The sequence below is a fragment of the Caballeronia sp. SL2Y3 genome (assembly GCF_022879575.1).
In the GTDB taxonomy this organism is placed as follows: domain Bacteria; phylum Pseudomonadota; class Gammaproteobacteria; order Burkholderiales; family Burkholderiaceae; genus Caballeronia.
The window spans coordinates 2,451,148-2,508,084 of record NZ_CP084260.1 but is presented as its reverse complement, the minus strand read 5'-3'; the positions used below and the strand labels follow the sequence as shown (position 1 = coordinate 2,508,084).

Genomic DNA, 56,937 nt, shown 5'->3' with positions numbered 1-56,937 from the left:
GAATTCATGTTTGAGATTTCTCGATTTTTCTGGCGTCGCGCGTGGGGCGCCTGGCTGTTGCTGGCCGTATTCTGCGGTGCGATGGGCGTGGCGCGCGCTGCCGACGATTTCCTCGACCCGGCTGTGGCGTTCAAGTTCAGCGCGTCCGAGCAGCCGGGCGAAGTCGACGTGCGGTACAAGATCGCGGACGGCTACTACATGTACCGCGAGCGCTTCGCTTTCGCGGTCAAGAGCGGTGAGGCGACCATCGGCGCCGCGCAATTGCCGGCCGGCAAGGTCCACTTCGATCAGACGTTCAACAAGGACGTCGAGACGTATCGAGGCGAGTTGCTGATCCGCATTCCCGTCGCGCAGGCGAAGGGCCCGTTTGAACTGGCTGTGACCTCGCAAGGTTGCGCCGATCAGGGCATCTGTTACCCGCCGATGGAGCGCACGTATCGCGTAAAAGATGCCGCGCTGCAACCGGCGGGCGCTCGGACGCCGGCTCCGTCCGCGACGGATGCATCGCAATCCTTCTTCGAGCGCGCGACGAGCGCTGACTATGCGCAGTCGATGCTCGAAGGCGGCGGATTCTTCGCCGTCGTCGGTCTGTACTTTCTCGCGGGCATGGTGCTGAGTTTGCTGCCGTGCTCGTACCCGATGATTCCGATTCTCTCCGCCATCATCGTCGGCGAAGGCGCGCGCGTGACGCGGGCGCGCGGCTTCGCGCTGTCCGTCTCCTATGTCGTGGGCATGGCGCTCGTGTACACGGCCCTCGGCGTGGCGGCGGCGCTGATCGGCCAGAGTCTCGGCGCGTGGCTCCAGAACCCGTGGGTGCTCGGCGCGTTCGGCGTCTTGCTGACCGCCTTCGCGGTCACGCTGATCTCGGGCGTCGATATTGCGCTGCCCGAGCGGTGGCAGAGCAGCGTGAACGAGGCATCGCAGAAGCGCAGCGGGGGGAAATTCGCCGCGGTCGCCGTCATGGGCGCGTTGTCGGCGCTAGTCGTCGGCGCGTGCATGACCGCGCCGCTTTTCGCGGTGCTGGCGTTCATCGCGCATACGGGCAACGCGCTGCTCGGCGGTGCGGCGCTGTTCGCAATGGGCATCGGTCTTGGCGTGCCGCTGCTGGTCATCGGGCTCGGCGCCGGTTCGATTCTGCCGCGAGCGGGCGCTTGGATGGATGCCGTGAAGGTCTTCTTCGGCGTCATCCTGCTAGCGGCGGCACTGTGGATCGTGTGGCCGGTGATCGGCGGCGTTGCCCGTATGCTGCTCGGCGCGCTGTGGCTCTTGATCGCGGCAGCGTCGCTCGGCGTGTTCGGCGCGGTCACGGCTGGGCCGGCAACCGTGTGGAAGCGCCTCGGGCGCGGGCTCGGCGCGGTATGCGTCATTTGGGCAGCCGCGCTTATCGTCGGTCTCGCGGCAGGCTCGACCGATCCGCTGCGGCCGCTCGCCGTCCTGGCATCGCGCGCCGATCCGACCGCGACTGCCGCCGCGCGGAAGCAAGCGCCGACTTTTGCGCCAGTGCGATCCTCGACGGAACTGGACTCGGCTGTCAAAGCCGCCGCCCGCCCGGCGATGCTGGACTTCTACGCCGACTGGTGCGTCTCCTGCAAGGAGATGGAGAACCTGACCTTCTCCGATGCCCGCGTTCAGGCGCGGCTCGCCCAACTGAACCTGCTGCGCGCCGACGTCACCGCGAACAATGCGGACGATCAGGCGCTGCTGAAGCGTTTCAAGCTCTTCGGGCCGCCGGGCATCATTTTCTTCGACGCAGAGGGCAACGAAGTTTTGCGGGTCGTCGGCTATGAATCGGCGGACACGTTCCTGAAGCGCCTCGACAAGCTCGGGTCTTCGAACGGCTAAAAGCAAAAGGCGATGCCTGAACGCATCGCCCTTTGTTTCGCGTGATCGCGAAGCTTACTTCGACGCGCGCAGAATCCGCGCAGCGTCCAGCGCGAAGTACGTCAGCACGCCGTCCGCGCCCGCGCGCTTGAACGCGAGCAGCGATTCCATCACTGCCTTGTCGTGATCGAGCCAGCCGTTCTGCGTGGCGGCCTTGATCATCGCGTACTCGCCGCTGACCTGATACGCATACGTCGGGAAGCGGAACTCGTCCTTCACGCGCCAGACGATATCGAGATACGGCATGCCGGGCTTGACCATCACCATGTCCGCGCCTTCCTCGATATCCATGCGCACTTCGCGCATGGCTTCGTCCGAGTTCGACGGGTCCATCTGATACGTCATCTTGTTGCCCTTGCCGAGATTGGCGGCCGAACCGACCGCGTCGCGGAACGGGCCGTAGAACGCGGACGCGTACTTCGCGGCATACGCCATGATGCGCGTGTGGATGTGGCCGTCGCTTTCCAGCATTTCGCGGATCGCGCCGATACGCCCGTCCATCATGTCCGACGGCGCGACGATATCCACGCCCGCTTCCGCCTGCGTGCGCGCCTGATCGACGAGGATCTCGCTGGTTTCGTCGTTCTTGACGTAGCCTTCTTCGTCGAGCACGCCGTCCTGACCGTGGCTCGTGTACGGATCGAGCGCGACGTCGGTCAGCACGCCGAGCATCGGGAAGTTCTTCTTCAGTTCGCGCACCGCGCGCGGAATCAGACCATCGGGATTGGTCGCCTCGCGGCCATCGGGCGTCTTGAGCGACGGCTCGATCGCCGGGAAAAGCGAAATCACCGGCACGCCCAGCTCGACGCATTGCTCCGCGACCTTCATCAGCAGATCGACGGACGTGCGCTCGACGCCCGGCATCGACGGCACCGCCTGACGCACGTTCGCGCCTTCGACGATGAACACCGGATAAATGAGGTCGTTGGTGGTGAGAATGTTCTCGCGCATCAGACGGCGCGAGAAGTCATCGCGGCGCATGCGGCGCGGGCGATGATGCGGATAAAAACTCATGACTCGACTCGAATTGACGTGCTTCAGGAGGAGATCCAAAACGTGCGCTGTATGGCTGAAAGCCATGCTGGACAAGCCGGCGAGCGTTTCGGAGGCGTTTTGAGACAATGGTATATCATAGCCAGCGAGCAAGGCGCTCGCGCCGCGCTCCCCGCTTCTCCTCCCTGAGCGGGTGCCTGTCGTTATTCGATAAGGCTGTTCACCCGCCGTCATGCGGCGGGTTTTTTTATCCCGCTCGCAGGTCCGCTGCCACTAGAAGATCACTCGGCTGCGTCTTCGGATGCCGCTTCGGCCGGCAGCAGCCAGCTTTCGATCAGTTCGTGCGCTTCGTCGAGGCCCGTGCGCTTGAGCGCCGAGAACAGCTGCACGCTCAACTCTCCGCGATAACCCGCCGCCTTGTATTCGCCGAACGACTTCTGCGTCGCGCGCAGCGCGTTGGTCATCTCTTGTCGCGTCAATTTGTCGCACTTCGTGAGGAGCGCGTGGATCGGCTTGCCGGTCGGCGCGAACCAGTCGACCATGATGCGGTCGAGCTCCGTCAGCGGACGGCGCGAATCCATCATGAGGATCATGCCGCGCAGTTGCGCGCGGCTCTGAAGGTAACTCGAGAGCAGTTGCTGCCAGTGCGCCTTCGCCGCGCCGGGCACTTCGGCGTAGCCATAGCCGGGCAAGTCGACGAGATGCCCGACCGGCGCGGCTTCCGGCCCGACCGAAAAGTAGTTGATGTGCTGCGTGCGCCCCGGCGTCTTACTGGCGAACGCGAGGCGCTTCTGATTGCAGAGCACGTTGATCGCCGTCGACTTTCCGGCGTTCGAGCGACCCGCGAATGCGATTTCCGGCTGCGGCGTCGGCGGCAGATCGCGCAGGTGATTGACCGTGGTGAAGAAGCGGGCTTGATGGAGCAGAAATGGCATTGGCGGGAGGACAAAAGAGCGCGAAAGAGCGCGAGAGAGAGGCGTCGACTCGAAGCCTAGAGAACCCCGGCGATACTGGGCATGCCCCGACTGGCGTCTTTGCGTGTAGCGGGTTATTGTACAATACGACGGATTTTTAAAGACCCGCGCGGGCGCAAGACCCAGGCTGCAGGCGTCACCCAGCAAGGAGCGAGACAGTTTCAGGGCATCTTTTGAGCCCTTTCGTTCGGGTACTTGCGGCCCTGTCCGGCTGCCGTCGTTTTTTGCAGAACCTAACATTCTCACAAGACGAAAAACAGGGTACGCGAATGAACCGACTGTACAGGTCTCTGGTGGTGCTTCAGGCAGCGGCGGCTCTCGGTGGATTGGCGGTATCGGTTTCAGTGAATGCGGCGGAGGCGGCCAAGCCGGCGAAGCCGGATGCGGCAAGAGGGCAGGCCATCGCGACCCAGGTTTGCGCGGCGTGTCACGCGGCGGACGGCAACAGCGCCGGCGCCGCGTTTCCCAAGCTCGCGGGGCAGCACGCCGACTACATCGTCAAGCAGCTGAAGGATTACAAGACGCAGCCGGGCGCAAAGGGGCCGGCGCGCAACAATCCGATCATGACGGGCATTGCCGGAGCGCTGTCGGATCAGGACATGGTGAACGTGGCGGCGTACTTCGCGTCTCAGCAGACCAAGCCGAACTACGCCCGCGACAAGACCGACGTCGCGCTCGGCCAGAAGATCTATCGCGGCGGGATTGCCGACAAGGGCGTGCCGGCGTGCGCGGCGTGCCACGGCGCGACCGGCATGGGCATTCCGGTGCAGTATCCGCGGCTGTCGTGGCAGTGGGGCGATTACACCGTCGCGCAGCTCAATGCCTTCGCCCAAGGCACGCGCAACAACAGCGAACCGATGCACGCCATCGCGTCGCGCCTGAACGAAGCGGAAATGAAAGCGGTAGCGGATTACGTCGCCGGATTGCATTAAACGCAGCACGAGAGCGTCCAGCGGTTTCCGGCTAAGAGCAAGAACGCGGGGAATCGCCCATACTACGCACGAAGCCGGCCCACAGAGGCAGGCGCGAAAACAAGAAAAGGGTGGGACGTCGGTCGGTCAGACCGCTTACGTCTCCACCCTTTTTTGCTGTCAGCCGGAGTTTGAATGAGCATCACCACATCGGGATTGCAGTCGAAGTCGAGCCGTCGCGCCGTGAAGCATTTCGTCGAGCTCGTGAGTTCGATGCGCTTTGCCATCGCCTTGCTGGTCGTGCTGGCGATCGCGAGCATCATCGGCACCGTGCTGACGCAGGAAGACCCCTATCCCAACTACGTCAACCAGTTCGGCCCGTTCTGGGCGGACACCTTCCGCGGCCTGAGCCTCTACAACGTGTACAGCGCGTGGTGGTTCATGCTGATTCTCGTGTTCCTAGTGATTTCGGTGTCGCTGTGCGTGGTGCGCAATGGCCCGAAGATGATCGCGGATATCAAGAACTGGAAGGATCGCGTGCATGAAGGCAGCCTGCGCGCGTTCCATCACAAGGGCGAGTTCGTGGTCGGCGCGGATCGCGCTCAAACTGCCGCGACGCTCGAACGCCTCAGCACGAAGATGGGCTACCGCTTCGTCCGGCGCGAGACCGACACCGGCGCGACGCTGATCGCCGGCAAGCGCGGAGCGCTCACGAAGCTCGGCTATATCTCGGCGCACCTGGCGATCGTCGTGATCTGCATCGGCGGGCTGCTCGACAGCAATCTGCCGATCAAGCTGCAAATGTGGCTCTTCAACAAGACGCCGGTCGCCACGAACGCGGTCATCAACGACATTCCCGCCGAGCATCGCCTTTCCACGTCGAATCCGACGTTTCGCGGCTACGCGTGGGTGCCGGAAGGGCAGTACGTCGGCACCGCCATTCTGAATCAGCAGGACGGCTCGATCATTCAGGACCTGCCGTTTTCCATTCAGCTCGACAAGTTCATCGTCGATTACTACTCGACCGGCATGCCGAAGCTCTTCGCGAGCGATATCGTCGTGATCGATCACAAGACGGGCAAGCGCATTCCGGCGCGCGTCGAAGTGAACAAGCCGTTCACGTATGACGGCGTGTCGATTTACCAATCGAGCTTTCAGGACGGCGGCTCGAAGCTCGAAATGACCGCCTGGCCGATGACCGGCGGCAGCGCCAAGGCCGCGCCGTTCAACGGGACGATCGGCGGCACCGCGCCCGTCGCGTCGCAATTTGCCGGCGCGCAGGGCGAGACGGTCGAATTCACGGATTTCCGCGCGATCAACGTCGAGAACATGACGGACGGCAGCGGCGCGCCCGACGCGCGCGGCGTCGGCAAGAAGGAAACGCTGCGCGACGCGTTCGACGAGCGCCTGGGTTCCGGCGCGAAGACATCGCGGCCGACTGATCTGCGCAATATCGGCCCGTCGGTGCAGTACAAGGTGCGCGGCACGGACGGCCAGGCGCGCGAATACAGCAACTACATGCTGCCGGTGGATGTCGGCGGTCAGCGAATGTTTCTCGCCGGCATGCGTGTGAGCCCGAACGATCCGTTCCGCTATCTGCGCATTCCCGCCGACGAGCAAGGGTCCGTCAAGCAGTGGATGGACCTGCGGGCCGCGCTGCAAACGCCCGCGACGCGCGCTGCGGCCGCACACCGATTCGCATCGCGCTCGGTGCCGCAAGAAAACGTCGAGTTGCAGAAGCATCTCGAAGAAAGCGCGCTGCGCGTGCTGAATCTGTTCGCTGGCGCGGACGCAAACGGCGCGCCGAGCGCGAATGGTCAGATAAACGGCGGTTTCCAGAGCATCGCCGCGTTCATCGACAAATCCGTGCCGAAGGGCGAGCAGGAAAAAGCCGCCGGCCTTCTGATGCGCATGCTGGAAGGCGCGATGTGGGACGTCTGGCAAATGTCGCGCGAGCAGAACGCTTTGCCCGACGCGAAGGTCGACGAAAAGAGCACGGCGTTCGTTCAGGCGTCGATCAACGCGCTTTCCGACAGCTTTCTGTACGGTTCTCCCGTCTTCCTGCAACTAGATTCGTTCAAGCAGGTGCAAGCCTCGGTATTCCAGTTGACGCGCGCGCCGGGTAAAAAAGTGGTGTATCTTGGCAGCCTTCTGCTGGTCGTCGGCATCTTCTCGATGTTCTATGTCCGTGAACGCCGGCTCTGGTTCTGGCTCAAAGATTCAGGGCAAGGCGGCGCGAGCGTGCTGATGGCCATGTCCACCGCACGCCGGACGCTGGATTTCGAGAAGGAATTCGAGCGCACGCGGGCGTCGGTCGGCGCGGCGCTGGGCGCTTCGCCAATCGACCCGGCCGCGCCACCGACCGCTCAGAATGCGCCGGCGTCCGCCGCGCCGCAATCGCAATCCGAAGCCGCGAGCTCGGAAGTTTCATCACGGTAAGATCATGGACCTCACACAGACTTCCTCCCACGCTTCCGCCAAAACGGAACGTCCGGCATCGAGCCTTCCCGATGTCGCCGTGTTCGACGACCGTCCGTTCTTCCGCAGGCTCGGCGCGCTCGACTGGCTGTTCGCCCTCGCGATGGTCGCGGGCGCGGGTTTCGCGCTCAACCGCTATCACGCGTACATGGACGTGTACGACACGGCCGTGCTGATCGGCGCGGTGCCGACGTTCGTCGTGCTCGGCTGGCGCTGGAAGCCTGTGCGCTTGCTGATCGCGCTGATCGCGGTCATGTCGCTGCTGTCGATTCAGCTTTACCAGCACGATCTGGCGCGCGCCGACACCAATTTCTTCCTCAAGTACTTCCTGTCGAGCCAGTCCGCGATTCTGTGGATGAGCGCGCTCTACATTCTCGCGACGCTGTTCTACTGGATCGGACTCGTCACGCGGTCGCAGACGGGCGGCGCGATCGGTTCCCGCATGACGTGGGTCGCGGTGCTGATGGGCTTCACCGGCTTGATGGTGCGCTGGTACGAGTCGTACATGATCGGCAGCGACGTCGGCCACATTCCCATTTCGAATCTGTACGAAGTCTTCGTGCTGTTCTGTCTGATCACGTCGCTGTTCTACCTCTACTACGAGCAGCATTACGCGACGCGGCAAATGGGCGCGTTCGTGCTGCTCGTGATCAGCGCGGCCGTCGGCTTTCTGATGTGGTACTCGATTGCGCGCGACGCGCAGCAGATTCAGCCGCTCGTTCCCGCGCTGCAAAGCTGGTGGATGAAGATTCACGTGCCGGCGAACTTTATCGGTTACGGCAGCTTCGCGCTTTCCGCGATGGTGTCGGTCGCGTATCTCGCCAAGCAGCGCGGCGTGCTGGCGGACCGCCTGCCGTCGCTCGAAGTGCTCGATGACGTCATGTACAAGTCGATCGCGGTCGGCTTCGCGTTCTTCACCATCGCGACCATTCTCGGCGCGCTCTGGGCGGCGGAAGCGTGGGGCGGCTACTGGAGCTGGGACCCGAAGGAAACGTGGGCGCTCATCGTCTGGCTGAACTACGCGGCGTGGCTGCACATGCGGCTGATGAAGGGCCTGCGCGGCGCGGCGGCGGCGTGGTGGGCGCTGACCGGCCTGATCGTGACGACGTTCGCGTTCCTCGGCGTCAACATGTTCCTGTCGGGCTTGCACAGTTACGGCAAGCTGTGAGCCGGCCGGCATAGAAAAAGGAGAAACCGCCACGCATCGCGCTGGCGGTTTTTTTTCGTTTCGGCGTGGAATACGGGCACTGGTTCTGCTGTTTGCCTGTGTATCGCGAAAGCAAAGGAGTCGGCTCCATGTGGATCAAACGTAATGGCGCGCTGTATGGCGACGACATCCCCAGTCACGAGATCACGCCGCGCGACGTGTTCGAGAACCGCCGCCGCGCGCTGCGCTCGTTGGGCGCGCTCGCGGCAACGGGGCTCGCAGGCGCGAGCGGTCTCGCCCACGCGACGCTGACTTCGCCCGATGCGAAGGGTCAGAAGCTCGCCGCGAAGACCAATTCGAAGTTCGTGGCGCTCGACAAACCGACGCCGCTCAAAGACGTCACCACGTACAACAACTTCTACGAGTTCGGCACCGACAAGGGCGATCCGGCCGAGCACGCGGGCACGTTGCGTCCGCGGCCGTGGAAGGTGTCGGTGGAAGGCGAGATCAAGAATCCGAAGGTCTACGACATCGACGAGATTCTCAAGCTCGCGCCGCTGGAAGAGCGCATCTACCGGCTGCGATGCGTCGAAGGCTGGTCGATGGTCATTCCGTGGATCGGCGTGTCGCTGTCCGAGTTGATCAAGCGCGCGGAGCCGACGGGCAACGCGAAGTACGTGCAGTTCATCACGCTCGCGGACCGTTCGCAGATGCCGGGCCTGTCCACGCCGATCCTCGACTGGCCGTATTCCGAAGGCCTGCGCATGGATGAAGCGATGCATCCGCTCACGCTCCTGACCGTCGGCCTTTACGGCGAAGTGCTGCCGAATCAGAACGGCGCGCCGGTGCGTATCGTGGTGCCGTGGAAGTACGGCTTCAAGAGCGCGAAGTCGCTGGTCAAGATCCGCTTCGTGGAAAAGCAGCCGCCTACGAGCTGGAACACTTACGCGCCGAATGAATACGGCTTCTATTCGAACGTGAATCCGAACGTGGACCACCCGCGCTGGAGTCAGGCGACGGAGCGGCGCATCGGCGAGGACGGATTCTTCACGCCCAAACGCAAGACGCTGATGTTCAACGGCTACGGCGATCAGGTCGCGTCGCTGTATCAGGGCATGGACCTCAAGAAGAACTTCTGACCATGCCGACCGCAACCGATATCAAGACGGCGCAGCCGCGGCCGCGCGCGCAGGCGGGGCCGCGCTGGATCGTGCCCGCGAAGGTCGTCGTGTTCATTGCCGCGCTGTATCCGCTTGCGCGCCTCGTGCTGCTCGGCGTGACGGGCGTGCATGGCGGACTCGGCGCAAACCCGATCGAATTTATCACGCGCTCGACGGGCCTCTGGACGCTCGTGTTCTTGTGCATCACGCTCGCCATCACGCCCGCCCGACGCCTGACCGGCGTGACCGCGCTCGTGCGCTTTCGCCGCATGATCGGGCTGTTTGCGTTCTTTTACGCCGCGCTGCACTTCACGACGTACTTCTGGTTCGACAAGTGGTTCGACGTCGCGGAGATTCTGAAGGACATCGGCAAGCGGCCGTTCATCACGGTCGGCTTTGCGGCGTTCGTGCTGCTGATTCCGCTCGCCGTCACGTCGCCCAAGGCGATGGTGCGCAAGCTCGGCCGACGCTGGCAGACACTGCATCGCGCGATCTATGTCATCGCCGCGCTCGCCATCCTGCATTTCTGGTGGATGAAGGCGGGCAAGCACGATCTGATACTGCCGAAGATCTACGGCGCGATCGTGATTGCGTTGCTCGGCTGGCGTCTGGTCGTGTGGCTGAAGTCGAAAGCCGCGACGCGCGCATGAAAAAAGCGATGCCGCGGCATCGCTTCTTCGGTTCGCATTCGAGCGAGCGTCAGTCCGGCAGGATCGACTCTCCGGCGAACAACTGCCGCACCTCTTCGCGTTGGCGCACGAGGCGGGCGCGCTCGCCGTCCACCATGACTTCGGCGGCGCGCGGGCGCGTGTTGTAGTTCGAGCTCATCACGAAGCCGTACGCGCCGGCCGAGCAGATGGCGAGCAAGTCGCCCGGCTCGACAGCCAGATCGCGATCGCGCCCGAGCCAGTCGCCGCTCTCGCAGACGGGGCCGACCACGTCGTACTTGTGCGCGGGCGCGTCACGCTTCACGACCGGCACGATGCGATGAAACGCCTCGTACATCGCGGGGCGCGCGAGGTCGTTCATGGCGGCATCCACGATGGCGAAGCTCTTCTCTTCCCCCGGCTTCAGATATTCGACGCGCGTGAGCAGCACGCCCGCATTGCCGACGAGCGAGCGCCCCGGCTCGAAATACACTTCGCGCTGACCGTGGCCGCGCTTTTCGATGTGCGCGAGCAGCGCGCGGACGAAATCGCCGATATCGGGCGGCGTCTCGTCATCGTACGCGATGCCCAGACCGCCGCCGACGTCCACATGACGAATGGACATGCCGTCCGACTCGATTTGCTCGACGAGATCGAGCAACTTGTCGAGCGCGTCGAGATACGGGCTGATCTCGGTGATCTGCGAACCGATATGGCAGTCGATGCCGACCACGTCGAGATTCGCCATCGCGTGCGCTTCGCGATACGTCGTGCGCGCGTCGCTGAACGCCACGCCGAACTTGTTCGACTTGAGGCCCGTGGAAATGTACGGATGCGTCTTCGCGTCCACGTCCGGGTTCACGCGCAGCGAAACCGGCGCGCGCTTGCCGAGCGACTTCGCCACTTCGTTGAGCGCGTGCAGCTCGGGAATCGACTCCACGTTGAAGCACTTGACGCCCGCTTCCAGCGCCTCGCGCATTTCCGCCGCCGACTTCCCGACGCCCGAAAACACCGTGTTCTCGGCCTTGCCGCCCGCCGCGAGCACGCGCGCCAGTTCGCCCGACGAGACGATGTCGAAGCCCGCGCCCATGCGCGCGAACACGTTGAGCACCGCGAGATTGCTGTTGGCCTTCACGGCCACATGAACGACTGCGCGCCGTCCGGCGCACGCATCGGCGTAAGCGCGATAGGCGCGCGTCAGCGCATCGCGTGAATAGACGTAGAGCGGCGTGCCGAACTGCTGCGCGAGCGACGCGGCGGAAACGCCTTCGGCGTGCAGCACGCCGTCGACATAATGGAATGCGGAATCACTCATGCGTGCTTGGAATGGAAGATGCGCGGTGCGCGAAGAGCTTGCCGGTCACTCGCCCGACGACGCGGCTTTCGGCGCTGTGGGCGTTGATTTCAGGTCGGTCTCGGGAGCGAGCGAAAGCGGTTCGCCGGACGTGTCGGGCACGTCGCCCGCCGCGTTGGTTCCGGTCTTGCCGGCGCGCGACGCGGTTTCGTCGCTCGGAGTCACGTCGGAAGGCGGCGTATCCTGAAGGTTATCAGGGCGCTGCGGCATGGGAGGAACGACGGGGAGATAAAGCGGGCCGCGTTGCCCGCAACCGCCGAGCGTGAGCGTGGTCGCGGCACAAACGCTGACAGCCGCTACAATCGCGCTCATCCTGAAAACAGCTCGCATGACCGTCCCTGTACATAGAATCGATGGAGTTTAGCATGACAGACCAGGAATACCTGACCTTGGCGGAGGCCGTGCTGACGGCGATCGAGCGGTCCGTCGACGAGGCCGAAGCGGACATCGAATTCGAGCGAAGCGGCAACGTGTTGACGCTCGAATTCGAGAACCGGACGAAGGTGATCGTCAACCTTCAGCCGCCGAAACACGAGATCTGGCTCGCGGCGAAGGCGGGCGGATTCCACTACAAGTACGTCGACGGCCAATGGCGCGATACCCGCGATAACAGCGAGTTTTTCGCGGCGCTCTCGCAGCATTCCACTGCGCAGGCAGGCGAGCCGGTCAGCTTCAAAGCGTGACCGGCGCGGGGCGCGCAAGGCTCATTGCCCCTTGAACAGATTCATGATGTCCTGCTTTTCCTGCTCGCCGACATCCGGCGCGGGCGCGGTCACGCCCGACACGCCGCCTTCCTGCGGCGGCGCCTGACTGACGCCGATGGTCGCGATGAAGCCGTGGCCCGGCGTCATGTCGTCGTAGTACAACTCGCCGCCGAGCGATTTCACATCGGGCGGCATCAACGGCTTGTACTCGGGCACGCCTTGCAGCGCGCGGCTCATGTAGTCCATCCAGACCGGCAGCGCGAGCCCGCCGCCCGTTTCCTTGTCGCCGAGGCTGCGCGGGTTGTCGTAGCCGACCCACGCGATCGCCACGAGCGAACGCTGGTAGCCGGCGAACCAGGCGTCGCGCGAATCGTTCGTCGTGCCGGTCTTGCCGGCCAGATCGCTGCGCTTGAGCTGATTCGTCTTCGCGGCCGTGCCGTGCTGCGCGACGCTTTGCAGCAGGCTGTTCATCACATACGCGTTGCGCGGCGTGATGGCGAGCGGCGCGGACTGCTGCGCGACGAGCGGTTGCGGATGCGACACGACCGCGCCGTACGGATCGGTGATATCGGCGATCAGATACGGATTCACGCGATACCCGCCGTTCGCGAACACCGCGTAGCCCGCCGCCATTTGCAGCGGTGTGACGAGACCCGCGCCGAGCGCCATCGGCAGATAGGCGGGATGGCGGTCGGCGTCGAAGCCGAAGCGCGTGATGTACTGCTGCCCGTACTTCGTGCCGATGGTGTTCAGAATGCGGATCGACACCATGTTCTTCGACTTTTGCAGCGCGGTGCGCATGGTCATCGGGCCGTCGAAGCCGCCGCCGTAGTTCTTCGGCTCCCACGCCTGGCCGCCGGTTTCCGCGGCGCTGAAAAAGAGCGGTCCGTCGTTGATGATCGTCGCCGGCGACAAGCCCTTCTCCAGCGACGCCGAGTAAATGAACGGCTTGAAGCTCGACCCCGGCTGACGCCATGCCTGCGTGACGTGATTGAACTTGTTCTTGTTGAAGTCGAACCCGCCGACGAGTGCGCGAATCGCGCCGTCCTGCGGCACCATCGAAATGAGCGCGCCTTCTACTTGCGGCAGTTGCGTGATGGTCCAGTCGCCGTCGTCGTTCTTCACGAGCCGCACGATGGCGCCCGGACGAATGCGCTGGTTCGGCTGCGCGCGCGGCGAAAGCGCGTTCGCGACGAAGCGCAGATTGCTGCCGCTCACGGTGGCCACGTTGCCGTCGATGAAGCTCGCCTTCACTTCCTTCGTGCTCGCCGCCGTCACCACGGCCGCCACGATCTCGCCGTTGTCCGGGTGCTCGGCGAGCGCGTCGTCGATAGCCTGTTCGCGGTCGTCCGCGTTCGACGGCAGATCGATGAAACCTTCCGGCCCGCGATAGCCGTGACGCCGTTGGTAGTCCATCAACCCTTTGCGCACGGCGCGATACGCGGCGTCCTGATCGGCGGAATCGATCGTCGTCACGACGTTGAGGCCGCGCGTGTACGCTTCCTCGCGATACTGCGCGTACATCATCTGGCGCACCATCTCCGCGACGTATTCGGCGTGCACGCTGAATTCTCGCCCCTGGCCTTTCACGACGAGCGGCTGCTTGGCCGCTTTCTCGTACTCGTCTTCGCTGATGAAGCCGAGTTCGCGCATGCGCTGAAGGATGTACTCCTGGCGCACTTTCGCGCGTTTCGGATTGACGACCGGGTTATACGCCGACGGCGCTTTCGGCAGACCGGCGAGCATGGCGGCTTCCGCGAGCGTGATGTCCTTGAGATCCTTGCCGAAATAGACGCGCGCCGCGCTCGCGAAACCGTAGGCGCGCTGCCCGAGATAGATCTGATTCATATACACCTCGAGAATCTGATCCTTCGTCAACGCGCGCTCGATCTTGTACGCGAGCAGCATTTCATAGATCTTGCGCGTATAGGTCTTTTCGCTCGACAGGAAGAAGTTGCGCGCGACCTGCATGGTGATCGTGCTCGCGCCCTGCGACGCGTGGCCGTTCGTCAGCGCAACGCTGCCGGCGCGCAGGATGCCCGTCAGATCGACGCCGCCGTGGTCATAGAACCGCGCGTCCTCGATGGCCAGCACGGCCTTTTTCAGATGATCGGGCACGTCCCGAATGCGCACCACGCTGCGGCGCTCTTCGCCGAATTCGCCGATCAGCACGTGATCCGCCGTATAGATGCGCAGCGGCACCTTCGGACGATAGTCGGTGAGCGCTTCGAGCGACGGCAGATTCGGCATCGCGACGACGAGCGCATAGCCCAGCACCAGTCCAGCACAGACGATCAGCGCGAAAACGCTGACGAGAAAACCGAGAAACAGCCGCGTGTACCAGGGACGGGGAGCCTTCTTAGGCCGTTCGGGCGGCGTGGCAGGCGGATTGGTCGGGGAAGAGGATTGCATAGCACCACCAAAAACAGTCCCGCGATTATAGCCGTCCGGGTTTCGGGTTTTTCCTAGGGACTCCAGACACCTGACCGATGCGTCGCGCTGGCTTTTCCACTTCCAACAATACCCGCGATAGCCCGGCAAAACATCCTGCCACCGCTCGCGTTAGCCATTCGGCCGAATGTTCGCCGTGCGCCGCCGTCCCGACAATTCCTTCAATGCAAGCGCACGAACGGTTCGGCGCGCGAGTAAGAGAAGGAGTGGTCATGACAAACGAGAACGCCTTGCGCGGCACGATGCTGACGGTCACGCGCCGGTTCGCGGCGGGCATCGACGTGAGCGAGGACGCGGTGCGCATCGCCGTCTTGAGCCGGCGTCTGAAAAGGGACTCGACGGTGTGCGTCGAGCATCTGGATACGGTGCCGCTCGCGCCGGGCGCGGTGGTGGGCAGCGATTTCATCGATCGCGCCGCCGTCGTCGGCGCGCTGCGCGAGGTGGTCGCGCGCCTGCCGCAGAACGGCGCGTGGCGGGCGCTGCGCTGCGCCATGGGATTGCCGGCGTCCGCGACGCACACCACGCGCGTGCCGCTCGCGCGCTTGATCGAAACGCGGCAAGCCGACATGGCGACGCTCGGCGCGGACCCGTGCGGACTATTGGAACCCGCGGTGCTCGCCGAAGCCGAGCGCGTCTCGGGAATCGAGCGCAGCGCGCTGGCGGTCGACTGGTCGGTGCGATCGCGCGAGGGCGGCCCGCCGGACGTCGCCATTTCCGCGACGGCGCGTCAGCACGTCGAAGCACGCGTCGAAACGGCGGCTGCGGCGGGCATCGCGCTGTGCGCCATCGACGGCGAGCCCGCCGCGGCGCTGCGCGCGATGCGCCATTCCGGCAAAACGGAGCTGGGTGCCGAGGCGCGCTATCTGGCTTGCTGGCTCGAAGGCGCGGGCTTGCACGGTTGGCTCGTCAACGCGGGCGAAGTCGAGCGCGACGCGCTCTATCCGGCGCCGGAGTACGGCAGCGCCTGGGACGCGCTGCGCGATCTGGCGGGAGCGGCGCCGCTTGGCGGCATCTTCGTGGGCGGCCAAGAGCATTTGCTGAAACAGGCCGGGCTTTCCCTCGAGGCGTTGACCGAGGTCTTCGGCTGCCCGGCGCTGCCGTTCGAGTCCGCGCCGTATTGCCACGGCGCATCCGAGATCGCGGGCGCGCTGAAACATTCGCCCATCTTCGCGGTGGCCTTCGGGCTCGCGCTGCGCGAGGTGCTGCAATGACGAGCGCCGCGATTGTCGAAGGATTCAACCTGCTTCCTCATCGAGCGCTGAAACGTCGCTCGTTGCGGCGTCAGCGGATCGCGATTCTTGCCGCTGCCGGACTGGCGGGATGCGCGGCGGTCGGCGGCGTCGTCGGCTGGGACGCGTTCGAGCGGGCGCGTCTGGACGAACGGCGCATCGCGCTCGAAGCGACGCTGCGTGCATCGAGCGCGCAAATCGACGAGCACGCCCGCCTGCTGCGCGTCGAAGGCGAACGGCGTCGCGCACGCGAGGCCGCGCAGCCGCTCGCCGCACCGCGCGATCGCTTTCTCGCGCTTCTGGATGCGCTCGCGGACGGGCCGGCTTCGAGCGAAGTCGCGCTGCAACGCGTCTCGCAACGCGCGGAAGAAGTAGAACTGGCCGCGCTCGCACCCGATTCGCAGACGGCGGCGCGCTGGCTCAAGCGTCTGGAAGGGCTGCGCGGCGTGCAATCCGTCGAAGTCGTGGAGATGAAGCGGCGCGCCGAAACGGTGTCGCCCGGCAGGCGCGAAGCCGTCGCCTCGGTTGCGCACGTTGCGCCCGCCGCCGACCGTTACGAGTTCACGGCGCTCGTGCGCTATGCGCCGGCGGCAGGCAAGCCGATACCGGCGAGCACGAAAGCGTCGATCACGAGGAGAATCCGATGAGCACGATCAGCATGAATTTCCCCACGCGGCCGCGCCAGCCGATTCTTCAGCCGCTCGACCAATGGTCGAAACGCAGGACCGCGATCACTGCGGTGGCGCTTGCATTCGTCGTATTCGCGCTGGCTCTGCAAGGCTGGCGGAACGCCGGTTTGAGTCAGCGCGATGCGAGCCGCGCCGCGCTCGCCGCGACGCAGCGCAAGCTGGACGACGCAGGGCGCGTGGCTGCCGAACTGCCCGATCTGCGAACGCGCGTGGCGGCCAGTGCGATGAAACCCGAAAACTGGACCGCCGGCGATGCGCTGCACGCCGTCGCCGCGCTCGCCGCGCAGAATGGCCTGCGCGTGAGCGAGATCGATCCGCAAGCAACGAAAAGCGGCATGCCGAAACCGGCGCCCGCGCCCGCCGAACGCACGCTGACGTTTCGCGCGGAAGGCTCGTTCCCCGAGATCCGACGCTTTCTGGAGGCGCTTTCCGGACTGCCGCGCCTGGTCGTGCCCGAGGCCGTGCACATCCGGCGGCAGGCGGGCGCGCTGACCGTCGACGCGACGCTGCGCATCCATGACACGCTGCCCGCCGTGCCGCTCGCGGAGCCGCCGCGCATGGACGCGTTCATCGTCGATCCGTTCGCAAAGGAGAGCGCCGCCGGTTCCTCGCGAGGCGCGGGCATGCTGCTCGTCGGCACGCTCGTCGGACGACATCGCGCGATGGCGCTCGTGCAGAGCGCCAAGAGCGTCGAGCGTGTCGAGCCGGGCCAGGCGATCGGCGATGAGCGGCTCGCGCGCGTGCAGCCGCGCGTCATCGAACTCGTGAGCGGCGAAGGCGCGCTCCGCACGCTGACCTTCGCGGAGGATGGCAAGTGAGCGCGGCCGTTTCGATCCTCCGCGCGATCGGTGTCGCTGTGCTGGTGATCGCGGGCGCAGTGAGCGCGGCCGAGAGCGGCGATGCGCCTATTGCGCCGTTGCCGCCGCTGCCGGCATCGTTCGATACCTTGCCGACCGACCAGTTCGCCATCGATACGAGCGTGCCTGCCGCGTCGGCGTCGCCCGCGATCGTGCCGTCGCCGCCTGCGGGCACGTCCGCGCAGCCCGCCGCGAGCGCCGACGAGCCGCTCGAAGGCCCGCCCGTGCCGCTGCCGAAGCGGCAACGGTTGAGCGCATCGGATGATGCACGCCCCGCCGCCGACGACGGCAAGCCGATCACGCTCGACCTCAAGAACGCGGACCTGAGCGCCGCGCTGCAGAGCTTTGCGCGCTTCACCGGGCTCAACATCATCGCGAGCGAGAAGGTGCGCGGTCAGGTGTCGATCAATTTGGCCGCGGTGCCGTGGCGGCGCGCGTTCGACACGCTCCTCGACGTCAACGGGCTTGCCATGGAGCAGCACGGCAACGTGATCTGGGTCGCGCCGCTCGCCGAGCTCGCCGCCCGCGAAAAGCTGCGATACGAAGCGCATGCGCGCGCCGCCGATCTCGAACCGCTCGCGAGCCGCACATTCCTGCTGCGCTATCCGCGCGCCGAAGACGTTCGCAAGCTGCTCACTGGCTCCGGCACGCAGCGCGTGCTGTCCAAGCGCGGTTCCGCGATGGCCGATGCCCGCACCAACCTGCTCTTCGTCACCGACCTCGACGCACGCGTGCAGCAGATCGCCGATCTGATCGCCTCGATCGACAAGCCGACGCCGCAAGTCATGATCGAAGCGCGGATCGTCGAGGGCGAGACCGGGTTGTCGCGCAATCTCGGCGTGAAACTGGGCGTTGCGCCGACGGGCGATGCGGCGCGCGGCATCGCGGGCGGCAAGGACGGCGTGGTATACGATCTGTCGGCGCAGCCTCTCAATGGCTTCGACGCGGCGACGGCCGGCCTCACGCTGTTCGCTGCGCAAGCCACGCGGCTGCTGGATATCCAGCTGAGCGCGCTGGAAGCCGAAGGGCGCGGGCAGGTCGTGTCGCGGCCGCGCGTGGTGACGGCGGACCGCGCGAAGGCCATCGTCGAGCAGGGCACGGAGCTGCCGTATCAGGCGAAAGTCGGCAATGGCGTCTCCGGCGTGCAGTTTCGGCGCGCTGCGCTCAAACTGGAGGTCGAGCCGCAGATCACGCCGCACGGTCATGTCGTGCTGGATCTGGATGTGGCGAAGGACAGCGTCGGCGAACAGACCGTGTCCGGGCCCGCCATCAATACGAAGCACGTGCAGACGCGCGTCGAAGTGGAGGACGGCGGCACCGTGGCGATCGGCGGCATCTATTCGGACGATGACCGCGAGGACGTGACTGGCGTGCCGGGGCTGATGAGGCTGCCGCTCATCGGCTGGCTTTTCCGTCACGACGCGCGACGCAGGGCGCACAGCGAGCTCGTCATCCTGATCACGCCGCATGTGATTGCGTCGGACGGATAGGGGCTCGCCGATGGCCGGGTGCGGGGCAAATCGGCGCGGCGGGCGCGACTCGACAAAGCGGGCGGTTTGCCCTTAAGCTGCCGCACGAACAAATTCGATACCGTAAAGGATTGACGTTGCAGGAAGGGCACGCGAACGCGAACATTTTTTTCGTCGGACTCATGGGGGCGGGTAAAACCACCGTGGGCCGCGCGGTTGCGCGCCGTTTGCAGCGCGATTTCATCGACTCGGACCTGGAAATCGAGGCGCGCACGGGCGCGCGTATTCCGGTGATCTGGGAACTGGAAGGCGAGAGCGGGTTTCGTCAGCGCGAAGTCAATGTCATCGACGAGTTGTCGCAGAAGAGCGGCATCGTGCTCGCAACGGGCGGCGGCGCGGTGCTGCGCCCCGAGAACCGGGAACATCTGAAGAATCGCGGCATCGTCATCTATCTGCGCGCCAATCCGCACGATCTCTGGCAGCGCACGCGCCGCGACAAGAACCGGCCGCTTCTGCAGACAGACGACCCGCGCGGCAAGCTGGAAACGCTGTTCCGAACGCGCGACCCGCTCTATCACGAGTGCGCGCACTTCGTCGTGGAAACCGGCCGCCCGACCGTCAACGCGCTCGTCAACATGGTCCTGATGCAACTGGAGGTGGCCGGCGTCATCAAGTCGGCTGAGTCATAATGTCCGCCATGATTACCCCAACGATCACCGTCAACGTCGAACTGGGCGAGCGCGCCTATCCCATTCATATCGGCGCGGGTCTGATCGGCCGCACCGAGCTTTTCGCGCCGCATATCAAGGGGTCGTCGGTCGCCATCGTCAGCAATTCGACGGTCGATCCGCTCTACGGCGACACCTTGCGCGCCGCGCTGGAACCGCTCGGCAAGAAGGTGACGACCGTCGTGCTGCCCGACGGCGAAGCGCACAAGAACTGGGAAACGCTCAACATCGTCTTCGACGCGCTGCTATCGAATCGTGCCGACCGCAAGACCACGCTGATCGCGTTGGGTGGCGGCGTCGTCGGCGACATGACGGGCTTCGCGGCGGCGTGCTACATGCGCGGCGTGCCGTTCATCCAGGTGCCGACCACGCTGCTCGCGCAAGTGGATTCGTCGGTCGGCGGCAAGACCGGCATCAATCATCCGCTCGGCAAGAACATGATCGGCGCGTTCTACCAGCCGCAGGCGGTCATCGCGGATATCGGCGCGCTGCACACGCTGCCTGAGCGCGAACTGGCGGCGGGTATTGCGGAAGTCATCAAGACAGGCGCAATCGCCGATGCCGAATTCTTCGACTGGATCGAAGCGAACATCGGCGCTTTGAACGGCCGCGACGAGCGGGCGCTCGTGCACGCGGTCAAGCGGTCGTGCGAGATCAAGGCGTCGGTGGTGGCGTCGGACGAGCGCGAGGGCGGACAGCGCGCCATCCTCAATTTCGGTCACACGTTCGGCCACGCCATCGAAGCGGGCCTCGGCTACGGCGAATGGCTGCACGGCGAGGCCGTCGGCTGCGGCATGGTCATGGCAGCGGATCTCTCCGTGCGCCTCGGCAGGCTCGACGATGCCGCGCGCAAGCGGCTCGTGCGCGTGATCGAAGCGGCGAAGCTGCCCGTCCGCGCGCCGAAGCTCGGCGACGACCGCTACATCGACCTGATGAAAGTCGACAAGAAAGCCGAAGCCGGCGAGATCAAATTTATTCTGCTGACCCGCTTCGGCGCGACGGAAATCACCGGCGCGCCCGATCAGGCCGTGCGCGAGACGCTCGCTGCCAGCCTCTGATCAATCGGGCATCAGCCGGGACCACGACGATGCACGACGAAGCGGAGCCGCCGGTGAGCGAAACAGAAGCTGGATTTGGAGTGCCTTCGTCGCTTGCGCTCGAAGCGCATCTGGCGCCTTACGCGGCGCGGTCGGCGTTGTCGCGCGGGCGCCGGCATGCGGAGCCGCCGCCCGCCGCCCGCACGGAGTTTCAGCGCGACCGCGACCGTATCGTGCATTCGACCGCCTTTCGCCGGCTCGAATACAAAACGCAGGTCTTCGTCAATCACGAAGGCGACCTCTTTCGCACGCGTCTCACGCATAGTCTGGAAGTCGCGCAGATTGCGCGGTCGGTCGCGCGCAATCTGCGGCTCAACGAAGATCTGGTCGAAGCGATTTCGCTCGCGCACGATCTCGGTCATACGCCGTTCGGTCACGCCGGCCAGGACGCGCTCAACGAATGCATGCGCGGTCATGGCGGCTTCGAACACAATCTGCAGAGCCTCGCGGTCGTCGATCAACTCGAAGAGCACTACGGCGCGTTCAACGGCCTGAACCTGTGCTTCGAAACGCGCGAAGGCATCCTCAAGCATTGCTCGCGCGAGAATGCGCGGCAACTCGGCGATCTCGGCGAGCGGTTCCTCACGGGCAAACAGCCTTCGCTCGAAGCGCAGATCGCGAATGTCGCCGATGAAATCGCGTACAACAATCACGACGTGGACGACGGCCTGCGCTCCGGCCTCATCACGCTCGACCAGCTGGCGGAAGTGAGCTTGTGGCACACGCATTTCGAAGCGGCTCGCGCGGAGTTTCCCGCCATCGAGGGGCGCAGGCTGATTCACGAGACCATTCGGCGGATCATCAACACGCTGATTGTCGATCTGATCGAAGCCACGAGCCGCAATCTCGCGCGCGCCGCGCCCGCCTCGCTCGACGACGTGCGCAATGCGCCGCCGCTCGTCGCCCATAGCGACGAAGTCGCCGCGCAAGCCGCCACGCTGAAGCGTTTCCTGTTCAAGAACCTGTACCGGCATTATCGCGTCATGCGCATGGCCAATAAGGCAAGGCGCGTCGTGACCGGTCTCTTCGACGCCTTCACCGACGATCCGCGCCTTCTGCCGCCAGCGTATCAGGCGCGTGTTGCGGCAGCGGAGGAGTCGGCGAACGATCCGGCCGCGCCCAGTCACAACAGCACGCAGGCGCGGCTCATCGCGCATTACATTGCGGGCATGACGGATCGGTACGCGCTGAAAGAGTATCAACGCCTGTTTGTCATCGACAACAACTAACATCGCGCGTTTCACGCGCAGACGTTCGACAACCGGAGACTCACTCGATGCGATGCATGCCCTCGTTCCGTTCCCTCTCGGCCGCGGCCATTCTGGCTTTCGGCGCTAGCACGGCGGCTCAGGCCGCGACGGAAATCCAGTTCTGGCACGCGATGGAAGCCGCCCTCGGCGAGCGCGTGAACGACATCGCCAACGACTTCAATGCATCGCAGAGCGACTACAAGATCGTGCCGGTGTTCAAGGGCACGTATGACCAGACGCTCGCGGCGGGCATCGCGGCCTATCGCAGCGGCAACGCGCCCGCGATCCTGCAAGTCTATGAAGTCGGCACCGCCACGATGATGCAGGCGAAGAAGGCTGTGCTTCCGGTCTACGACGTCTTCAAGCAGGCGGGCGTGCCGCTCGACGAGAAAGCGTTCGTGCCGACCATCTCCGGCTATTACAGCGACGCGAAGACCGGGCATCTCATCTCGATGCCGTTCAACAGTTCCACGCCGGTCCTCTACTACAACAAGGACGCGTTCAAGAAGGCGGGCCTCGACCCGAATCAGCCGCCGAAGACCTGGGCCGATGTCGAAGCCGATGCGAAAAAGCTGAAGGCCGCGGGCTACTCGTGCGGGTATTCGTCCGGCTGGCAGAGCTGGATTCATCTCGAGAACTACAGCGCGTGGCACGCCGCGCCGTTCGCATCCAAGAACAACGGCTTCGATGGTCTCGACGCCACGCTCGAATTCAACAAGCCGCTGCAGGTCGCGCACATCCAGTTCCTTCAGAACATGGCGAAGGACGGCTCCTTCACCTATGTCGGCCGCAAGGACGAGCCGGTCTCAAAGTTCTATAGCGGCGACTGCGGGATCATCACGAATTCGTCGGGATCGCGGGCGACCATCCAGAAGTATGCGAAGTTCGAATACGGCGTCGGCATGATGCCGTACGACGCGAGCGTGAAGGGCGCGCCGCAGAACGCGATTATCGGCGGCGCGAGTCTGTGGGTGCTCTCGGGCAAGGACCCGGCGTTGTACAAGGGCGTCGCGAAGTTCCTCGCGTATCTTTCGTCGCCGAAGGTCGCGGCGAAGTGGCATCAGGACACGGGTTATCTGCCGGTGACGACTGCCGCCTACGAACTCACGCAGAAGCAGGGCTTCTACGACAAGAACCCGGGCGCGGACATCGCCATCAAACAGATGTTGAACAAGCCGCCGCTTGCCTACACGAAGGGCTTGCGCCTCGGCAACATGCCGCAGATCCGCACGGTCGTCGATGAGGAACTGGAGCAAGTCTGGGCCGGCAAGAAGACGCCGCAGCAGGCGCTCGATTCTTCCGTGCAGCGCGGCGACGAACTTCTGCGCCGCTTCGAGAAAAGCGGCGGCTGAACGAGACGCGCGACGCTCAAGCGCCCGCGAATCGCGCGGGCGCGCTTGAAGGACATGTCAATGGAAAAACGGTCTCGTTTCGACACGAGCGTCTTGCCGTATCTGCTGGTCGCGCCGCAGCTCGCCATCACGGCGCTCTTCTTTCTGTGGCCGGCGGGCGAGGCGCTCTGGCAGGCCACGCAAAGTCAGGACGCATTCGGCACATCGAGCGAATTCGTCGGGTTCGCGAACTTCAGGCAGCTTTTCGCGGACCCGCTCTATCTTTCGTCGTTCAGTACGACGATGATTTTCTGCGCGCTCGTCACCGTGTCGGGCCTCGTGATATCGCTCGTCCTCGCAGCCTGCGCGGATCGCGTGACGCGCGGCGCGAAGGCGTACCAAACGCTGCTCATCTGGCCGTATGCGGTCGCGCCGGCCATCGCTGCGGTGCTGTGGTCGTTCCTGTTCAATCCAAGCATCGGGCTCGTGACGTATGCGCTCGCGAAAAAGGGCATCGTCTGGAATCACGCGCTCAATGGCACGCAGGCCATGTTTCTCGTCGTGCTCGCGTCCGTCTGGAAACAGGTCAGCTACAACTTCCTGTTCTTCTACGCCGGGCTTCAGGCGATTCCGCAATCGCTGATCGAAGCCGCCGCCATCGACGGCGCCGGTCCCGTGCGACGTTTCTTCGGCATTGCGCTGCCGCTCCTGTCGCCGACGACGTTCTTCCTGGTCGTCGTCAATCTGGTCTACGCGTTCTTCGATACGTTCCCCGTCATCGACGCCGCGACGGGCGGCGGTCCCGCGCAATCGACCAAGACGCTCATCTACAAGATCTTCGCGGAAGGCTTTCAGGGCCTCGACATCGGGAGTTCGGGCGCGCAGTCCGTCGTGCTGATGGTGATCGTCGTGGCGCTCACCATCGTGCAGTTCCGTTTCGTCGAACGCAGGGTGCAATATTCATGATCGAGAATCGCCGCGGCTTCGATATCTTCTGTCATGCGGTGCTGATACTCGGCGTCGCGCTGGTCGTGTTTCCGGTCTACGTCGCGTTCTGCGCGGCCTCGATGAGCGCGAAGGAAGTCTTTACCGTGCCCCTTTCGCTCATCCCGAGCACGCATCTCTTCGAAAACGTCGCGCACATCTGGACGCACGGCAGCGGCAACGCCGCCGCGCCGTTCGGACGCATGCTCGTCAACAGTCTCGTGATGGCGCTCGTCATCTCCATCGGCAAGATCGCGGTGTCCATCATTTCGGCGTATGCCATCGTGTTCTTCCGCTTTCCGTTGAAGAACCTCGCGTTCTGGCTGATCTTCGTCACGCTGATGCTGCCAGTGGAAGTGCGCATCTTTCCGACGGTGCAGGTCGTTTCGTCGATGCATCTCGCCAACACTTACGCGGGCCTCACGCTGCCGCTCATCGCCTCGGCGACGGCCACGTTCCTGTTCCGCCAGTTCTTCATGACGCTGCCCGACGAACTGATGGAAGCGGCGCGCATCGACGGCGCGGGGCCGCTGCGCTTTTTCTGGGACGTGGTGCTGCCGCTTTCGAAGACGAATATTGCGGCGCTGTTCGTCATCACGTTCATCTATGGCTGGAACCAGTATCTCTGGCCCATTCTCATCACCAACGAGCAGTCGCTGCAAACGGCGGTGGTCGGCATCAAGAGCATGATCGCCTCGGGCGATACGGCGACCGAGTGGCATCTCGTGATGAGCGCGACGCTGCTCGCCATGCTGCCGCCGCTCGCGGTCGTGTTGACGATGCAGCGGTGGTTCGTGCGCGGCCTCGTCGATGCGGAAAAATAATAAGGAGAACCGGGTTCAATGGCTGCACTGACACTACAGGGCGTCAAGAAGACTTACGACGGCAAGCAGTACGTACTGCATGGCATCGACGTGGCGGTGAACGACGGCGAGTTCGTCGTGATGGTCGGGCCTTCGGGTTGCGGCAAGTCGACGCTTCTGCGCATGGTCGCGGGTCTCGAAAGCGTATCGGACGGCACGATCGAGATCGGCGGGCGCGTGGTGAACAAGCTGGAGCCGAAGGATCGCGATATCGCGATGGTCTTTCAGAATTACGCACTTTATCCGCACATGAGCGTGGCGCAGAATATGGCCTATGCGCTGAAGATCGGCGGAGCGGACCGCGCGACCATCGAGAGCCGCGTCGCGAATGCCGCGCGTATCCTCGAACTGGAACATCTGCTTGCGCGCAAGCCGCGCGAGTTGTCGGGCGGGCAACGTCAGCGCGTGGCAATGGGACGCGCGATCGTTCGCGAGCCGGCCGTCTTTCTCTTCGACGAGCCGCTCTCGAATCTCGACGCCAAGCTGCGCGTGCAAATGCGCCTCGAAATTCAGCGCCTGCATGCGCGTCTCGCCACCACGAGCCTGTATGTGACGCACGACCAGATCGAAGCCATGACGCTCGCGCAGCGCGTCATCGTGATGAACAAGGGCCGCGCGGAGCAGATCGGCGCGCCGACCGAGGTTTACGAGCGTCCCGCGTCGGTGTTCGTCGCGAGCTTCATCGGTTCGCCGGCTATGAATCTGCTCGAAGGCCGCTTGTCGGAAGATGGTTCGGTGTTCGAAGTAGCGCACGGCGGGCCGAAGCTGCCGGTTGCGGGTGCGCACGGATTGACGCGCGACATGTGCGGGCGCGAGTGGATCATGGGCATTCGCCCGGAGCACATGACGCCCGGCTATATCGAAACGGCTAGCGCCACGCTCGACGTCGATTCGGCCGAATTGCTCGGCGCGGACAATCTCGCGCATGGCAAGTGGGGCAAGCATGACGTGGCGGCGCGCTTGCCGCATGCGCATCGGCCGCAGCGGGGCGAAAAGCTGCTGGTTTCGGTGCCGGCGCGGCAACTGCACTTTTTCGATCCGGCGACCGGATTGCGCGCCAATTGAGGAGAACCGCGATGAGAACCTGGCCGTATCCCGCTATCGTCGCGCATCGCGGCGGCGGCAAGCTCGCACCGGAGAACACGCTCGAAGGCATCCGGACGGGCGCGCGTCTCGGCCTGAAGATGATCGAATTCGATGCGAAGCTGTCTGCGGACAACGTCGTCTTCCTGCTGCATGACGAGGACGTGGACCGCACGTCCAACGCCCACGGCGCGGCGAAGTCGATGCCCTATGCGCAATTGCGCGCGCTCGACGCCGGGTCGTGGTTCAGCGAGGAATTCGCCGGCGCGCACATGCCGACGCTCGCGGAAGTCCGCGAGCTGTGCGCGTCGCTGAATCTCGCGGCGAACGTGGAGATCAAGTCGTGTCCGGGGCGCGAGGTCGCAACAGGTGAACTGGTCGCGCGCGAGACGGCGCGTCTTTGGAATGGCGCGGAGCCCGCGCCGCTGCTGTCATCGTTTTCGTTCGAGGCGCTGGAAGCCGCGCGCGACGCCGCGCCCGATCTGCCGCGCGGCATGTTGTACGAGCGCGTGCCGGCGGACTGGCGCGAGCAGACCGCGGCGCTCGCGTGCGTCTCGCTGCATGCGGACCATCGTTCGCTCGACGAAACGCTCGTGCGCGACATCCGCGACGCGGGCCTGCGCGTGCTCGCCTACACGGTGAACGATCCGCAGCGGGCGCGCCTGCTCGCGCGATGGGGCGTCGATGCGATCTGCACGGACCGCATCGACATCATCGGCGCGGACTTCTTGGACAGCTAGCCGGGCAGAGAACCGGGCCGAGAAGCGTCAGCGCGCGCGCGCCAGCAGCACGCCCGCGAGCAACGCGAGACCGCCGACCAGCGCGATGGTTCGCCACGGCCTGTCGCGCAAGTAAGCGTCGGCGTCGTCCATGACCGCGGCGGCGCGCTCGCGCACTGCCGCCTGCGAGTCGTTCAGACGGGCGCGGGCCGCGTCCACCTGGTCACTAATGCTCGCGCGCAGCCTGGCGGCATCGGCAGAAGCGCCTTCGCTCAAGGTCTCTTCGAGTTCGGAAAGCAGCGCGCGCAGTTCAGTGCCGATATCGTGCGCAGCCTCGCGGCCGTGGCGCGCCATGCGGCGTGCGCGGCGGCTCGTGCTGTTCCATGAATCTCCGATGGCGTCTCGCGTGTTAGGCAGTGCGTTCATGTTCGCTCCGTCGATGGATGAATCGTGGATGGGTGACACTCCGCTTTCGCGGCGGAAAGTGCCATTGAGCAAATTGAATGCCGGTGTCATCGTGCGATGCACAGGCCGTCGACCCGTAATTACTGCATGGCATGCGCCGCCGCGCAAGTCACATTTACAAGGCGCGTGTAAAGGAAACGCCGTCATGCTGATCACACGACGGCGTTCGGACTGCATAGCGACGCTGGATCAGCGATCAGAAACGATAGCCGACGCGCAGATACGTCACGATCGGATTGATGGTGATCTTCGCCTGCGACTGCACGTTGAGCGTGCCGACAGGCGTTTGCGCTTGCGTGCTCAGTTTGGCCGTCGCCTTCAACGGAATGAACGACACGGAGAACGCCGCGAACCAGTGTTGTGTGAAATTGTACTGAGCGCCCAGATTGAAGACCGGCGCCCACGAACTATCCGTATCGACGGAGGTCGGACCATGCAGCACGGTGCGTTCGAACGCGCTGTTGGTGATCTGGGCATCGGTGAACCAGGTGCGCGTCACGCCGATGCCGGCGAACGGCCGGAATTTCGCGTCAGGAGCGTTGAAGAAGTATTTGAACAGCAGCGTTGGACTCCACTGCTTCGCGCTGCCGATCTTGCCGTACTGCGAGAGCGTCCCGGTTCCGTTGAGATCGAAGGAGGGCGGAATGCCTATCTCGAACTCGCTGGCAATGTGGTCGGTGATGAAGTAGCCCAGCGTGAAGCCGGCGGTATCTGCGCTTCCGATGCCTGCACCCGTGCCGGGTACGCTGATATTAACGGGAGATCCGCCTACACTTGTTTCTTTGAGCGGACCGCTGCTGTCTTGCGGTGCAAAGTGAAACCAGCCTGCAGTTGCGTAAATGGACCCAGCCGATTGCGCGTGTGCCGCGGTGGACACACATGCCAGTGCTGCGATCCCCGTCACGACTTGTTCTATTTTCAATTTGTGCTCCTCCTGAAAGCACGCCCATTATGAACACATCATTTCAAAGTCACCATAGCGGCACGGTAGAGCATTTTCCCTAGGGCGAGAGACCGCTTCGGAGTCCCGTTGCACGGCCCTTGCATGCGTCTTGTGTTCCCGCTGCAGCAGCGTCTCCAGTCAGCCCCCGCTTGGGGTAACACAAACGCGACCCATGGAATATCCAGAATGGCACGGCTTGCACGACTCTACGTCCCAGAACAGCCGCAGCATGTCATCCTGCGCGGTCTCGACCAGCAGCCCGCCTTCGTCGACGACCAGGACTACGAGCTTTTCATCGAATGCCTCAGGACGGCCTCGCGCGATCACCACCTCGCCATCCACGCTTATGCGCTGATGCCGCAAGCCGTGCATCTGCTCGTCACGCCGCGCGACGAGGCCAGCTTGCCCAAGGCGATGCAGGCGGTCGGCCGGCGCTACGTCGCGCACTTTAACCGGCGTTACACGCGGCGCGGCACATTGTGGGAAGGCCGGTATCGCGCGACGGTCATCGAAGGCGAGCGGTACTTTCTGCTCGCGACGCGCGTCGTCGAGACGGCGCCGGTGCGCGCGCAGCTCGCGGCGTCGCCGCAGGACTACAAGTGGTCGAGCTACCGGCATCACATCGGGCTGACGGTGGATTCGCTCATCACGGACCACTCGCTCTTCTGGCTGCTCGGCAACACGCCGTTCGAGCGCCAGCACGCGTACAAGGAACTGAGCGAGCAACCGCTCGACGAGCGAGAGACGACCCGTCTGCTCCAGGCGACGCTCAAGGGCTGGGTGCTCGGCAGCGATTCGTATCGTGAGTGGGCCGCGCGCGCCGCGAACCGCCGCGTGTCGCCGCTGCCGCGCGGCCGGCCGCGCAAGATTCGGGAAACGCCCCAGACGCAGTAAGCGCGCGGCGCGCTCGATCGGACGGCGGCCCGATTTGCGGGACGCCGTTTATTTTTGCCGCTTTGCGATGTGGACCCAATTAAATAAGGCAGCGATGCACCATTTCGATAATAGGTGACAGACCATCGAATTTAATTTGCCATCTTTTTGATTCGTCGCGTATATTTCGATTTCCGGCGTTTATTGCGATGCAGCGCGACCGGCCGTGCGCCTCGCAGCGCAGCCGAAAGCGTCCGGGCGAGATAACAAAACGGTTCAACGGCCGAGTCGGCCCCCACAGTAGAGACGGTGTCCCATGAACGATCATCAGCAGCCGGCAGCCGGTTCGCTTCCCGCCGCGCAGGGCATGTACGACCCCGCGAACGAACACGACGCTTGCGGCGTCGGCTTCGTCGCCCATATCAAGGGCAAGAAGAGCCACGAGATCATTCAGCAGGGTCTCAAGATTCTTGAGAATCTGGATCACCGTGGCGCGGTCGGCGCCGATCCGCTGATGGGCGACGGCGCGGGCATCCTCATTCAGGTGCCGGACGGTTTCTATCGCGAGGAAATGGCGAAGCAGGGCGTGACGCTGCCGCCCGCTGGCGAATACGGCGTCGGCATGATCTTCCTGCCGAAGGAACACGCGTCGCGTCTCGCGTGCGAGCAGGAACTGGAACGCACCGTGAAGGCCGAGGGACAAGTCGTGCTCGGCTGGCGCGACGTGCCGGTGGACGCCAACATGCCGATTTCGCCCGCCGTGAAGGCGAGCGAGCCGCTGATCCGCCAGATTTTCATCGGGCGCGGCAAGGACATCGTCGTGACGGATGCGCTCGAGCGCAAGCTCTACATCATCCGCAAGACGGCGAGCCATCGCATTCAGGCGCTCAAGCTCAAGCACGGCAAGGAATACTTCGTGCCGTCCATGTCGTCGCGCACGGTCGTCTACAAGGGGCTGCTGCTGGCCGGTCAGGTCGGCGTGTACTACCGCGACCTGCAAGACCAGCGCGTCGTGTCCGCGCTCGCGCTCGTGCACCAGCGTTTCTCGACGAACACGTTCCCCGCGTGGGAACTGGCGCACCCGTACCGCATGATCGCGCACAACGGCGAGATCAACACCGTGAAGGGCAACGTCAACTGGCTGAACGCGCGCACCGGCGCGATCGCCTCGTACGTGCTCGGCGACGACCTGCCGAAGCTCTGGCCGCTCATCTATCCGGGCCAGTCGGACACCGCTTCGTTCGACAACTGTCTCGAACTGCTGGTGATGGCCGGCTACCCGCTCGTCCACGCGATGATGATGATGATTCCCGAAGCATGGGAACAGCACACGCTGATGGACGAGAACCGCCGCGCGTTCTACGAATACCACGCCGCGATGATGGAGCCGTGGGACGGCCCCGCCGCGATCGCGTTCACGGACGGCCGCCAGATCGGCGCGACGCTCGACCGCAACGGCTTGCGCCCGGCGCGCTACATCGTGACGGACGACGACCTCGTGATCCTCGCGTCGGAATCCGGCGTGCTGCCCATTCCCGAATCGAAGATCGTCAAGAAGTGGCGTCTTCAGCCGGGCAAGATGTTCCTGATCGACATGGAGCAGGGCCGCATCATCGAGGACAAGGAGCTCAAGGACAACCTCGCGAACGCGAAGCCGTACAAGAGCTGGATCGACGCCGTGCGCATCAAGCTCGACGAAATCGAGCCGAAGGCGGAAGACGTCGAAACGCAGCGCCGCGAGGCCGCCGCGCTGCTCGACCGCCAGCAGGCGTTCGGCTATACGCAGGAAGACCTCAAGTTCCTGATGGCGCCGATGGCGCAATCGGGCGAGGAAGCCGTCGGCTCCATGGGCAACGACTCGCCGCTCGCGGTCATGTCCAGCAAGAACAAGACGCTCTATCACTACTTCAAGCAGCTGTTCGCGCAGGTGACGAACCCGCCGATCGACCCGATCCGCGAAAACATGGTGATGTCGCTCGTCTCGTTCATCGGGCCGAAGCCGAACCTGCTCGACACCATCAACATCAACCCGACGATGCGCCTGGAAGTGTCGCAGCCCGTGCTCGACTTCAAGGACATCGCGAAGATCCGCGCCATCGACACGTACACCGGCGGCAAATTCCGCTCGTACGAGTTGAGCATTTGCTATCCGGTCGCGTGGGGCAAGGAAGGCGTCGAGGCGCGCATCGCGTCGCTGTGCGCCGAAGCCGTCGATGCCGTGAAGTCCGGCTACAACATCCTGATCGTGTCGGACCGCAAGACGGACCGCGACAACGTCGCGATTCCGGCGCTGCTCGCCACGTCCGCCATTCACACGCACCTCGTGCAGCACGGTCTGCGCACGAGCACGGGCCTCGTCGTGGAAACCGGTTCGGCGCGCGAGACGCATCACTTCGCGCTGCTCGCGGGCTATGGCGCTGAAGCCGTGCATCCGTATCTCGCGCTGGAAACGCTCGCCAACATGGCAGAAGGGCTGAAGGGCGATCTGTCGGCGGACAAGGCCATCTACAACTTCACGAAGGCGGTCGGCAAGGGCCTGCACAAGGTCATGTCGAAGATGGGCATTTCGACTTACATGTCGTACACCGGCGCCCAGATTTTCGAAGCGGTCGGCCTGTCGTCGGATCTCGTGGAGAAGTATTTCAAGGGCACGGCGTCGAAGGTCGGCGGCATCGGCATCTTCGAAGTGGCCGAGGAAGCCATTCGCCTGCATCGCGATGCGTTCGGCGACAACCCCGTTCTCGCGACCATGCTCGATGCGGGCGGCGAGTACGCGTACCGCGTGCGCGGCGAAGAGCACATGTGGACGCCGGATGCCATCGCCAAGCTGCAACATTCGGCGCGCAGCAATTCGTATCAGACGTACAAGGAATACGCGCACCTCATCAACGACCAGACCAAGCGCCACATGACGTTCCGCGGTCTGTTCGAGTTCAGGCTCGACCCGGCGAGGGCGATTCCGCTCGACGAAGTGGAACCGGCGAAGGAAATCGTCAAGCGTTTTGCGACGGGCGCGATGTCGCTCGGCTCAATCAGCACGGAAGCGCACGCGACGCTCGCGGTCGCGATGAACCGCATCGGCGGGAAGTCGAACACGGGCGAAGGCGGCGAGGACGAAACGCGCTATCGCAACGAACTGCGCGGCATTCCGATCAAGACCGGCGACTCGCTGCAATCGATCATCGGCAAGGAAGTCGTCACTGACATTCCGCTGAAGGACGGCGATTCGCTGCGCTCGAAGATCAAGCAGGTCGCGTCCGGGCGCTTCGGCGTGACGGCGCAATATCTGTCGTCGGCGGATCAGATTCAGATCAAGATGGCGCAGGGCGCGAAGCCCGGCGAAGGCGGCCAGTTGCCCGGCCACAAGGTGTCGGACTACATCGGCAAGCTGCGTTATTCGGTGCCGGGCGTGGGCCTCATCTCGCCGCCGCCGCACCACGACATCTATTCGATCGAAGACCTGGCGCAGCTCATTCACGATTTGAAGAACGTGAATTCGTCGTCGAGCATTTCGGTGAAGCTCGTGTCCGAAGTGGGCGTCGGCACGGTGGCGGCAGGCGTCGCGAAGGCGAAGGCGGATCACGTCGTGATCGCGGGCCATGACGGCGGCACGGGTGCGTCCCCGCTGTCGTCGCTCAAGCATGCCGGCACGCCGTGGGAACTCGGCCTCGCCGAAACGCAGCAGACGCTCGTGCTCAACCGTCTGCGCGGCCGTATCCGCGTGCAGGCCGACGGCCAGATGAAGACCGGCCGCGACGTCGTGATCGGCGCGCTGCTCGGCGCGGATGAATTCGGCTTCGCGACGGCGCCGCTCGTCGTCGAAGGCTGCATCATGATGCGCAAGTGCCATCTGAACACGTGCCCGGTCGGCGTCGCGACGCAGGATCCCGTGCTGCGCGCGAAGTTCACGGGCCAGCCGGAACACGTCGTCAACTTCTTCTTCTTCGTTGCGGAAGAAGTGCGCGAGATCATGGCGCAGCTCGGCCTGCGCAAGTTCGACGACCTGATCGGCCGCGTCGATCTGCTCGACACGAAGAAGGGCGTCGAGCACTGGAAGGCGAAGGGCCTCGACTTCTCGCGCATCTTCTATCAGGTGCCGGTCAGCGAGGAAGTGGCGCGCAAGCATGTGGACGTGCAGGACCACGGTCTCGACAAGGCGCTGGATCACGTGCTGATCGAGAAGTCGAAGGCGGCGATCGAGAAGGGCGAGCATGTCTCGTTCATCCAGCCGGTGCGCAACGTGAATCGCACGGTGGGCGCCATGCTGTCCGGTCTGATCGCGAAGAAGTACGGCCACGACGGTTTGCCGGACGACACCATCCACATTCAGTTGAAGGGCACGGCGGGCCAGAGCTTCGGCGCGTTCCTCGCGAAGGGCGTGACGCTCGATCTCGTCGGCGATGGCAACGACTACGTCGGCAAGGGCCTGTCGGGCGGGCGCATCATCATTCGCCCGACCAACGACTTCCGCGGCAAGTCCGAGGAAAACATCATCTGCGGCAACACGGTGATGTACGGCGCGATCGAAGGCGAATCGTATTTCCGCGGCGTCGCGGGCGAGCGGTTCTGCGTGCGTAACTCGGGCGCGACGGCGGTTGTCGAAGGCACGGGCGATCACGGCTGCGAGTACATGACGGGCGGCACGGTGGTCGTGCTCGGCGAAACCGGGCGCAACTTCGCGGCGGGTATGTCGGGCGGCATCGCGTTCGTGTACGACGCGGACGGCACGTTCGCGGCCAAGTGCAACAAGTCGATGGTCGCGCTAGATCCGGTGCTGCAACAAGCCGAGCAGGAGCGCACGGTGGACCGCGCGCTGTGGCACGCGGGCCAGACCGACGAAGCGTTGCTCAAGGGCCTCGTCGAGCGCCACTTCCAGTTCACCGGCTCGCCGCGCGCAAAGGCGCTGCTCGAAAACTGGGATGCGTCGCGGCGTCAGTTCGTGAAGGTGTTCCCGACCGAATACAAGCGCGCGCTCGGCGAAATCGGCGCGAGAAAGGCGAAGGAAGCACTGGCGGCTTAAGCCCGAAACACAACAAGTCAGGGCTCTCCGATGAAAAGGCATCGGAGAGCGCGATCCTCACTCAATACAGAGAAAGATATGGGCAAGGCAACCGGTTTTCTCGAATTCGAACGCCGCCACGAGGCGTACGAAGCACCGCTGACCCGCGTCAAGCATTACAAGGAATTCGTCGCTGCGCTGACTGACGACGACGCCAAGGTTCAAGGCGCGCGCTGCATGGATTGCGGCATTCCGTTCTGCAACAACGGCTGTCCGGTCAACAACATCATTCCGGACTTCAACGATCTCGTGTTCCGCCAGGACTGGAAGAGCGCGATCGAAGTCCTGCATTCGACCAACAACTTCCCGGAGTTCACGGGCCGCATCTGCCCGGCGCCGTGCGAGGCGGCGTGCACGCTCGGCATCAACGAAGATCCGGTCGGCATCAAGTCGATCGAGCGCAAGATCATCGACAAGGCGTGGGAAGAAGGCTGGGTCGCGCCGCAGCCGCCGAAGCACAAGACGGGCAAGAAGGTCGCCGTCGTGGGTTCGGGTCCGGCGGGGCTCGCGGTCGCGCAGCAACTGGCGCGCGCCGGACATGACGTGGTCGTGTTCGAGAAGAACGATCGCATCGGCGGATTGCTGCGCTATGGCATCCCCGACTTCAAGCTCGAGAAGTGGCTGATCGACCGCCGCATGCGCCAGATGGAAGCGGAAGGCGTGTCGTTCCGCACGAACGTGTTCGTCGGCCGCGATGCGATTCCGTCGCACATCGGCAATACGGCGAAGGAAAGCATCACGCCGGAAGAACTGAAAGAGCAGTTCGACGCGGTGGTGGTCGCGGGCGGCTCGGAAACGCCGCGCGATCTGCCGGTGCCGGGGCGCGAGCTGGAAGGCATCCACTTCGCGATGGAATTCCTGCCGCAGCAGAACAAGGTCAACGCGGGCGACAAGGTCGCGGATCAGTTGACCGCGAAGGGCAAGCATGTCGTCGTGATCGGCGGCGGCGATACGGGCTCGGATTGCGTCGGCACGTCGAACCGTCATGGCGCGAAGACCGTGACGCAATTCGAACTGCTCGCGCAGCCGCCCGAGGAAGAGAACAAGCCGCTCGTGTGGCCGTACTGGCCGATCAAGCTGCGCACGTCGTCGTCGCACGAGGAAGGCTGCGAGCGCGACTGGTCGGTTGCGACCAAGCGTTTCGAAGGCAAGAACGGCAAGGTGGAGAAGCTGATCGCGGCGCGCGTCGAATGGAAGAACGGCAAGATGCAGGAAGTGCCGAATTCCGAGTTCGAGATGAAGGCGGATCTGGTTCTGCTCGCGATGGGTTTCACGCAGCCGCTTTCGCCCGTGCTCGAAGCGTTCGGCGTGGACAAAGATGCGCGCGGCAACGTGCGGGCATCGACTGAAGGCGAGAAGGCCTACTACACGTCGGTGGACAAGGTGTTCACCGCGGGCGACATGCGGCGCGGGCAGTCGCTCGTCGTGTGGGCGATTCGCGAAGGGCGTCAGTGCGCGCGGTCGGTGGATGCGTATTTGATGGGCAGTAGCGAGTTGCCACGATAAGCGGGAGCATTAGGCAAGAGACGACACGGACAACCACGGTTGTCCGTTTTCGCTTCGGTCGATGAATGACGCGTAGTGGCTGATCTATCGGATCGCGCTTGCGCGCGATTCGCCAAAGAAGCACCTTGGCGATGAGTCCAGCTCGTAAGACTGCCGTGTCAACGCGACGCCGTCCCTCTATCCCCGGCGATGTCGCATAATTCACGGGCAACACGCTCGATGACTTCGCCCCATTCTCCGCGTTGCTTCTGCCGGAAAATGCGCGCGCTCGGATACCACGGTGAGTCGTCGCGTTCGTGAAGCCAGCGCCACTCGCCTTCGAAGCGCGAAAGAATCCATACCGGTTTGCCGAGCGCGCCGGCTAAATGGGCCACAGACGTATCCACGGTAATAACAAGGTCCAGATTTTCGATGATGGCCGCGGTCTCCGCGAAGTCTACTGCGTCGGCCATCGGGTTCAGCGGGCGCAGATGGTCCGGGATGTCCGCGAGTTGCGACTCCGGCGGTCCTTTCTGCAAGCTGACGAACGTCACACCGGCAGTCTGCAGAAGCGGCAGAAAAGCGGTCAGCCGGATGGAACGCCGCAAGTCCATATGGAACTCGGGCGGGCCGTGTTTGACAGTGCCAAGCTCCGACGATCCGCCCCACACCAAGCCCACCCTGTAACGACCGCGTTGCACATCTGCGTCGAGTCGCTGCTTCCAATGTTCGATTCGCGCGGCTGGCGCGCTGAGATAGGGTATCTGGCGCGGGATAGTGTCGAGCCTCGTGCCGAGACGGAAAGCCATGCTCATCATGTAGCACTTATAGTCGTACTCGTCGAACCGGAGAGCGGCCGTCGCGTCAATGACGGCATCGGCCGCGCTGATGGACCGAAAAAGCCGCACGAGCGATGGCGAGCATGCAACGGTCAACTTCCGCACGCCTTGCGACTTGAGCATCGGAATGAAGCGCGCGAACTGGATCGCATCGCCGAGCCCTTGCTCCGGCACGATCAGCAAAGACTTTCCGTCGAGCGGCTCGCCGCGCCACATGGCGACCGGGACGCGCGACTGCTCTTCGAAAGCAAATCTTCCGGTCCAATCGATCCATTCCTGCGACTCGACGTATCGCGCTTCGTATAACGCGAAGCCCTCTTCGTAGCGCCCAGTCTTCAACAAAGGGCTCGAAAGCGCGAACCGTGCACGCACACTGTCGGGCCGCAGCGCGAGCGCATGCCGATATTCGGCTTCAGCCGCGTCGAGGCGGTTCAGCTCCTGCAATACAGCGCCCATTTCCATGCGCATTTCGAACGATGCTGGGTCGACGGACACTCCGCGGCGCAGCACGGCCTCGGCTTCGTCAAGCCGGTCTCGCATGTGTAGCGAGTTTCCGAGCATGTAGTACGCGTCCGCAGTGTCGGGCGCGGCTGCGATCACCTCCCGTAGCGTCTCTTCGCCGTCGACCCACCGCCCGAGATACATCAATGTCTTCCCGAGCAGATGGCCTGCCTGAACGAAGCCCGGCCGGCGCGCAAGCGCGTGACGAAACGCCGTCTCGGCTTCGGCGAAGAGTCGGGATTCTAGGAGGACGAGGCCGAGGTTGAATGCGATGTCTGCGGACTCTGGCTTGAGTGCTACGGCTTTCCGAAGAAGCGTCACGGCTTCGGGCATTTGTCCGCGTTGCCGCAAGACGAGGCCGAGGTTGTTGTGTGCAGACGGCGAGTCGGGGGCATTCGCGAGATTCCGACGAAATTGCAATTCAAGCGCACTCAAGTCATTGGACGTTGCGTGAGTTGAGTTTTCGCTGTTCATGTGGACACACTCGGGGAACTACATTGCGATCCCTATGCTGGAATTGCAACGATTCAAACGAAAGGCTGCTCATGTTACATACGATCGAGACGCTCGCGGTCAATAATTGTTTGTTGTACTACTCTTTGCGGAACAATGCCTTTCGTAGCGGGCATCATCAGCCTATCGCGCCTTAATGAATTCCGCCAGTAGCGGTTCATATTCGAATCGGCATAAAAGAAAAGCCGCACGGACATGAATGGCCCGTGCGGCTTTCTCGACGCTTCGATGCGATTTTCTCAAGCCTCCGCCATCGCCCTTTCGATCTCGATCTTGTAGTCATGGAACATCGCGACCGATTCGCGATGCGCGACGCTCAGAATCGCCGCCTTCGGCAACCGCTCGACCAGCGTGTTGTAGATGTGCAGCTCGTTCTCGGCATCGAGCGCGCTCGTCGCTTCGTCGAGGAACACGAAGTCCGGCTTGTGCAGCAGCACGCGCGCCGCAGCCAGCCGCTGCTGCTCGCCCGGCGACAAGCTGCGCGCCCAGTGCGCGCTTTCGTCGAGCCGGTCGCCGTACGCTTCGAGATTGCACGCGCGCAAGGCTTCGCGCGATTCCTCGTCGGTGAAGGTCGTGGCCGGCGACGGATACGACAGCGCCCCGCGCAACGTCCCGATCGGCAGATAACTCTGCTGCGGCACGAACATGAGCTTCGCATCGACGGGCGCGTCGATGGTGCCGTCGCCGAACGGCCACAGGCCCGCGAGCGCGCGCATCAGCGTGCTCTTGCCCGAACCCGACGGCCCGACGACGAGCCAGCGCGAACCCGGCTCGATCGAGACATCCGCCACGCGTGATAGTGGCGTGCCGTTCGGAAGCGCGAGCATGAGACCGGTGGTCGTCAGCGACCGCGTGCTCGTGTAATGCAGGTTGATGCCGCCGCGTTCGGTCGCGGGCGACGTTTCCTCGCGGATATGCGTCGAGCGCATGACGCGCTTGAATTCGCGCAGACGGTTGACGGTGGCGCGCCATTCGACGAGCGTCGAATAACTGTTGATGAACCAGGAAAAGGAATCGCTGACGGTGCCGAACGCCGACGAAATCTGCATCAGCACGCCGAACGAAAACGCGCCCGCGAAGTAGCGGGGCGCGGCGACCATGATCGGAAAGATGATCGCGATTTGCCCGTAGAAGGACAGCACGAAGGTCATGCGCTTCGTGTACTTCATGATGAGCCACCAGTTGTCGCGAATGCGCTGGAAGATGCCCTTGGCGTTGGCGGTTTCGGTGGCGATGCCGTCGTAGAACGCGATCTGCTCGGCGTTTTCGCGCACGCGGATCAGGCCGAAGCGAAAGTCCGCCTCCACTTTCTGCTGCTGGTAGTTGATCGACACGAGCGGATGCCCGACCTTCTGGATGATGAGCGAGCCGAGAATCGCGTAAAGCGCGGCGGCCCACACCATGTAGCCCGGAATGACGAGCGGCTTGCCGAAGAGCGTCAGCGTCAGAGCGCCCGCGAGCGTCCACAAAATGGTGATGAAGGTGACGAGCGTGACGAGCGTCGATAGCAGGTCGAGCGACAGCGTAAGCGTGGTGGTCGCGAAGGATTGCAGGTCGTCGCTGATACGCTGGTCGGGGTTGTCGGCGAGACGGTCGCGTTCGATGCGGTAGAACGCCTTGTCGCCGAACCATTGTTCGAGATACCGGTTCGTGAGCCATTGCCGCCAGCGGAACGCGAGCATCTGCCGCAGATAGCGCCCGTAGACGGCGAGCAGAATGTACGCAAACGCGAGACCGGTGAAGATCAGCAGCAAGTGCGGAAAGTCGCGCACGTTCTTGTTTTGCAGCGCGTTATAAAAGTCCGCGTTCCAGCTGTTGAGCCGCACGTTGATCCAGACGACCGTCATGTTGATCGCGATGATCGCGACCAGAAGGCCCCACGCGACGCCGCGCTCTTCCGAGACCCAGTAAGGTTTGATGAGGCTCCACGCCGATACGTCATCCGCCTTCTGCTGCGTGCTTTCGAGATTCGAGTTGACCATGACCTTGTGTTCGGGTGCGCCGGATCGCCGGCGGGTTGAGACGGTGTCGCTTGCCGTGCGGCGCGCGGCATCGACGTGCGCGCAGCCAGTTCCGGGTTCGCAGATTGTTGTGATGCTGCCTTAACTGTCGCTTAATTCGGCCCGATCGTCCGATGAACCGGTGTTCGGGGCATTGTGCCAGAGTGCCGCCGGCCGCGACCGAAGCGGCACGACGGGAGCGGTGCGGCCGAAGCGGGCAATCCCGGTTTGCAGCGGCTTTGCCTTTTATGCTCTAATGATCTGCGACGAAACAGGGGTGCTTCGCGCGACGTCACTGGCAACGGTGGCCGGCGCGGCGAGGCTGAGAGAGACCCTTTGCACCCGATCCGGGTAATACCGGCGAGGGAAGTTTCCGGAGAACGCGCGTTCGCCGCGCCATTCCTCCAGTCTCTTCCGGTCTTCCTTTTCCGCTCGGTGCGTCTGACGGCCGCCGTGCAGGTCTCTCCTCCGCTGATTCGCCACGTTAGTCAGTTAGTCAATCGGTATGCCGCTTCCTGCGGCGACGCTCGCTTTCGTGAGGCGACGCACGGGACCGGATGAGGAGACATCGGATTGTGAACAGCATGGAACAGGGCGACGCGCGCCGGCCGGACTTCGCGGTAATCGGCGGCGGGCTCGTCGGGCGGCTCGTCGCCTGGCAGCTTGCGGGCGCGGGGCACGGCGTCGCGCTCTACGAACGTGGCGACGAGGCCGGCTCGCAGTCGGCCGCGTGGGTCGCCGCGGCCATGCTCGCGCCGCTCGCAGAAGCGACGAGCGCGGAGCCGCTCGTCGTCGAGCTTGGCGCGGCGTCGCTCGCGCGCTGGCCGAATGTGATCGCGGCATTGCCCGAGCGGGTCTTCTTTCAGCGCAACGGGACGCTCGTCGTGTGGCACGGCGCGGATCGCGCGGAAGCGCCGCTTTTCGAGCGCCGGCTGCGGGCGAACGCCCCGGCCGCGCTGCTCGACGGCGGTTTCGTCAAGCTCGCGGGCGCTCAGGTCGCCGAGGCGGAACCGGCGCTCGGCTCGCGCTTCGCGCAGGGCTGGCTGCTGCCGCACGAAGGCCAGCTCGACAACCGGCAGGCGCTCAAGGCGCTCGCGGCGGGGCTGGCGGCGCGCGGCGTGCGCACGCTCTGGAACACGCCGGTCGATGCCATGCCCGATGCACGCTGGATCATCGATTGCCGCGGTCTCGGCGGCAAGCCCGCGTGGCCCGCGCTGCGCGGCATTCGCGGCGAAGTGGCGCGGGTGCATGCGCCGGGCATCGGGCTCACGCGGCCGGTGCGCTTGCTGCATCCGCGCTATCCGCTTTACATCGCGCCGAAGCAGAACGACGTCTACGTGATCGGCGCGACGGAAGTGGAGGGCGAGGACATGTCGCCCGTCAGCGTGCGCTCGGCGCTCGAATTGCTGAGCGCGGCGTTCGCCGTGCATCCGGGATTCGGCGAAGCGCGCATTCTCGAACTCAACTCGCAATGCCGGCCGACGCTGCCGGATCATCGTCCGGCCATCGTCTGGGACGGCGCGCAGACGCTGCGCGTGAACGGGCTGTATCGGCACGGCTTCATGATCGCGCCCGAAGTGGCCGATGCCGCCTGCGCGCTCGCCGATGCGCTCATCGGAGAAACGGTGCGCGACGCCGCTTCGTTCGCGCAGTTCCGCGCCGATGCCACATGGCCCGAGCTGCTGCACGGCGCATTCGCGGCCGTGCCCGCGTGACAGCATTCAGAGAAAGACCCATGAACATCCACATCAATCAGCGCGAGTTCACCTTGCCCGACGCCGCGACCGTCACGGACGCGCTCGCCGCGTTCGGCGCGAAGCCGCCGTTCGCGGTCGCGCTCAACGGCCAGTTCGTCGCGCGCGGCGAGCACGGCACGAAGACGCTCGCGCCGGGCGACAAGCTCGACGTCGTTTCGCCCGTCGCGGGCGGCTGAACCCACGAAGGATTCCATCATGACCACACAGACCGCCGACGTCCTCACGCTTTACGGCCAGGCGTTTCCGAGCCGCGTGCTGCTCGGCACGTCGCGCTATCCGTCGCTGCAATCGCTGTCGGATTCCATCGATGCCGCGCGTCCCGGCATGGTGACGGTCGCGCTGCGCCGCCAGTCGGAGACGGGCGAAGCCGGCTTCTTCGACGTGCTCAAGCGTCACGGCGTCGCGCTGTTGCCGAACACGGCGGGCTGCCAGAGCGTGGACGAAGTGCTGACCACCGCCTACATGGCGCGCGAAGTGTTCGACGCGCCGTGGATCAAGCTCGAACTGATCGGCGATGACTACACGCTCCAGCCCGACCCGATCGGCCTGGTCGAAGCGGCGGCGAAGCTCGTGCGCGACGGCTTCAAGGTGCTGCCGTACTGCACGGAAGATCTCGTGATCGGCCGGCGCCTGCTCGATGCGGGCTGCGAAGCGCTGATGCCGTGGGGCGCGCCCATCGGCACCGGCAAGGGCGTGACGAACCCGTACGGCCTGCGCACCTTGCGCGAGCGGCTGCCGGATGTGCCGCTGATCGTCGATGCGGGTCTCGGCGTGCCGTCGCACGCGTGTCAGGTCATGGAGTGGGGCTTCGACGGCGTGCTGCTCAATACGGCGGTTTCGCAGGCCACGTTTCCGCCGCAGATGGCGCGTGCGTTTGCGCTCGGCGTCGAAGCGGGCCGCAGCGCGTTTCTCGCCGGTCCGATGGCCGAGCGCGACAGCGCGCAGGCGAGCACGCCGGTCGTCGGCATGCCGTTCTGGCATCAGGACGGAGGTGCGGCATGAGCCTGCTCGGTCGCGAAGTGTTCTGGCCGCCGGCGGACGAACTCGTGGAAGTCGCGGAGCGAATTCGTGCGCGTCTCGGCGACTGGCCCGCCGCGTCGACGCGCTGGCGCATCTGCCTGACCGCGCCCGAATCGGCCGGCGCGCAGGATTTGATCGTGCTTACGGAAGCGCGTGAATCCGATTCCGATGCGCTTCTGAGCGGCGCCGCCGTGCTCGAAGCGCACGGCCCGCGCGTAACGCTGACGCGCAAGGGCGAGCGTTTCGTGCTCGACGGCGAGCGTTCCGACGACTGGCTCGCCGCGCTCGCCGCGTTTCTCGACTGCAACTTCGAGCCGCACGACGCGCTCGTTCTGGCGCTGGCCTGGCGCACCGGCGATGAGTCCAAAGACGACGCCTGGCCTGTCGATTTCGCGACGTTCCCGCGCGTCGGCGGCCTGCCGCCCGCGCCGGAGCCGGCATTCCCGCCTTGTCCCGCCGAACTCGGGCTCTATCCCGTGCTGCCAAGCGCGGAATGGGTCGAGCGCGTGCTCGATCTGGGCGTCGCCACGGCGCAACTGCGCCGAAAAAGCGCAGACGCCGACGATCTTCGACGCGAAATCGAACGGTCCGTGGCGGCGGGGCGTCGGCATCAGGCGCGGCTTTTCATCAACGACCACTGGCGCGAGGCAATCGCCGCGGGCGCTTACGGCGTGCATCTCGGCCAGGAAGACGTCGAGACCGCCGATCTCAACGCGATTGCGCGCGCCGGCCTGCGCCTCGGCCTCTCGACGCACGGCTACTATGAGATGCTGCGCGCGCTGCATTTCCGGCCGAGCTATCTCGCGCTTGGCGCCGTCTTCCCGACGACGACCAAGGTCATGCCGACCAAGCCGCAAGGTCTCGCCCGCCTGCGCCGCTACGTGCAGCTTCTGCGCGGCCGCGTGCCGCTCGTCGCGATCGGCGGAATCGACGGCAAAGTGATCGGCGACGTGCTCGCGACGGGCGTCGGCAGCGCGGCGGTCGTGCGTGCCGTGACCGAAGCGCCGGATACTGCTCAGGCGGTCGCATCGCTGCAACAAAACTTTGCAGGTCAATGCTGACAGTTCCGAAAAAATTAGGCACCGCGCACTAGGCAAAGCACCGATTGCACGCAGGCCCTATAATGCGTCGTTTTGCGTCAACGGAATTTCTTACCCAGTGCCAGCCTCTTCTGAGACTCTGCTCGAGCTACGCGACGTCGACTTCGGTTACGGCGAGCGGCTCGTCCTGTCGAACCTGAACATGCGCTTCACGCGCGGTCAGGTCGTCGCGGTCATGGGCGGCTCGGGCTGCGGCAAGACCACGACGCTTCGGCTGATCGGCGGTCTCGTCAAGGCGAGCCGCGGCCAGGTGCTGTACGGCGGGCAGGACGTCGGCGCGCAGACGCGCGACGGTCTGTACGCGCTGCGCCGGAAGATGGGCATGCTGTTCCAGTTCGGCGCGCTCTTCACGGATCAAACGGTCTTCGAGAACGTCGCGTTTCCGCTGCGCGAGCACACGGATCTGCCCGAAGCGCTCATCCGCGATCTCGTTCTGATGAAGCTCAACGCCGTGGGCTTGCGCGGTGCGCGGGATCTCGCGCCGTCGGAAATTTCGGGCGGCATGGCGCGTCGCGTGGCGCTCGCGCGCGCCATCGCGCTCGATCCGGAACTCATGATGTACGACGAGCCGTTCGCGGGTCTCGATCCCATCTCGCTCGGCATCACCGCCAAGCTGATCCGCACGCTGAACGACGCCCTCGGCGCCACGTCAATCCTCGTCTCGCACGACGTGCCGGAGTCGTTCGCCATTGCCGACTACGTGTATTTCGTGGCCAACGGCGGCATTCACGCGGAAGGCACGCCCGCGCAGCTGCGCGCGTCGCAGGACCCGACCGTGCGCCAGTTCATCGACGGCACGCCGGACGGCCCCTTCAAGTTTCACTACGCGAGCCAGAACCTCGCGGCGGATTTCGGCATCGGAGGCAAGGCATGATCAGCGCACTCGGCCGCTGGGTGCTCGACGGCTTCGGCACCGCTGGTTACGCGACGCGCATGCTCGCGCGCCTCGTGCTCGAATTCTTCCCGCTGCTGCGCCGCCCGCGGCTTGTCACGAAACAAATCCACTTCGTCGGCAATTATTCGCTCGTGATCATCGCGGTGTCGGGCCTGTTCGTCGGCTTCGTGCTCGGCTTGCAGGGCTACTACACGCTCAACCGCTACGGCTCGGAGCAGGCGCTCGGGCTGCTCGTCGCGCTGTCGCTCGTGCGCGAGCTCGGGCCCGTGGTCACGGCGCTGCTCTTCGCCGGGCGCGCGGGCACGTCGCTGACGGCGGAAATCGGCCTCATGAAGGCGGGCGAGCAACTCACGGCAATGGAAATGATGGCCGTCGATCCCATCAAGGTGGTCGTCGCGCCGCGCATGTGGGCCGGCATCATTTCGATGCCGGTGCTCGCGGCCATTTTCAGCGCGGTCGGCGTGATCGGCGGCTATGTGGTCGGCGTGCTGCTGATCGGCGTGGATTCGGGCGCGTTCTGGTCGCAGATGCAGGGCGGCGTGGATGTCTGGCGCGATGTCGGCAACGGCGTCGTGAAAAGCGTCGTGTTCGGTTTCGCGGTGACGTTCATCGCGTTGTTCCAGGGCTACGAAGCCCGGCCGACGCCGGAAGGCGTGTCGCGCGCGACGACGAAAACGGTCGTGTACGCGTCGCTCGCCGTGCTCGGCCTCGACTTCCTGCTGACCGCGTTGATGTTCAGCTAATGGACCACTCGCGGACGCTCGCGAGGGCGTGGGCGTTGTGAAGGGCACAGACCATCACGCGCATTCCGCGACAAGATTCTCTTTGGAAAGACGATGAAAAAGACTGCTCTCGACTTTTGGGTCGGCCTCTTCGTGGTGCTCGGTTTCGTGGCGCTGCTGTTTCTCGCGCTGAAGGCCGGCAACATGAGTTCCCTGTCGTTCCAGCAAACCTACGCCGTTCGGCTCAAGTTCGACAACATCGGCGGCCTGAAGCCGCGCGCGCCCGTGAAGAGCGCGGGCGTGACGGTCGGGCGCGTCGGCTCCATCGGCTTCGATCCGAACGCGTATCAGGCGGTCGTGACCATCGACATCGACAAGCAGTACCAGTTTCCGAAGGATTCGTCCGCGAAGATCCTGACCTCGGGTCTGCTCGGCGAGCAGTACATCGGCCTCGAGCCGGGCGGCGACGATCAGATGCTCAAGAACGGCGACACCATCACGATGACGCAATCGGCTGTCGTGCTCGAAAACCTGATCGGACAGTTCCTCTACAACAAGGCGGCGGATTCCGGCGCGTCGAAGGCAGCAACGCCGGCCGCGCCGGCCGCTGCTGCGCCGGCGTTCCCTGGCGCGGCCAGCGCCATGGGCGCTGCACCAGCACCGGCCGCACCCGCGGCGTCGGGCGCGGCGGCAGCGAGCGCGGCATCGGGCTCGGCTCAATAAGGAGAAGCTATGTACGCGAAGGGGCTGCGGCGCGTGCTTGTCTCGGCGGCGGCGGTGACGCTCGCCGGTTGCGCGACGGTGACGACGCCCACGAAGGGCGATCCGTTCGAGAGCTACAACCGGACGATGTTCACCATCAACGACAAGGTGGACCAGTTCGCGCTGAAGCCGGTCGCGAAGGCGTACGTGTGGAGCGTGCCGGAGCCGGTGCGCAACAGCGTCACGAACTTCTTCTCGAATATCGGCGATGTGTACATCGCGGCGAACAATCTGCTGCAGTTGAAGATCGCGGATGGCGTCTCCGACATCATGCGCGTCGCGATCAACACGGTGTTCGGCGTCGGCGGTCTCTTCGACGTGGCGACGGTCGCCAAGTTGCCGAAGCACGCCGGCGACTTCGGGCTGACGCTCGGTCATTACGGTGTGCCGTCGGGACCGTATCTCGTGCTGCCGCTGCTCGGGCCGAGCACGGTGCGCGACACGAGCGGGCTGGTGGTCGACTATTTCGGCAGTCCGTTGACGTACGTGAGCCCGGATTCCGTGAGCTGGGCGCTGTATGGCGTGAACCTCGTCAATACGCGGGCGAACCTGCTTGGCGCGACCGACGTACTCGCCGATGCCGCGCTCGACAAGTATTCCTTCGTGCGTAACGCGTACTTGCAGCGTCGCCAGTATCTGATTCACGGCGACAACGACGGCGATACCGACAGCATGCCGAACTACGACGAAGCGCCGCTGCCGACGTATGCCGAACCGGGCGGCGCGAGCGGCGCGGTGGGCGCATCGGCAACGGCGGTGCCGCCGGCAGCGGCGTCGGCGGCGGACGGCGCGTCGGGCGCGGCGCCTGCTTCGGGAACCGCAGCCACGCCGAACGCCGCGAGTTCGGGCGGCGCGACCGTGCCGGGCAATCAGTACGTGCCGCCGCGTGCGCCTCCCGGCTTCCCTTCGTTCCGCCTGCGTTAAGCGCATCCACGCTAACGCGCGGTAACATGATTGACAGCGTTTATTACAGATTGGCCGGTGCGCGGCCTGAACTTGGTTCAAGCAGCGCACTCCAATCCAAGCCACTTCTTTTGCAGGGTCTGCGATGAAAAAACTCTTCTTGCTTCCTTTCTTTGCCATGCTGATGGCGTTCTGCGGCGCGGCGTCGGCGCAAACGGTCGATACGAGCGCGCCCGACGGCATGATCAAGACCGTCACCCAGCAGGTTCTCGATCAAATCAAGTCGGACCCGAAGCTGCAGTCGGGCGACGTGCAGCACATTACTGAGCTCGTCAACCAGAAGATCCTGCCGTACACGGACTTCACGCGCACCACGCGTCTCGTCATGGGCCGCAACTGGAACTCGGCCACGCCTGAGCAGCAAAAGCAGATCGTCGAGCAGTTCAAGATGCTGCTGATCCGCACGTATTCGGGCGCGTTGAGTCAGGTCCGCAATCAGACCATTCAGTACAAGCCGTTCCGCGCATCGCCGGAAGACACGGACGTCGTCGTTCGCTCGGTCGTGATGAACAACGGCCAGCCGGTCGAGCTCGACTATCGCCTGTACAAGACGCCGCAAGGCTGGCGCGTGTATGACATCAACGTGCTCGGCGCATGGTTGATCCAGGCGTATCAACAGCAGTTCAGCGAGCAGATCTCGCAACACGGCGTCGACGGCCTGCTGCAGTTCCTCACGCAGCGCAACCAGCAACTCGCGAGCGGCAAGGCTTCGTCGTGAGCGCAGTCGGCACCGGCGGCCGGTTCCAGACGGCCGCGTCCTTGACTCACGAAAGCGCGAAGGCCGCGCTCGAAGCCGGCCTTTCGCGCATCGCCGCCGGCGCGACCGAAGTCGATTGCGCGCCGCTTCGGCAATTCGATTCGTCCGCGCTCGCCGTGCTGCTCGCGTGGCAGCGCGCGGCCACCGCGCGCGGCGCCGCGCTCGGTATCGTCAACATTCCCTCCGGGCTTGCCAGTCTCGCGCAAGCCTATGGCGTCGACACGCTGCTCACCTTCCGACATTGATCCTGTCCTGACTCATTCGCTCAGGCGCGGCGGCGTTCATCAGCATGAGCACCGCCGCAAACAGGATCGCTCCGACGTCGGCTCTACCGGCTTTGCCCTATAATCAAACGTTTTTTCGGGCCCGAACCCGGCCCCTTTTGAAGCGAGCCCGGGTCCGTCACGCGTAATCCGCACAATCGAGGCGCGGCCGCACGAGGCGCGCGCACTGTTCATGTCAGCCATAGAAATCCGAAACGTCCGAAAGCGCTACAAGGATCTGCAGGCGCTCAAGGGCGTGAGCCTCACGGTGGAAGAGGGCGAGTTCTTCGGCCTGCTCGGTCCGAACGGCGCGGGCAAGACCACGTTGATCAGCATTCTCGCGGGACTCGCGCGCGCCGATAGCGGCACGATCAGCGTGCGCGGTCATGATGTCGTCAGCGATTTTCGCGCGGCGCGTCGGGCGCTCGGCGTCGTCCCTCAGGAGCTGGTGTTCGATCCGTTCTTCACGGTGCGCGAGTCGCTGCGCATCCAGTCGGGCTATTTCGGCCTGCGCAACAACGACGACTGGATCGACGAGGTCATGGCGAACCTCGATCTCACCGAGAAAGCCGACGTCAACACGCGCGCGCTGTCCGGCGGCATGAAGCGCCGCGTGCTGGTCGCGCAGGCGCTGGTGCATCGGCCGCCTGTCATCGTGCTCGACGAACCCACGGCCGGCGTCGACGTCGAGCTTCGGCAAACGCTCTGGAAGTTCATCTCGCGCCTCAATCGCGAGGGACATACCATCGTGCTGACCACGCATTACCTCGAAGAAGCCGAATCGCTGTGCGACCGCCTCGCGATGCTTCGTCGCGGCGAGATCGTCGCGCTGGAGCGCACGAGCGCATTGTTGCAGCGTTTCGCCGGCATGCAGCTCTATCTGCGCTTTTCGAGCGGCGTGCTGCCCGCCGACCTGCGCTCGCTGGAAGTCGATCCTCAAGCGGTATCCGGCGCGCAGCACCTGCTGCGCTTGTCGAGCTACGACGAAGTCGAGCCGATCCTCGCGAAATGCCGCGCGGCGGGCTGCACGTTCGATGAAATCGAAGTGCGAAAAGCCGATCTCGAAGACGTGTTCCTTCAGGTCATGAACGAGCCGGAAATGGTCGAGGGGCTTTCATGAGCGGTTTCCAGACGTTGTTCTACAAGGAGCTGCTGCGCTTCTGGAAGGTGTCGTTTCAGACGGTGCTCGCGCCGATCGTCACCGCGCTGCTCTATCTCACCATCTTCGGTCACGCGCTGACCGGGCACGTGCAGGTCTATCCGGGTGTCGGGTACACGAGCTTTCTCGTGCCTGGCCTCGTCATGATGAGCGTGTTGCAGAACGCATTCGCGAACAGCTCGTCGTCGCTGATCCAGTCGAAAATCACGGGCAATCTCGTGTTCGTGCTGCTGCCGCCCATCGCGCATTGGGAGATGTTCTTCGCGTATGTGCTCGCGTCGGTCGTGCGCGGCTTGTGCGTCGGCTTCGGCGTGTTCATCGTGACGATATGGTTCATCCCGATGTCTTTTTCCGCGCCGCTCTACATCATTGCGTTCGCGATGCTCGGCTCGGCGATTCTCGGCACGCTCGGTCTGATCGCGGGCATCTGGGCCGACAAGTTCGATCAATTGGCCGCGTTCCAGAACTTCCTGATCATGCCGCTCACGTTCCTGTCGGGCGTCTTCTATTCGACGCATTCGCTGCCGCCCGTCTGGCGCGCGGTGTCGCATCTGAATCCGTTTTTCTACATGATCGACGGTTTCCGCTACGGCTTTTTCGGCTCGTCGGACGTGAACCCGCTCTTGAGCCTGTGCATCGTCGGCGGCTTTCTGGTCGTGCTCGCGCTGATCGCCGTGCGGCTGCTCGCGAGCGGCTACAAGCTGCGTCACTAAATCCCAAGGAGACATCCCATGTTGCCGACTCCGGAGCAAGTGAAGGACTACATCGCTGGCGGTCTGTCGTGCCAGCATCTCGAAGTGGAAGGCGACGGCCAGCATTTTTTCGCGACCATCGTGAGCGATGCGTTCGTCGGCAAACGCCTGATCGCGCGTCATCAACTGGTCTACGCGGCGCTCGGCGAGCGCATGCGCGAGGAGATTCATGCGCTCAGCATGAAGACCCTCACCCCCGACGAATGGAAATCGGCCTGAGTCCATTCGGCGAAGCCAAATCAAGTCACACGCAGGTCACACGCCCAACCCTCAGCAACAGCTAGCAACACCCGGCATGACCGGTAGAAGCAGGCAGAACCAGGCAGCACAGAGTGCGGAACATTCAAGATAACCGCGGCGCCGAATCCGGCTCCGCAGCAGGACGCTCGGTCGAAGGACAAGCAATCATGGACAAACTCGTCATTACGGGGGGCGCGAAGCTCTCCGGCGAAATCACCGTATCGGGCGCCAAGAACGCGGCTTTGCCGATTCTGTGCGCGAGCCTTCTCACCGCCGACGACGTCCATCTGTCGAACGTGCCGAACCTGAAGGACGTGCGCACCACGCTCGAACTGCTGCGGCAGATGGGCGTGCAGTCCGAAGCCATGACCGACGGCCGCGTGACGCTCAACGCGTCGAAGGTGCATAACCTCGTCGCGCCGTACGAGATGGTGAAGACCATGCGCGCGTCGATTCTCGTGCTTGGGCCGCTCGTCGCGCGCTTCGGCGAAGCGAAGGTGTCGCTGCCGGGCGGCTGCGCCATCGGCGCGCGTCCGGTCGATCAGCACATCAAAGGCCTTCAGGCGATGGGCGCCGAGATCAACATCGAGCACGGCTTCATCGAGGCGCGCGCGAAGCGTCTGAAGGGCGCGCGCATCATCACCGACATGATCACCGTGACCGGCACCGAGAATCTGCTGATGGCGGCCGTGTTGGCCGATGGCGAAACGATCATCGAGAATGCGGCGCGCGAGCCGGAAGTGAGCGACCTCGCGAATCTGCTGGTCGCGATGGGCGCGAAGATCGAGGGCATCGGCACGGACCGGCTCGTGATTCAGGGCGTCGAAAAGCTGCACGGCGCGCGTCATGCCGTGGTGCCGGACCGCATCGAAGCCGGCACGTTCCTGTGCGCGGTCGCGGCGGCCGGCGGCGACGTCACGCTGCGTCACGTGAGCCCGTCGCTGCTCGACGCCGTGACGGCCAAGCTGCGCGAAGCGGGCGTTTCCATCGAGGAAGGCGACGACTGGATGCGCGTGCGCATGAGCAAGCGGCCGGAAGCCGTGAACATTCGCACATCCGAATATCCCGCGTTCCCGACCGACATGCAGGCGCAGTTCATGGCGCTGAACGCCATTGCAAGCGGCACGTCGCAAGTGGTCGAGACCATCTTCGAGAACCGCTTCATGCACGTGCAGGAGTTGAACCGCCTGGGCGCGAGCATTACGGTCGACGGCAACACGGCGCTCGTGAGCGGCGTCGCGCAACTGTCGGGCGCGAAGGTCATGGCGACCGATCTGCGCGCATCGGCCAGTCTCGTCATCGCGGCGATGTGCGCGGACGGCGAAACGCTGATCGACCGCATCTACCATCTGGATCGCGGCTACGACCGCATGGAGTCGAAGCTGACGGCGGTCGGCGCGAACGTTCGCCGCATCAAGGGCAGCGGGAGCGAGCAATGAGCTCGTTGCCGCAGACGTCGTCGTCGGTCGAGGCCAGCGCGCCGCTCACGCTCGCGCTCTCGAAAGGGCGTATCTTCGAGGAAACGGTGCCGCTGCTCGCGGCAGCCGGCGTGCAGGTCGCCGAAGATCCGGAAAGCTCGCGCAAGCTGATTCTTCCGACCACGAACCCGAACCTGCGCGTGATCATCGTGCGCGCGACCGACGTGCCGACGTACGTGGAATACGGCGCGGCGGATTTCGGCGTGGCGGGCAAGGACGTGCTGATCGAGCATGGCGGCGGCGGTCTGTATCAGCCGGTGGATCTGAACATTGCGCGCTGCCGGATGTCGGTGGCCGTGAAGGCGGGCTTCGACTACGCGAACGCGGTGCGCCAGGGCGCGCGGCTGCGCGTCGCGACGAAGTACACCGAGACGGCGCGCGAACACTTCGCGGCGAAGGGCGTTCACGTCGATCTGATCAAGCTGTACGGCTCGATGGAACTCGCGCCGCTCGTCGGCCTCGCGGATGCGATCGTCGATCTGGTGAGCTCCGGCGGCACGCTGCGCGCGAACAGCCTGGTCGAGGTCGAAGAAATCATGCAGATTTCGTCGCGACTGGTGGTGAATCAGGCGGCGCTCAAGTTGAAGCGCGCGGCGCTGAAGCCCTATCTCGACGCGTTCGAGCGCGCCTCGGCAGCAACGAACAACTAGGGCGGCCGCGTCACGCTTGCCGCCCACAGCACAATCGGAAACCAGCATGTCTATCAAGATTCGTAAGCTCGATTCCAGCACCGATGGTTTTCAAAAGGCGCTGCGCGCGGTGCTCGCGTTCGAAGCGAGCGAGGACGAAGCCATCGAGCGCGCCGTCGCGCAGATTCTCGCGGACGTGAAAACGCGCGGCGACGAAGCCGTGCTCGAATACACGAACAAGTTCGATCGCCTGAAAGCGGACAGCGTCGCGGCGCTCGAACTGCCCGCGTCCGAGATGGAAGCCGCGCTGGAAGATCTGGAGCCGAAGCGCCGCGCGGCGCTCGAAGCGGCGGCGGCGCGCGTGCGCGGCTACCACGAAAAGCAGCGCATCGAATGCGGCAGCCATAGCTGGCAGTACACCGAAGCTGACGGCACCGTGCTCGGCCAGAAGGTGACGCCGCTCGACCGCGCGGGCATCTACGTGCCGGGAGGCAAGGCGGCGTATCCGTCGTCCGTGCTGATGAACGCGATTCCGGCGCGCGTCGCGGGCGTCAAGGAAATCGTGATGGTCGTGCCCACGCCCGATGGCGTGAAGAATCCGCTCGTGCTCGCGGCCGCGCTGCTCGGCGGCGTGGATCGCGTGTTCACCATCGGCGGCGCGCAGGCTGTCGGCGCGCTCGCGTACGGCACGCAAACCGTGCCGGCTGTCGACAAGATTTGCGGTCCGGGCAACGCGTATGTCGCGTCGGCGAAGCGTCGCGTGTTCGGGACGGTTGGCATCGACATGATCGCGGGACCGTCCGAGATTCTCGTGATCTGCGACGCGACCACCGATCCGCGCTGGGTCGCGATGGACCTGTTCTCGCAAGCCGAACACGACGAACTCGCGCAATCCATTCTGCTGTGCCCGGACGCGGCGTTCATTCAGCGCGTCGAGGACGCCATCGTCGAACTGCTTCCCGCGATGCCGCGGCGCGACGTCATCCAGCGCTCGCTCGAAGACCGCGGCGCGCTCATCAAGGTGAAGGACATGGCCGAAGCCTGCGCCATCGCCAACGACATCGCGCCGGAGCATCTGGAGATTTCCGCGCTCGATCCGCACCAATGGGCCGCGCAGATTCACAACGCGGGCGCGATGTTCCTCGGCCGCTACACGAGCGAAAGCCTCGGCGACTATTGCGCCGGCCCGAACCACGTGCTCCCGACTTCGCGTACCGCGCGCTTTTCATCGCCGCTCGGCGTCTACGACTTCATGAAGCGTTCGAGCGTGATCGAAGTGAGTTCGGACGGCGCGCAGACATTGGGCGAAATCGCGGCGGAACTGGCGTATGGCGAGGGCTTGCAGGCGCATGCCAAAAGCGCCGAATACCGGATGAAAAACGTCGGCTGAAGCGAGCCATCCGATCGAAAAAGGCGGCTTTCAAGCCGCCGCCAGCGCCAACAGCGCCACCATGACCACACCGAACGACATCATTCGTCCCGACGTCCTCGCGATGACGAGCTATCCCGTGCCGGAATCCACGGGGCTCATCAAGCTCGACGCGATGGAAAATCCCTACACGCTGCCCGACGCGCTCGCGCAACGGCTCGGCGCGCATCTCGCGGGCGTCGCGCTGAACCGTTATCCTGCGCCGCGCCCGGCTGAACTTATCGCGAAGCTCAAGCGCGCAATGCACGTTCCGCCCGCGTGCGACGTTCTGCTCGGCAACGGCTCCGACGAGTTGATCAGCATGATGTCTATCGCGTGTTCGAAGCCGGGCGCGAAGGTCGTCGCGCCGGTGCCGGGCTTCGTCATGTATCAGCTGTCGGCGGCGTTCGCGCATCTCGAATTCGTCGGCGTGCCGCTCAATGCCGATTTCACGCTCAACGCCGACGCGCTCATCGCCGCCATCAAGGAACACGCGCCCGCGCTCGTCTATCTCGCGTATCCGAACAATCCGACCGGCACGCTCTACGACGACGTTGACATCGAACGCGTGATCGCGGCGGCGACGAAAAGCCTCGTCGTGATCGACGAGGCGTATCAGCCGTTCGCCGGGAAAACGTGGATGCCGCGCGCCGCGCAGTTCGATAACGTCGTCGTCATGCGCACGGTGTCGAAGCTCGGCCTCGCGGGCATCCGCCTCGGTTATATGGCCGGTTCGCCCGCGTGGATCGCGCAGTTCGACAAGGTGCGCCCGCCGTACAACATCAACGTGCTGACGCAGGCCACCGCCGATTTCCTGCTCGATCATCTCGATGTGCTCGACGCGCAAGCCGCCGCGTTGCGCGAAGCGCGCGCCGACCTCGCGCGTGAAGTCGCCGCGCTGCCGGGCATGACCGTTTATCCGAGCGCGGGCAACTTCCTGCTGGTGCGCGTGCCCGATGCGGCGCTCGCGTTCGAAACCCTGCTTACGTCGCGGGTTTTGGTGAAAAACGTGAGTAAAATGCATCCGTTGCTTACGAATTGCGTGCGCTTGACGGTCGGAACGGCCGAAGAGAACGCGCAGATGCTCGCGGCGCTGAGAAAGCTCGCGCCCAACTGAACCCCTTCTTCGAAAAAGTCTCAAGGAAACACCATGCGCATTGCGGAAGTCGTTCGCAACACCAGCGAAACGCAGATCCGTGTAAAGCTCGATCTGGACGGCACCGGCAAGCAGAAGCTCGCCACCGGCGTGCCGTTTCTCGATCACATGCTCGACCAGATTGCCCGTCACGGCCTGTTCGACCTCGAAATCGAAGCGCATGGCGACCTCCATATCGACGATCACCATACCGTCGAAGACACCGGCATCACGCTCGGGCAAGCGGTGGCGAAGGCTATCGGCGATCGCAAGGGCATTCGCCGCTATGGCCATTCGTATGTGCCGCTCGACGAGGCGCTGTCGCGCGTCGTGATCGACTTCTCGGGGCGGCCGGGGCTCGAATTCCATGTGCCGTTCACGCGTGCGCGCATCGGCACGTTCGATGTCGATCTCACCATCGAATTTTTCCGCGGCTTCGTGAATCATGCGGGCGTGACGCTGCATATCGACAACCTGCGCGGCATCAACGCGCATCATCAGGTCGAGACCGTGTTCAAGGCCTTCGGCCGCGCGCTGCGCATGGCCGTCGAAGTCGACGAACGCGCGGCGGGCCAGATTCCATCGACCAAGGGCAGTCTCTGATCAGCCGTTTGCCGATTCGGCGCCGAAAAGCGTCTAACTCGGCCGGCCATTCGCGATGGATCTTTTCAAGTCGTTCATATCCTTGCTCGCGCTGATCAACCCGATCGGCGCGATACCGTTTTTTCTAAGCCTTACCTCGCAGCAATCGGACGTGGAGAAGCGCAACACCATCCGCGTCGCGTGTATTTCGGTGTTCTGCGTGATTGCCGTGACCGCGTTGCTCGGGCAGCAGATCATCGCGTTCTTCGGTATTTCGGTCGGATCGTTCGAAGTGGGCGGCGGCATCATCATGCTGCTCATGGCGATCAGCATGCTGAACGCGCAAGTCGGCAACGCGCGCTCGACGCCCGAAGAGCGCATGGAAGCGGAAGAGCGCCACAGCATCGCAGTCGTGCCGCTCGCCATTCCGCTGCTTACCGGACCGGGATCGATCAGCACGGTGATCGTCTATGCTGCAAGTGCGCAGCACTGGTACGACCGCTTCGGGCTCGTCGTGCTGGGTGCGATCATCGCGGCGTTGTGCTTCGGCGCGCTGAATCTCGCGGAGCCGATCGCGCGCTGGGTCGGGCGCACCGGAATCAATATCGGCACGCGTCTCATGGGATTGATGCTGTCCGCGCTGGCGGTGGAATTCATCGTCAACGGGTTGAAGGCCCTGATGCCTACTTTGAAATGAAAACTTCGATTGCGATTGTTGATTACGGAATGGGCAACCTGCGCTCGGTGTATCAGGCGCTGAAGAAGGCCGCGCCCGACGCGGACGTGGCGATCGTCGATCAGCCGCAGGCCATTCACGCGGCCGATCGCATCGTGCTGCCGGGACAGGGCGCGATGCGCGACTGCATGGCGCATCTCGCGCACTCGGGCCTGCAGGAAGCCGTGATGCAGGCGTCGCGCGAAAAGCCGATGCTCGGCGTGTGCGTCGGTGAGCAGATGCTCTTCGACTGGAGCGAGGAAGGCGACACGCGCGGGCTCGGCCTGTTACCGGGCAAGGTGGTGCGTTTCCGGCTCGAAGGCCGCGTGCAGGACGACGGCTCGCGCTTCAAAGTGCCGCAGATGGGCTGGAACCGCGTGCGTCAGACGCAGGCGCATCCGGTCTGGGACGGCATCGCGGATGGCGCGTTCTTCTACTTCGTGCACAGCTATCACGTCGCGCCGGAAAACCCGGCGCACACATCGGGCGAAACCGTCTACGGCGACCCGTTCACGTCCGCGGTCGCACGCGACAACATCTTCGCGACCCAGTTTCACCCGGAAAAGAGCGCCGACGCCGGCTTGCGCCTGTATCGCAACTTCGTTCACTGGAACCCGTGAGCGTCGCCGCGCGTGAGCCTCGCGGCCGCGCCCCTGCGCGGTTCCACGTGCGATTGAGTGCCGCGAGACTTGTACTACACTAGCGAGACGGCCCGCGAGGCCGTTTCAATCACTTTCACCCAGAAGATACGCGATACCTATGCTGCTCATTCCGGCCATCGATCTCAAAGACGGTCAGTGCGTGCGCCTCAAGCAAGGCGATATGGACCAGGCGACCATTTTTTCAGAAGATCCGGCGGCGATGGCCCGGCATTGGGTCGACAAGGGCGCGCGCAGACTGCACCTCGTCGATCTGAACGGCGC

The 56,937-nt window shown here is 64.3% G+C and carries 53 protein-coding genes and 1 riboswitch (2 of these 54 cut by a window edge); of the genes, 44 read left to right on the top strand and 9 right to left on the bottom strand.

Translation table 11 applies throughout. From position 1 onward, the window contains the following. Both cutA and dsbD read left to right on the top strand, forming a co-directional pair. Positions 1-14, top strand: partial view of a divalent-cation tolerance protein CutA gene (gene cutA, locus LDZ26_RS11820; RefSeq protein ID WP_244849168.1) — the end only. The gene continues 298 nt to the left of window position 1, outside the view; 14 of the gene's 312 nt are visible here — the last part of the coding sequence; its start codon lies beyond the left edge, outside the window; the stop codon is at positions 12-14. Beyond that, positions 7-1,842, top strand: coding sequence for a protein-disulfide reductase DsbD (dsbD, locus tag LDZ26_RS11815; protein WP_244847389.1), 1,836 nt, complete (start codon positions 7-9; stop codon positions 1,840-1,842). Before cutA ends, dsbD begins: the two co-directional genes overlap by 8 nt. 54 nt (positions 1,843-1,896) lie before the next feature. Here the strand turns inward: dsbD and hemB are convergent, their stop codons facing one another. Both hemB and yihA read right to left on the bottom strand, forming a co-directional pair. Further along, a complete protein-coding gene (gene hemB / locus LDZ26_RS11810) occupies positions 1,897-2,895 on the bottom strand; it encodes a porphobilinogen synthase (protein ID WP_244847388.1) in 999 nt (332 codons plus the stop codon). A gap of 260 nt (positions 2,896-3,155) precedes the next feature. Beyond that, complete coding sequence (gene yihA / locus LDZ26_RS11805) at positions 3,156-3,809, bottom strand: ribosome biogenesis GTP-binding protein YihA/YsxC (protein WP_244847387.1); 654 nt, start codon at positions 3,807-3,809, stop codon at positions 3,156-3,158. Positions 3,810-4,117: 308 nt separating this feature from the next. Between yihA and LDZ26_RS11800 the strand changes: the two genes are divergently transcribed. The 5 genes from LDZ26_RS11800 to msrQ all read left to right on the top strand — a co-directional run bounded on the left by LDZ26_RS11800 (position 4,118) and on the right by msrQ (position 10,194). After that, entirely contained in the window at positions 4,118-4,780 is a 663-nt protein-coding gene (locus LDZ26_RS11800; protein WP_244847386.1) for a cytochrome c, read from the top strand. A 174-nt stretch (positions 4,781-4,954) separates the two neighbouring features. Further along, on the top strand, positions 4,955-7,198 hold the full coding sequence (locus LDZ26_RS11795) for a cytochrome c biogenesis protein ResB (RefSeq protein WP_244847385.1): 2,244 nt from the start codon (positions 4,955-4,957) through the stop codon (positions 7,196-7,198). Between the two features lie 4 nt (positions 7,199-7,202). Further along, positions 7,203-8,405, top strand: a complete 1,203-nt coding sequence (ccsB, locus tag LDZ26_RS11790) for a c-type cytochrome biogenesis protein CcsB (protein ID WP_244847384.1) — start codon at positions 7,203-7,205, stop codon at positions 8,403-8,405. A 128-nt stretch (positions 8,406-8,533) separates the two neighbouring features. Further along, a complete protein-coding gene (gene msrP / locus LDZ26_RS11785) occupies positions 8,534-9,523 on the top strand; it encodes a protein-methionine-sulfoxide reductase catalytic subunit MsrP (RefSeq protein ID WP_244847383.1) in 990 nt (329 codons plus the stop codon). Positions 9,524-9,525: 2 nt separating this feature from the next. Then, positions 9,526-10,194: a protein-methionine-sulfoxide reductase heme-binding subunit MsrQ gene (gene msrQ, locus LDZ26_RS11780; RefSeq protein ID WP_244847382.1), complete on the top strand. Its 669-nt coding sequence runs from the start codon at positions 9,526-9,528 to the stop codon at positions 10,192-10,194. 49 nt (positions 10,195-10,243) lie between these two features. Here msrQ and lysA read toward each other — a convergent pair whose 3' ends face one another. Together lysA and LDZ26_RS11770 are read right to left on the bottom strand one after the other, a co-directional pair. Continuing rightward, positions 10,244-11,506 (bottom strand): diaminopimelate decarboxylase, encoded by a 1,263-nt coding sequence (lysA, locus tag LDZ26_RS11775; protein ID WP_244847381.1) that lies wholly within the window; start codon positions 11,504-11,506, stop codon positions 10,244-10,246. 45 nt (positions 11,507-11,551) lie between these two features. Beyond that, entirely contained in the window at positions 11,552-11,875 is a 324-nt protein-coding gene (locus LDZ26_RS11770) for a lipoprotein (protein WP_244847380.1), read from the bottom strand. Positions 11,876-11,910: 35 nt separating this feature from the next. Between LDZ26_RS11770 and cyaY the strand changes: the two genes are divergently transcribed. Beyond that, complete coding sequence (gene cyaY / locus LDZ26_RS11765) at positions 11,911-12,228, top strand: iron donor protein CyaY (RefSeq protein WP_244847379.1); 318 nt, start codon at positions 11,911-11,913, stop codon at positions 12,226-12,228. Between the two features lie 21 nt (positions 12,229-12,249). On the opposite strand, the gene LDZ26_RS11760 is transcribed toward cyaY, so the two are convergent. After that, positions 12,250-14,661: a penicillin-binding protein 1A gene (locus LDZ26_RS11760; protein WP_244847378.1), complete on the bottom strand. Its 2,412-nt coding sequence runs from the start codon at positions 14,659-14,661 to the stop codon at positions 12,250-12,252. A 251-nt stretch (positions 14,662-14,912) separates the two neighbouring features. Here LDZ26_RS11760 and pilM point away from each other — a divergent pair, with 251 nt between their 5' ends. The 12 genes from pilM to ugpQ all read left to right on the top strand — a co-directional run bounded on the left by pilM (position 14,913) and on the right by ugpQ (position 27,020). Further along, the gene (gene pilM / locus LDZ26_RS11755; RefSeq protein WP_244847377.1) at positions 14,913-15,911 is read left to right on the top strand and encodes a pilus assembly protein PilM; all 999 of its coding nucleotides are present in this window, start codon (positions 14,913-14,915) and stop codon (positions 15,909-15,911) included. Next, entirely contained in the window at positions 15,908-16,576 is a 669-nt protein-coding gene (locus LDZ26_RS11750; protein WP_244847376.1) for a fimbrial assembly family protein, read from the top strand. The genes pilM and LDZ26_RS11750 overlap by 4 nt, the downstream gene beginning before the upstream one ends. Beyond that, the gene (locus LDZ26_RS11745) at positions 16,573-17,436 is read left to right on the top strand and encodes a hypothetical protein (protein ID WP_244847375.1); all 864 of its coding nucleotides are present in this window, start codon (positions 16,573-16,575) and stop codon (positions 17,434-17,436) included. Before LDZ26_RS11750 ends, LDZ26_RS11745 begins: the two co-directional genes overlap by 4 nt. Beyond that, positions 17,433-18,965: a type IV pilus secretin PilQ gene (gene pilQ / locus LDZ26_RS11740; protein WP_244847374.1), complete on the top strand. Its 1,533-nt coding sequence runs from the start codon at positions 17,433-17,435 to the stop codon at positions 18,963-18,965. The genes LDZ26_RS11745 and pilQ overlap by 4 nt, the downstream gene beginning before the upstream one ends. Before the next feature lie 161 nt (positions 18,966-19,126). Next, positions 19,127-19,633 (top strand): shikimate kinase, encoded by a 507-nt coding sequence (locus LDZ26_RS11735; RefSeq protein ID WP_370650675.1) that lies wholly within the window; start codon positions 19,127-19,129, stop codon positions 19,631-19,633. Beyond that, positions 19,633-20,730, top strand: a complete 1,098-nt coding sequence (aroB, locus tag LDZ26_RS11730; RefSeq protein WP_244847372.1) for a 3-dehydroquinate synthase — start codon at positions 19,633-19,635, stop codon at positions 20,728-20,730. The genes LDZ26_RS11735 and aroB overlap by 1 nt, the downstream gene beginning before the upstream one ends. Positions 20,731-20,759: 29 nt before the next feature. Then, positions 20,760-21,998: a deoxyguanosinetriphosphate triphosphohydrolase gene (locus LDZ26_RS11725; protein ID WP_244847371.1), complete on the top strand. Its 1,239-nt coding sequence runs from the start codon at positions 20,760-20,762 to the stop codon at positions 21,996-21,998. 47 nt (positions 21,999-22,045) lie between these two features. Beyond that, a complete protein-coding gene (gene ugpB, locus LDZ26_RS11720) occupies positions 22,046-23,371 on the top strand; it encodes a sn-glycerol-3-phosphate ABC transporter substrate-binding protein UgpB (protein ID WP_244847370.1) in 1,326 nt (441 codons plus the stop codon). A gap of 60 nt (positions 23,372-23,431) precedes the next feature. Further along, positions 23,432-24,316, top strand: coding sequence for a sn-glycerol-3-phosphate ABC transporter permease UgpA (gene ugpA / locus LDZ26_RS11715; RefSeq protein WP_244847369.1), 885 nt, complete (start codon positions 23,432-23,434; stop codon positions 24,314-24,316). Further along, the gene (gene ugpE / locus LDZ26_RS11710; protein WP_206467132.1) at positions 24,313-25,158 is read left to right on the top strand and encodes a sn-glycerol-3-phosphate ABC transporter permease UgpE; all 846 of its coding nucleotides are present in this window, start codon (positions 24,313-24,315) and stop codon (positions 25,156-25,158) included. Before ugpA ends, ugpE begins: the two co-directional genes overlap by 4 nt. An 18-nt stretch (positions 25,159-25,176) precedes the next feature. Then, entirely contained in the window at positions 25,177-26,262 is a 1,086-nt protein-coding gene (locus LDZ26_RS11705; protein WP_244847368.1) for a sn-glycerol-3-phosphate import ATP-binding protein UgpC, read from the top strand. An 11-nt stretch (positions 26,263-26,273) separates the two neighbouring features. Next, positions 26,274-27,020: a glycerophosphodiester phosphodiesterase gene (gene ugpQ, locus LDZ26_RS11700; protein WP_244847367.1), complete on the top strand. Its 747-nt coding sequence runs from the start codon at positions 26,274-26,276 to the stop codon at positions 27,018-27,020. Positions 27,021-27,047: 27 nt separating this feature from the next. On the opposite strand, the gene LDZ26_RS11695 is transcribed toward ugpQ, so the two are convergent. Further along, the gene (locus tag LDZ26_RS11695) at positions 27,048-27,425 is read right to left on the bottom strand and encodes a DUF883 domain-containing protein (protein WP_244847366.1); all 378 of its coding nucleotides are present in this window, start codon (positions 27,423-27,425) and stop codon (positions 27,048-27,050) included. A gap of 235 nt (positions 27,426-27,660) precedes the next feature. Continuing rightward, positions 27,661-28,386, bottom strand: coding sequence for an OmpW family protein (locus LDZ26_RS11690; RefSeq protein ID WP_244847365.1), 726 nt, complete (start codon positions 28,384-28,386; stop codon positions 27,661-27,663). A 207-nt stretch (positions 28,387-28,593) separates the two neighbouring features. On the opposite strand from LDZ26_RS11690, the gene LDZ26_RS11685 reads away from it, so the two are divergent. From LDZ26_RS11685 to LDZ26_RS11675, 3 genes are all read left to right on the top strand, one after another. Further along, positions 28,594-29,301, top strand: coding sequence for a transposase (locus tag LDZ26_RS11685; protein ID WP_244847364.1), 708 nt, complete (start codon positions 28,594-28,596; stop codon positions 29,299-29,301). Between the two features lie 295 nt (positions 29,302-29,596). Beyond that, positions 29,597-34,300, top strand: coding sequence for a glutamate synthase-related protein (locus LDZ26_RS11680; RefSeq protein ID WP_244847363.1), 4,704 nt, complete (start codon positions 29,597-29,599; stop codon positions 34,298-34,300). A gap of 78 nt (positions 34,301-34,378) precedes the next feature. Next, positions 34,379-35,845 (top strand): glutamate synthase subunit beta, encoded by a 1,467-nt coding sequence (locus tag LDZ26_RS11675; RefSeq protein ID WP_244847362.1) that lies wholly within the window; start codon positions 34,379-34,381, stop codon positions 35,843-35,845. A gap of 158 nt (positions 35,846-36,003) precedes the next feature. On the opposite strand, the gene LDZ26_RS11670 is transcribed toward LDZ26_RS11675, so the two are convergent. Further along, the gene (locus tag LDZ26_RS11670) at positions 36,004-37,638 is read right to left on the bottom strand and encodes a tetratricopeptide repeat protein (RefSeq protein WP_244847361.1); all 1,635 of its coding nucleotides are present in this window, start codon (positions 37,636-37,638) and stop codon (positions 36,004-36,006) included. A gap of 278 nt (positions 37,639-37,916) precedes the next feature. Further along, the gene (locus LDZ26_RS11665) at positions 37,917-39,659 is read right to left on the bottom strand and encodes an ABC transporter ATP-binding protein/permease (RefSeq protein ID WP_244847360.1); all 1,743 of its coding nucleotides are present in this window, start codon (positions 39,657-39,659) and stop codon (positions 37,917-37,919) included. A gap of 281 nt (positions 39,660-39,940) precedes the next feature. Continuing rightward, positions 39,941-40,063, top strand: a riboswitch (TPP riboswitch). 198 nt (positions 40,064-40,261) lie between these two features. Between LDZ26_RS11665 and LDZ26_RS11660 the strand changes: the two genes are divergently transcribed. From LDZ26_RS11660 to hisA, 21 genes are all read left to right on the top strand, one after another. Then, positions 40,262-41,392 carry an FAD-dependent oxidoreductase gene (locus LDZ26_RS11660; RefSeq protein ID WP_244847359.1) on the top strand — a complete coding sequence of 377 codons (1,131 nt, stop codon included), beginning with the start codon at positions 40,262-40,264 and terminating at the stop codon, positions 41,390-41,392. Between the two features lie 20 nt (positions 41,393-41,412). Beyond that, positions 41,413-41,610, top strand: coding sequence for a sulfur carrier protein ThiS (gene thiS / locus LDZ26_RS11655; RefSeq protein WP_159837137.1), 198 nt, complete (start codon positions 41,413-41,415; stop codon positions 41,608-41,610). A 19-nt stretch (positions 41,611-41,629) separates the two neighbouring features. Then, positions 41,630-42,436, top strand: a complete 807-nt coding sequence (locus LDZ26_RS11650) for a thiazole synthase (RefSeq protein ID WP_244847358.1) — start codon at positions 41,630-41,632, stop codon at positions 42,434-42,436. Continuing rightward, positions 42,433-43,515: a thiamine phosphate synthase gene (gene thiE / locus LDZ26_RS11645; RefSeq protein WP_244847357.1), complete on the top strand. Its 1,083-nt coding sequence runs from the start codon at positions 42,433-42,435 to the stop codon at positions 43,513-43,515. Before LDZ26_RS11650 ends, thiE begins: the two co-directional genes overlap by 4 nt. A 97-nt stretch (positions 43,516-43,612) precedes the next feature. Next, entirely contained in the window at positions 43,613-44,428 is an 816-nt protein-coding gene (locus tag LDZ26_RS11640) for an ABC transporter ATP-binding protein (protein WP_244847356.1), read from the top strand. Beyond that, positions 44,425-45,192, top strand: a complete 768-nt coding sequence (gene mlaE, locus LDZ26_RS11635; protein WP_175946503.1) for a lipid asymmetry maintenance ABC transporter permease subunit MlaE — start codon at positions 44,425-44,427, stop codon at positions 45,190-45,192. The genes LDZ26_RS11640 and mlaE overlap by 4 nt, the downstream gene beginning before the upstream one ends. Positions 45,193-45,285: 93 nt before the next feature. Continuing rightward, the gene (mlaD, locus tag LDZ26_RS11630) at positions 45,286-45,894 is read left to right on the top strand and encodes an outer membrane lipid asymmetry maintenance protein MlaD (RefSeq protein WP_244847355.1); all 609 of its coding nucleotides are present in this window, start codon (positions 45,286-45,288) and stop codon (positions 45,892-45,894) included. Positions 45,895-45,903: 9 nt separating this feature from the next. After that, positions 45,904-46,857 (top strand): VacJ family lipoprotein, encoded by a 954-nt coding sequence (locus LDZ26_RS11625; RefSeq protein ID WP_244847354.1) that lies wholly within the window; start codon positions 45,904-45,906, stop codon positions 46,855-46,857. Positions 46,858-46,981: 124 nt separating this feature from the next. Next, positions 46,982-47,614 carry a phospholipid-binding protein MlaC gene (locus LDZ26_RS11620; protein ID WP_244847353.1) on the top strand — a complete coding sequence of 211 codons (633 nt, stop codon included), beginning with the start codon at positions 46,982-46,984 and terminating at the stop codon, positions 47,612-47,614. Beyond that, positions 47,611-47,898, top strand: a complete 288-nt coding sequence (locus LDZ26_RS11615) for a lipid asymmetry maintenance protein MlaB (RefSeq protein ID WP_175946510.1) — start codon at positions 47,611-47,613, stop codon at positions 47,896-47,898. The genes LDZ26_RS11620 and LDZ26_RS11615 overlap by 4 nt, the downstream gene beginning before the upstream one ends. Before the next feature lie 211 nt (positions 47,899-48,109). Further along, positions 48,110-49,036 (top strand): ABC transporter ATP-binding protein, encoded by a 927-nt coding sequence (locus LDZ26_RS11610; protein WP_175946512.1) that lies wholly within the window; start codon positions 48,110-48,112, stop codon positions 49,034-49,036. Then, positions 49,033-49,788 carry an ABC transporter permease gene (locus LDZ26_RS11605; protein ID WP_244847352.1) on the top strand — a complete coding sequence of 252 codons (756 nt, stop codon included), beginning with the start codon at positions 49,033-49,035 and terminating at the stop codon, positions 49,786-49,788. The genes LDZ26_RS11610 and LDZ26_RS11605 overlap by 4 nt, the downstream gene beginning before the upstream one ends. An 18-nt stretch (positions 49,789-49,806) precedes the next feature. Then, positions 49,807-50,046, top strand: a complete 240-nt coding sequence (locus LDZ26_RS11600; RefSeq protein ID WP_035506651.1) for a BolA family protein — start codon at positions 49,807-49,809, stop codon at positions 50,044-50,046. 188 nt (positions 50,047-50,234) lie between these two features. After that, on the top strand, positions 50,235-51,506 hold the full coding sequence (gene murA / locus LDZ26_RS11595) for a UDP-N-acetylglucosamine 1-carboxyvinyltransferase (protein ID WP_244847351.1): 1,272 nt from the start codon (positions 50,235-50,237) through the stop codon (positions 51,504-51,506). Then, positions 51,503-52,195 (top strand): ATP phosphoribosyltransferase, encoded by a 693-nt coding sequence (gene hisG / locus LDZ26_RS11590; protein WP_244847350.1) that lies wholly within the window; start codon positions 51,503-51,505, stop codon positions 52,193-52,195. The genes murA and hisG overlap by 4 nt, the downstream gene beginning before the upstream one ends. Before the next feature lie 46 nt (positions 52,196-52,241). Further along, positions 52,242-53,564 (top strand): histidinol dehydrogenase, encoded by a 1,323-nt coding sequence (hisD, locus tag LDZ26_RS11585; protein WP_244847349.1) that lies wholly within the window; start codon positions 52,242-52,244, stop codon positions 53,562-53,564. Between the two features lie 61 nt (positions 53,565-53,625). After that, a complete protein-coding gene (hisC, locus tag LDZ26_RS11580; protein ID WP_244847348.1) occupies positions 53,626-54,699 on the top strand; it encodes a histidinol-phosphate transaminase in 1,074 nt (357 codons plus the stop codon). 33 nt (positions 54,700-54,732) lie between these two features. Then, a complete protein-coding gene (gene hisB / locus LDZ26_RS11575; protein ID WP_175946524.1) occupies positions 54,733-55,320 on the top strand; it encodes an imidazoleglycerol-phosphate dehydratase HisB in 588 nt (195 codons plus the stop codon). A gap of 55 nt (positions 55,321-55,375) precedes the next feature. Continuing rightward, a complete protein-coding gene (locus LDZ26_RS11570; RefSeq protein WP_244847347.1) occupies positions 55,376-55,996 on the top strand; it encodes a YchE family NAAT transporter in 621 nt (206 codons plus the stop codon). Next, positions 55,993-56,634 carry an imidazole glycerol phosphate synthase subunit HisH gene (hisH, locus tag LDZ26_RS11565; protein WP_244847346.1) on the top strand — a complete coding sequence of 214 codons (642 nt, stop codon included), beginning with the start codon at positions 55,993-55,995 and terminating at the stop codon, positions 56,632-56,634. The genes LDZ26_RS11570 and hisH overlap by 4 nt, the downstream gene beginning before the upstream one ends. Before the next feature lie 139 nt (positions 56,635-56,773). After that, on the top strand, positions 56,774-56,937 hold the 5' end (the start) of the coding sequence (gene hisA, locus LDZ26_RS11560) for a 1-(5-phosphoribosyl)-5-[(5-phosphoribosylamino)methylideneamino]imidazole-4-carboxamide isomerase (protein WP_175946530.1). 589 nt of this gene lie beyond the right edge of the window; only the first 164 of its 753 coding nucleotides appear in the window; the start codon lies at positions 56,774-56,776; the stop codon falls past the right edge of the window.

Bases quoted from the DNA above. Each gene is read 5' to 3' on its own strand.
- dsbD (WP_244847389.1), top strand. From the start codon at position 7: ATGTTTGAGATTTCTCGATTTTTCTGGCGTCGCGCGTGGGGCGCCTGG.
- hemB (WP_244847388.1), bottom strand. From the start codon at position 2,895: ATGAGTTTTTATCCGCATCATCGCCCGCGCCGCATGCGCCGCGATGAC.
- yihA (WP_244847387.1), bottom strand. From the start codon at position 3,809: ATGCCATTTCTGCTCCATCAAGCCCGCTTCTTCACCACGGTCAATCAC.
- LDZ26_RS11800 (WP_244847386.1), top strand. From the start codon at position 4,118: ATGAACCGACTGTACAGGTCTCTGGTGGTGCTTCAGGCAGCGGCGGCT.
- LDZ26_RS11795 (WP_244847385.1), top strand. From the start codon at position 4,955: ATGAGCATCACCACATCGGGATTGCAGTCGAAGTCGAGCCGTCGCGCC.
- ccsB (WP_244847384.1), top strand. From the start codon at position 7,203: ATGGACCTCACACAGACTTCCTCCCACGCTTCCGCCAAAACGGAACGT.
- msrP (WP_244847383.1), top strand. From the start codon at position 8,534: ATGTGGATCAAACGTAATGGCGCGCTGTATGGCGACGACATCCCCAGT.
- msrQ (WP_244847382.1), top strand. From the start codon at position 9,526: ATGCCGACCGCAACCGATATCAAGACGGCGCAGCCGCGGCCGCGCGCG.
- lysA (WP_244847381.1), bottom strand. From the start codon at position 11,506: ATGAGTGATTCCGCATTCCATTATGTCGACGGCGTGCTGCACGCCGAA.
- LDZ26_RS11770 (WP_244847380.1), bottom strand. From the start codon at position 11,875: ATGCGAGCTGTTTTCAGGATGAGCGCGATTGTAGCGGCTGTCAGCGTT.
- cyaY (WP_244847379.1), top strand. From the start codon at position 11,911: ATGACAGACCAGGAATACCTGACCTTGGCGGAGGCCGTGCTGACGGCG.
- LDZ26_RS11760 (WP_244847378.1), bottom strand. From the start codon at position 14,661: ATGCAATCCTCTTCCCCGACCAATCCGCCTGCCACGCCGCCCGAACGG.
- pilM (WP_244847377.1), top strand. From the start codon at position 14,913: ATGACAAACGAGAACGCCTTGCGCGGCACGATGCTGACGGTCACGCGC.
- LDZ26_RS11750 (WP_244847376.1), top strand. From the start codon at position 15,908: ATGACGAGCGCCGCGATTGTCGAAGGATTCAACCTGCTTCCTCATCGA.
- LDZ26_RS11745 (WP_244847375.1), top strand. From the start codon at position 16,573: ATGAGCACGATCAGCATGAATTTCCCCACGCGGCCGCGCCAGCCGATT.
- LDZ26_RS11735 (WP_370650675.1), top strand. From the start codon at position 19,127: ATGGGGGCGGGTAAAACCACCGTGGGCCGCGCGGTTGCGCGCCGTTTG.
- aroB (WP_244847372.1), top strand. From the start codon at position 19,633: ATGTCCGCCATGATTACCCCAACGATCACCGTCAACGTCGAACTGGGC.
- LDZ26_RS11725 (WP_244847371.1), top strand. From the start codon at position 20,760: ATGCACGACGAAGCGGAGCCGCCGGTGAGCGAAACAGAAGCTGGATTT.
- ugpB (WP_244847370.1), top strand. From the start codon at position 22,046: ATGCGATGCATGCCCTCGTTCCGTTCCCTCTCGGCCGCGGCCATTCTG.
- ugpA (WP_244847369.1), top strand. From the start codon at position 23,432: ATGGAAAAACGGTCTCGTTTCGACACGAGCGTCTTGCCGTATCTGCTG.
- ugpE (WP_206467132.1), top strand. From the start codon at position 24,313: ATGATCGAGAATCGCCGCGGCTTCGATATCTTCTGTCATGCGGTGCTG.
- LDZ26_RS11705 (WP_244847368.1), top strand. From the start codon at position 25,177: ATGGCTGCACTGACACTACAGGGCGTCAAGAAGACTTACGACGGCAAG.
- ugpQ (WP_244847367.1), top strand. From the start codon at position 26,274: ATGAGAACCTGGCCGTATCCCGCTATCGTCGCGCATCGCGGCGGCGGC.
- LDZ26_RS11695 (WP_244847366.1), bottom strand. From the start codon at position 27,425: ATGAACGCACTGCCTAACACGCGAGACGCCATCGGAGATTCATGGAAC.
- LDZ26_RS11685 (WP_244847364.1), top strand. From the start codon at position 28,594: ATGGCACGGCTTGCACGACTCTACGTCCCAGAACAGCCGCAGCATGTC.
- LDZ26_RS11680 (WP_244847363.1), top strand. From the start codon at position 29,597: ATGAACGATCATCAGCAGCCGGCAGCCGGTTCGCTTCCCGCCGCGCAG.
- LDZ26_RS11675 (WP_244847362.1), top strand. From the start codon at position 34,379: ATGGGCAAGGCAACCGGTTTTCTCGAATTCGAACGCCGCCACGAGGCG.
- LDZ26_RS11670 (WP_244847361.1), bottom strand. From the start codon at position 37,638: ATGAACAGCGAAAACTCAACTCACGCAACGTCCAATGACTTGAGTGCG.
- LDZ26_RS11665 (WP_244847360.1), bottom strand. From the start codon at position 39,659: ATGGTCAACTCGAATCTCGAAAGCACGCAGCAGAAGGCGGATGACGTA.
- LDZ26_RS11660 (WP_244847359.1), top strand. From the start codon at position 40,262: ATGGAACAGGGCGACGCGCGCCGGCCGGACTTCGCGGTAATCGGCGGC.
- thiS (WP_159837137.1), top strand. From the start codon at position 41,413: ATGAACATCCACATCAATCAGCGCGAGTTCACCTTGCCCGACGCCGCG.
- LDZ26_RS11650 (WP_244847358.1), top strand. From the start codon at position 41,630: ATGACCACACAGACCGCCGACGTCCTCACGCTTTACGGCCAGGCGTTT.
- thiE (WP_244847357.1), top strand. From the start codon at position 42,433: ATGAGCCTGCTCGGTCGCGAAGTGTTCTGGCCGCCGGCGGACGAACTC.
- mlaE (WP_175946503.1), top strand. From the start codon at position 44,425: ATGATCAGCGCACTCGGCCGCTGGGTGCTCGACGGCTTCGGCACCGCT.
- mlaD (WP_244847355.1), top strand. From the start codon at position 45,286: ATGAAAAAGACTGCTCTCGACTTTTGGGTCGGCCTCTTCGTGGTGCTC.
- LDZ26_RS11625 (WP_244847354.1), top strand. From the start codon at position 45,904: ATGTACGCGAAGGGGCTGCGGCGCGTGCTTGTCTCGGCGGCGGCGGTG.
- LDZ26_RS11620 (WP_244847353.1), top strand. From the start codon at position 46,982: ATGAAAAAACTCTTCTTGCTTCCTTTCTTTGCCATGCTGATGGCGTTC.
- LDZ26_RS11610 (WP_175946512.1), top strand. From the start codon at position 48,110: ATGTCAGCCATAGAAATCCGAAACGTCCGAAAGCGCTACAAGGATCTG.
- LDZ26_RS11605 (WP_244847352.1), top strand. From the start codon at position 49,033: ATGAGCGGTTTCCAGACGTTGTTCTACAAGGAGCTGCTGCGCTTCTGG.
- LDZ26_RS11600 (WP_035506651.1), top strand. From the start codon at position 49,807: ATGTTGCCGACTCCGGAGCAAGTGAAGGACTACATCGCTGGCGGTCTG.
- murA (WP_244847351.1), top strand. From the start codon at position 50,235: ATGGACAAACTCGTCATTACGGGGGGCGCGAAGCTCTCCGGCGAAATC.
- hisG (WP_244847350.1), top strand. From the start codon at position 51,503: ATGAGCTCGTTGCCGCAGACGTCGTCGTCGGTCGAGGCCAGCGCGCCG.
- hisD (WP_244847349.1), top strand. From the start codon at position 52,242: ATGTCTATCAAGATTCGTAAGCTCGATTCCAGCACCGATGGTTTTCAA.
- hisC (WP_244847348.1), top strand. From the start codon at position 53,626: ATGACCACACCGAACGACATCATTCGTCCCGACGTCCTCGCGATGACG.
- hisB (WP_175946524.1), top strand. From the start codon at position 54,733: ATGCGCATTGCGGAAGTCGTTCGCAACACCAGCGAAACGCAGATCCGT.
- LDZ26_RS11570 (WP_244847347.1), top strand. From the start codon at position 55,376: ATGGATCTTTTCAAGTCGTTCATATCCTTGCTCGCGCTGATCAACCCG.
- hisH (WP_244847346.1), top strand. From the start codon at position 55,993: ATGAAAACTTCGATTGCGATTGTTGATTACGGAATGGGCAACCTGCGC.